General features: G+C 45.5%; 41 protein-coding genes (2 of these 41 running past the window's edge). 23 read left to right on the top strand and 18 right to left on the bottom strand.

All coding sequences use genetic code 11. The annotated features are described in order from the left end of the window. Nucleotides 1–498, bottom strand: the 5' end (the start) of a protein-coding gene (ftsH, locus tag OO778_RS03270; RefSeq protein WP_074191758.1) for an ATP-dependent zinc metalloprotease FtsH. It extends 1,476 nt beyond the left edge of the window; only the first 498 of its 1,974 coding nucleotides appear in the window; the start codon lies at nucleotides 496–498; its stop codon lies beyond the left edge, outside the window. Nucleotides 499–606: 108 nt separating this feature from the next. After that, nucleotides 607–1,236: a 23S rRNA (uridine(2552)-2'-O)-methyltransferase RlmE gene (rlmE, locus tag OO778_RS03265; RefSeq protein ID WP_005388985.1), complete on the bottom strand. Its 630-nt coding sequence runs from the start codon at nucleotides 1,234–1,236 to the stop codon at nucleotides 607–609. 138 nt (nucleotides 1,237–1,374) lie between these two features. On the opposite strand from rlmE, the gene yhbY reads away from it, so the two are divergent. Then, nucleotides 1,375–1,671, top strand: coding sequence for a ribosome assembly RNA-binding protein YhbY (yhbY, locus tag OO778_RS03260; protein ID WP_005380066.1), 297 nt, complete (start codon nucleotides 1,375–1,377; stop codon nucleotides 1,669–1,671). An 84-nt stretch (nucleotides 1,672–1,755) separates the two neighbouring features. Here the strand turns inward: yhbY and greA are convergent, their stop codons facing one another. Then, nucleotides 1,756–2,229: a transcription elongation factor GreA gene (greA, locus tag OO778_RS03255; protein ID WP_005380065.1), complete on the bottom strand. Its 474-nt coding sequence runs from the start codon at nucleotides 2,227–2,229 to the stop codon at nucleotides 1,756–1,758. A gap of 544 nt (nucleotides 2,230–2,773) precedes the next feature. On the opposite strand from greA, the gene OO778_RS03250 reads away from it, so the two are divergent. Both OO778_RS03250 and dacB read left to right on the top strand, forming a co-directional pair. Further along, nucleotides 2,774–3,793: a porin gene (locus OO778_RS03250; protein ID WP_264910675.1), complete on the top strand. Its 1,020-nt coding sequence runs from the start codon at nucleotides 2,774–2,776 to the stop codon at nucleotides 3,791–3,793. 186 nt (nucleotides 3,794–3,979) lie between these two features. Then, a complete protein-coding gene (gene dacB, locus OO778_RS03245) occupies nucleotides 3,980–5,401 on the top strand; it encodes a serine-type D-Ala-D-Ala carboxypeptidase (protein ID WP_104969760.1) in 1,422 nt (473 codons plus the stop codon). On the opposite strand, the gene OO778_RS03240 is transcribed toward dacB, so the two are convergent. Both OO778_RS03240 and tyrS read right to left on the bottom strand, forming a co-directional pair. Then, complete coding sequence (locus OO778_RS03240; RefSeq protein ID WP_192943656.1) at nucleotides 5,380–6,225, bottom strand: magnesium transporter; 846 nt, start codon at nucleotides 6,223–6,225, stop codon at nucleotides 5,380–5,382. The two genes, dacB and OO778_RS03240, sit on opposite strands and share 22 nt — an antisense overlap. 418 nt (nucleotides 6,226–6,643) lie before the next feature. Then, nucleotides 6,644–7,831, bottom strand: a complete 1,188-nt coding sequence (gene tyrS, locus OO778_RS03235) for a tyrosine--tRNA ligase (RefSeq protein ID WP_104969762.1) — start codon at nucleotides 7,829–7,831, stop codon at nucleotides 6,644–6,646. A gap of 130 nt (nucleotides 7,832–7,961) precedes the next feature. Between tyrS and OO778_RS03230 the strand changes: the two genes are divergently transcribed. Continuing rightward, nucleotides 7,962–9,254, top strand: coding sequence for a peptidoglycan DD-metalloendopeptidase family protein (locus OO778_RS03230; protein WP_046875053.1), 1,293 nt, complete (start codon nucleotides 7,962–7,964; stop codon nucleotides 9,252–9,254). A 65-nt stretch (nucleotides 9,255–9,319) separates the two neighbouring features. Here OO778_RS03230 and vmeK read toward each other — a convergent pair whose 3' ends face one another. From vmeK to erpA, 3 genes are all read right to left on the bottom strand, one after another. Beyond that, nucleotides 9,320–12,424 (bottom strand): multidrug efflux RND transporter permease subunit VmeK, encoded by a 3,105-nt coding sequence (vmeK, locus tag OO778_RS03225; protein WP_074191760.1) that lies wholly within the window; start codon nucleotides 12,422–12,424, stop codon nucleotides 9,320–9,322. Between the two features lie 9 nt (nucleotides 12,425–12,433). Beyond that, on the bottom strand, nucleotides 12,434–13,552 hold the full coding sequence (locus OO778_RS03220) for an efflux RND transporter periplasmic adaptor subunit (protein WP_046875055.1): 1,119 nt from the start codon (nucleotides 13,550–13,552) through the stop codon (nucleotides 12,434–12,436). 105 nt (nucleotides 13,553–13,657) lie between these two features. Further along, the gene (gene erpA, locus OO778_RS03215) at nucleotides 13,658–13,999 is read right to left on the bottom strand and encodes an iron-sulfur cluster insertion protein ErpA (RefSeq protein ID WP_005380031.1); all 342 of its coding nucleotides are present in this window, start codon (nucleotides 13,997–13,999) and stop codon (nucleotides 13,658–13,660) included. Between the two features lie 246 nt (nucleotides 14,000–14,245). Here erpA and hemL point away from each other — a divergent pair, with 246 nt between their 5' ends. From hemL to OO778_RS03145, 14 genes are all read left to right on the top strand, one after another. After that, nucleotides 14,246–15,541, top strand: a complete 1,296-nt coding sequence (gene hemL, locus OO778_RS03210; protein ID WP_012841437.1) for a glutamate-1-semialdehyde 2,1-aminomutase — start codon at nucleotides 14,246–14,248, stop codon at nucleotides 15,539–15,541. 346 nt (nucleotides 15,542–15,887) lie between these two features. Then, nucleotides 15,888–16,973 carry an AI-2E family transporter gene (locus OO778_RS03205; RefSeq protein ID WP_006743285.1) on the top strand — a complete coding sequence of 362 codons (1,086 nt, stop codon included), beginning with the start codon at nucleotides 15,888–15,890 and terminating at the stop codon, nucleotides 16,971–16,973. 75 nt (nucleotides 16,974–17,048) lie between these two features. Then, nucleotides 17,049–18,074: a 16S rRNA (guanine(1207)-N(2))-methyltransferase RsmC gene (gene rsmC / locus OO778_RS03200; protein WP_085342663.1), complete on the top strand. Its 1,026-nt coding sequence runs from the start codon at nucleotides 17,049–17,051 to the stop codon at nucleotides 18,072–18,074. A 226-nt stretch (nucleotides 18,075–18,300) separates the two neighbouring features. After that, nucleotides 18,301–21,687, top strand: coding sequence for a response regulator (locus tag OO778_RS03195; protein WP_264910674.1), 3,387 nt, complete (start codon nucleotides 18,301–18,303; stop codon nucleotides 21,685–21,687). A gap of 777 nt (nucleotides 21,688–22,464) precedes the next feature. After that, nucleotides 22,465–24,147 (top strand): ABC transporter substrate-binding protein, encoded by a 1,683-nt coding sequence (locus tag OO778_RS03190; protein ID WP_005394703.1) that lies wholly within the window; start codon nucleotides 22,465–22,467, stop codon nucleotides 24,145–24,147. A 170-nt stretch (nucleotides 24,148–24,317) separates the two neighbouring features. Next, on the top strand, nucleotides 24,318–25,304 hold the full coding sequence (locus tag OO778_RS03185; RefSeq protein ID WP_005394705.1) for an ABC transporter permease: 987 nt from the start codon (nucleotides 24,318–24,320) through the stop codon (nucleotides 25,302–25,304). Nucleotides 25,305–25,306: 2 nt separating this feature from the next. Next, the gene (locus tag OO778_RS03180) at nucleotides 25,307–26,332 is read left to right on the top strand and encodes an ABC transporter permease (RefSeq protein ID WP_005394707.1); all 1,026 of its coding nucleotides are present in this window, start codon (nucleotides 25,307–25,309) and stop codon (nucleotides 26,330–26,332) included. 2 nt (nucleotides 26,333–26,334) lie between these two features. Next, nucleotides 26,335–27,318, top strand: a complete 984-nt coding sequence (locus OO778_RS03175) for an ABC transporter ATP-binding protein (RefSeq protein ID WP_005394709.1) — start codon at nucleotides 26,335–26,337, stop codon at nucleotides 27,316–27,318. A gap of 48 nt (nucleotides 27,319–27,366) precedes the next feature. Then, entirely contained in the window at nucleotides 27,367–28,362 is a 996-nt protein-coding gene (locus OO778_RS03170; protein ID WP_005394711.1) for an ABC transporter ATP-binding protein, read from the top strand. A gap of 62 nt (nucleotides 28,363–28,424) precedes the next feature. Beyond that, nucleotides 28,425–30,164: a glycoside hydrolase family 9 protein gene (locus OO778_RS03165; protein WP_074191763.1), complete on the top strand. Its 1,740-nt coding sequence runs from the start codon at nucleotides 28,425–28,427 to the stop codon at nucleotides 30,162–30,164. Between the two features lie 2 nt (nucleotides 30,165–30,166). Further along, nucleotides 30,167–31,057 carry an N-acetylglucosamine kinase gene (locus OO778_RS03160; protein WP_074191764.1) on the top strand — a complete coding sequence of 297 codons (891 nt, stop codon included), beginning with the start codon at nucleotides 30,167–30,169 and terminating at the stop codon, nucleotides 31,055–31,057. Between the two features lie 8 nt (nucleotides 31,058–31,065). Continuing rightward, on the top strand, nucleotides 31,066–32,985 hold the full coding sequence (locus tag OO778_RS03155) for a family 20 glycosylhydrolase (RefSeq protein ID WP_264910673.1): 1,920 nt from the start codon (nucleotides 31,066–31,068) through the stop codon (nucleotides 32,983–32,985). Nucleotides 32,986–33,069: 84 nt separating this feature from the next. Next, nucleotides 33,070–35,478, top strand: a complete 2,409-nt coding sequence (locus tag OO778_RS03150; RefSeq protein WP_074191766.1) for a N,N'-diacetylchitobiose phosphorylase — start codon at nucleotides 33,070–33,072, stop codon at nucleotides 35,476–35,478. 124 nt (nucleotides 35,479–35,602) lie between these two features. After that, nucleotides 35,603–37,015 (top strand): phosphoglucomutase/phosphomannomutase family protein, encoded by a 1,413-nt coding sequence (locus OO778_RS03145; protein ID WP_005396733.1) that lies wholly within the window; start codon nucleotides 35,603–35,605, stop codon nucleotides 37,013–37,015. A 150-nt stretch (nucleotides 37,016–37,165) separates the two neighbouring features. On the opposite strand, the gene OO778_RS03140 is transcribed toward OO778_RS03145, so the two are convergent. The 10 genes from OO778_RS03140 to hrpB form a co-directional block, all read right to left on the bottom strand. After that, nucleotides 37,166–38,197, bottom strand: a complete 1,032-nt coding sequence (locus OO778_RS03140; RefSeq protein ID WP_005396732.1) for an ABC transporter ATP-binding protein — start codon at nucleotides 38,195–38,197, stop codon at nucleotides 37,166–37,168. Then, nucleotides 38,197–39,822, bottom strand: a complete 1,626-nt coding sequence (locus OO778_RS03135; protein ID WP_074191767.1) for an iron ABC transporter permease — start codon at nucleotides 39,820–39,822, stop codon at nucleotides 38,197–38,199. The genes OO778_RS03140 and OO778_RS03135 overlap by 1 nt, the downstream gene beginning before the upstream one ends. Nucleotides 39,823–39,921: 99 nt before the next feature. Continuing rightward, nucleotides 39,922–40,935 (bottom strand): Fe(3+) ABC transporter substrate-binding protein, encoded by a 1,014-nt coding sequence (locus tag OO778_RS03130; RefSeq protein WP_005386566.1) that lies wholly within the window; start codon nucleotides 40,933–40,935, stop codon nucleotides 39,922–39,924. Between the two features lie 152 nt (nucleotides 40,936–41,087). Beyond that, a complete protein-coding gene (locus OO778_RS03125; protein WP_046875065.1) occupies nucleotides 41,088–42,317 on the bottom strand; it encodes an ammonium transporter in 1,230 nt (409 codons plus the stop codon). 27 nt (nucleotides 42,318–42,344) lie between these two features. After that, a complete protein-coding gene (locus tag OO778_RS03120; RefSeq protein ID WP_005396729.1) occupies nucleotides 42,345–42,683 on the bottom strand; it encodes a P-II family nitrogen regulator in 339 nt (112 codons plus the stop codon). A 188-nt stretch (nucleotides 42,684–42,871) separates the two neighbouring features. Further along, nucleotides 42,872–43,240: a YacL family protein gene (locus tag OO778_RS03115; RefSeq protein WP_012841428.1), complete on the bottom strand. Its 369-nt coding sequence runs from the start codon at nucleotides 43,238–43,240 to the stop codon at nucleotides 42,872–42,874. Between the two features lie 99 nt (nucleotides 43,241–43,339). Beyond that, nucleotides 43,340–45,937, bottom strand: a complete 2,598-nt coding sequence (gene acnB / locus OO778_RS03110; RefSeq protein WP_264910672.1) for a bifunctional aconitate hydratase 2/2-methylisocitrate dehydratase — start codon at nucleotides 45,935–45,937, stop codon at nucleotides 43,340–43,342. Between the two features lie 268 nt (nucleotides 45,938–46,205). Next, nucleotides 46,206–48,536 carry a patatin-like phospholipase family protein gene (locus OO778_RS03105; protein ID WP_170890980.1) on the bottom strand — a complete coding sequence of 777 codons (2,331 nt, stop codon included), beginning with the start codon at nucleotides 48,534–48,536 and terminating at the stop codon, nucleotides 46,206–46,208. Nucleotides 48,537–48,658: 122 nt separating this feature from the next. Continuing rightward, nucleotides 48,659–51,031: a penicillin-binding protein 1B gene (gene mrcB / locus OO778_RS03100; RefSeq protein WP_046875069.1), complete on the bottom strand. Its 2,373-nt coding sequence runs from the start codon at nucleotides 51,029–51,031 to the stop codon at nucleotides 48,659–48,661. Then, nucleotides 51,024–53,492, bottom strand: a complete 2,469-nt coding sequence (gene hrpB, locus OO778_RS03095) for an ATP-dependent helicase HrpB (RefSeq protein ID WP_264910671.1) — start codon at nucleotides 53,490–53,492, stop codon at nucleotides 51,024–51,026. The genes mrcB and hrpB overlap by 8 nt, the downstream gene beginning before the upstream one ends. A gap of 66 nt (nucleotides 53,493–53,558) precedes the next feature. On the opposite strand from hrpB, the gene sfsA reads away from it, so the two are divergent. The 5 genes from sfsA to folK form a co-directional block, all read left to right on the top strand. Further along, on the top strand, nucleotides 53,559–54,275 hold the full coding sequence (sfsA, locus tag OO778_RS03090) for a DNA/RNA nuclease SfsA (protein ID WP_005396723.1): 717 nt from the start codon (nucleotides 53,559–53,561) through the stop codon (nucleotides 54,273–54,275). Between the two features lie 136 nt (nucleotides 54,276–54,411). After that, nucleotides 54,412–54,858, top strand: a complete 447-nt coding sequence (gene dksA, locus OO778_RS03085; protein WP_005386584.1) for an RNA polymerase-binding protein DksA — start codon at nucleotides 54,412–54,414, stop codon at nucleotides 54,856–54,858. Between the two features lie 96 nt (nucleotides 54,859–54,954). After that, the gene (gluQRS, locus tag OO778_RS03080; RefSeq protein WP_170890974.1) at nucleotides 54,955–55,818 is read left to right on the top strand and encodes a tRNA glutamyl-Q(34) synthetase GluQRS; all 864 of its coding nucleotides are present in this window, start codon (nucleotides 54,955–54,957) and stop codon (nucleotides 55,816–55,818) included. A gap of 101 nt (nucleotides 55,819–55,919) precedes the next feature. Then, nucleotides 55,920–57,287: a polynucleotide adenylyltransferase PcnB gene (pcnB, locus tag OO778_RS03075; RefSeq protein ID WP_046875073.1), complete on the top strand. Its 1,368-nt coding sequence runs from the start codon at nucleotides 55,920–55,922 to the stop codon at nucleotides 57,285–57,287. Continuing rightward, nucleotides 57,284–57,671 carry the 5' portion of a 2-amino-4-hydroxy-6-hydroxymethyldihydropteridine diphosphokinase gene (gene folK, locus OO778_RS03070; RefSeq protein WP_048625962.1) on the top strand. Its footprint extends 98 nt past the window's final position, so 388 of the gene's 486 nt are visible here — the first part of the coding sequence; the start codon lies at nucleotides 57,284–57,286; the stop codon falls past the right edge of the window. The genes pcnB and folK overlap by 4 nt, the downstream gene beginning before the upstream one ends.

Raw genomic sequence — 57,671 nt, 5'->3', positions numbered from 1 at the left:
TTTCACGTCTTCTTTTGCTTCGTCACAACCTGCAACGTCAGCAAAGGTGGTCTTGATTTGCTCTTCGCTCATCATTCGAGCTTTACTCTTACCAAAAGACATGGCGCCTTTACCGCCGCCGCCCTGCATTTGACGCATGAAGAAAATCCATACACCAATCAGTAAGATCATTGGGAACCAAGAAATGAAAATAGTACCAAGCAAGCTCTGCTCTTCTGGAGGCGTGCCCCGTACTTTCACGTTTTGGTTAATTAGGTCATCTAGAAGCTTTTGGTCATACACTGGCATGTAAGTGACCATTTTGGCACCGCCGCCACGACGAACAAAGCTAATTTCACCGTCTTTAAAAGTTGCTTCTTGAATCTGGCCTTGGCCAACTTCCTGTACAAACGTGGTGTAATCCACGGTTCTGCCATTGCTTTCTCCAGGGCCAAAGCTCTGGAATACCGACATCAATACGACGGCGATAACAAGCCACAGAATTAAATTTTTTGCCATGTCACTCAAGGTGTAAGCCTCTCGATAACTAATTGTAATTAAAGGTAGGGTACTACAGTTCATTCACTGTAGCTATAGTGTTAACACGCTCTCAAGAGAGCAAAATGGTTAACCTTTGTAACCAGTGGCTACAACAAAGACTTCTCGAGAGCGAGCTCGCGATGAGTCTGGTTTTCTAATTTTTACGGCTTTAAACATGTCTCGGACTTCTTTCACATACTGATCGAAGCCTTCCCCCTGGAAAACCTTTACGACAAAGCTACCATTAGGCGCTAGAACTTGTCGACACATATCTAAAGCCAATTCAACTAAATACATAGCACGAGGTTGGTCAACAGAGTTATTTCCCGCAATATTAGGTGCCATGTCAGACATTACTACGTCTACCATTGAAGGTTGGATTCTTTCTAGCAAAGCTTCCAATACAGCATCATCGCGAAAGTCGCCTTGTAAAAAGCTGACACCCGCAATCGGGTCCATAGGAAGCAAATCACACGCAATGATCTGACCACTGTCTCCTACTATCTTAGCAGCATATTGAGACCACCCGCCCGGTGCCGCACCCAAATCGACGACTGTCATCCCAGGCTTTAACAATTTATCTTTCGTTTGAATCTCATCGATCTTGAAATAAGCACGTGAGCGATAGCCTTTTTTACGAGCCTCATTCGCGTATTTATCATCAAAGTGTTCTTTCAACCAACGACCAGAACTAGCCGAATGTTTTTGTTTACTCATTTTAATCCCAACAAGGCGCAAATTGGAGCTATTGTTTTAATAGGCGCTACCTATTACTCAATAAATTATAGTCTTCAGCAATAGATGGCGTTAAAATAGCTTTTTTCAACCCTTATTTTAAAGAAAATTGGCCGCGTAATGAACCTAAGCACCAAACAAAAGCAGCACCTTAAAGGCCTAGCTCACAGTTTAAAACCTGTCGTGCTAATGGGCGCAAATGGACTTACAGAAGCCGTGCTAGCAGAAATTGAAATCGCTCTTAACCATCACGAACTGATCAAAGTAAAAGTTGCTTCAGAAGATCGTGAAACAAAACAGCTAATCATCGACGCTATCGTACGTGAGACGGGCGCAGAAAAAGTTCAGACTATTGGTAAAGTGCTTGTGCTGTACCGCCAGTCTGAAGAGCGTAAAATCGAAATCCCTCGTAAGTAATTCTACTTACGTTGCTGAAGAAAAAAGGTCGCCATTGGCGACCTTTTTGCGTTTTATTGGAGTAACAAAATTACTCTCAACGACTTAGATGTATTCTACTCGATCGATTTCGAAGTCTTTCGCGCCACCCGGAGTTTGAATAGCAACCTCATCGCCTTCCATCTTACCGATCAAGCCACGAGCAATTGGTGAGCTTACTGAAATACGGCCAGCTTTAATGTCTGCTTCGTCATCACCAACAATTTGGTATGTTTTTTCTTCTTCGGTGTCGATGTCAATCAAGGTTACGGTTGAACCAAAAATAACTTTACCCGTGTTCTCCATCTTCGTTACATCAATTACTTGAGCAACTGACAGTTTGTATTCAATGTCACGGATTTGTGCTTCACAGATACCCTGCTCTTCTCGAGCGGCGTGATATTCTGCGTTCTCTTTTAAATCACCTAACTCACGAGCTTCAGCGATTGCCTCTGAGATTTGAGGACGTAGTTTAAGTAGACGATCGAGTTCTGCACGTAGCTTTTGCTCGCCACGTAGTGTCATTGGAACTTTTTCCATTTTATAACCTCAAGCCCAAATGGGTCTTTGGACAAAAAAAGCCCACCCTGCCATAGGGCTGGGTAGTGCGCTTAAAGATGTATTTCATTTAGTGTAAACAAACTCCCGGACGAAATCATCTTAATTCGAAAGGCTGTAAGACTATGCATTTTCGGCATAATGATATAAGTCACTTTTAGAACGATTCTAGAATGCATCACTGTCGCAATTTGTTGAAAAACAACACTGTTCATTACACCAAAAACATCAAAAAAGATAAAAACTAATCAATGTCAGACGAATGTTATAGCCATAAAATATCATTTAAAACAAGAAGTTAAATCAAAAACCAGAACAATCGAACAGTGTTCATCGATACGATTTATATCATTTTACTAACTCATACGGAAACTTTAGCAGTAAAACATGTCCAGCGAGTTGTTAGATCAAAGGCTTACAAGGGCGAATTATACCGCTCATTGGCCGATTATAGACCAACAACTTGTGAGAGATTACCTCTCCCCCATACAACAATGATTATGGACAGCTAACTAGGACAAATAAGATGAAAAAGACTCTAATTGCTCTTTCTGTATCTGCAGCAGCTATGGCAACTGGCGTAAACGCAGCTGAACTTTACAACCAAGACGGCACTTCTCTAGAAATGGGCGGCCGTGCTGAAGCACGTCTATCTATGAAAGATGGCGACGCTCAAGACGAATCTCGCATCCGTCTAAACTTCCTTGGTAAACAAGAAATCAATGACAACCTATACGGTGTTGGTTTCTGGGAAGGTGAGTTCACTACCAACGAACAAGGTGGTGTTGATGGTGACGTTAATAAAGACAGCAGCAACCTAGACACTCGTCACGCGTACGCTGGTCTTGGCGGTGCATGGGGTGAGTTCACTTACGGTAAAAACGAAGGTGCACTAGGCGTTATCACTGACTTCACAGATATCATGGCTTACCACGGTAACTCAGCAGCTGACAAACTAGCAGTAGCTGACCGTTCAGACAACATGATGGCTTACAAAGGTCAATTCGAAAACCTAAGTGTTAAAGCAAGCTACCGCTTCGCTGACCGTGTAGAACAAAACGGTGAATACTCTGATAACAAACAAGACGGCTACTCTCTATCAGCTATCTACGCTGTAGCAGACACTGGTCTTGAGCTTGGTGCTGGTTACGCAGACCAATACGATGCAAACGAGTACATGCTAGCTGCATCTTACACAATGTCTGATCTTTACTTCGCTGGTATCTTCACAGATGGCGAAAAAATGACTGACACATTCAACAACACTGTTGATTACACTGGTTACGAACTAGCGGGTGCTTACACGCTAGGTCAAACAGTATTCACAACAACGTACAACAATGCAGAAACTGACAACGAAACTTCTGCAAACAACTTCGCTGTTGATGCTTCTTACTACTTCAAACCTAACTTCCGCGGTTACGTTTCTTACAACTTCAACCTAATTGACGCTGGCGATAAGTTCGGCTCAACTAGCGGTAAGACAGTTGCGAACAAGATCGATGCTGAAGACGAGCTAGCTCTAGGTCTACGTTACGACTTCTAATTCCGGTCTTTGACTAGAATATCGAATGCCCGCTTCAAGCGGGCATTTTTTATACTCCATTTTAAGCCGCGCGCCTTTCTCTCATGTCTCATTCCTGATGACATATAAAGCATTTCTTTAGTTACCTAGCATATTGAAAGGACTTGCGTATACTCAATCACATAACTCACCTTAGAAAGTATCATTATGCGTTTACGTTGGCCCTTGCTCATATTCTCTTCATTACTTTCTGCTTTTTCACAAGCGTACCCTCATCAAGAAGTGTTGCCGGAAGGCTCTCGCATCAGTTTAGTCGCGGAAAAACTCAGTGAGAATGCTGAACTTGACGGTGTTCATCCTACCGAACAACTGTTCCCACCAGCCAGTACATTAAAAATCGTCACAGCATTAGCGGCAAAGTTAGAGCTGGGTGATAACTTCCGCTTTCGAACCAAGCTAGAAGCGTCAAGCTCAGACGCAGTGATTTACTTTGTCGGCGATCCAACGCTCCAAACCAACGATTTAAAATCACTTCTTACCCTAGCCAAGAAAAATGGCTTAAAACGTATTGACGGTGACTTATGGCTCGATAACAGCGCATTCACTGGTTACAACCGTGCAGTGGGCTGGCCGTGGGATATCTTGGGAGTTTGCTACAGCGCTCCGGCATCGACCATCACACTCAATAACAACTGTGTGCAGGCTTCTATCTATACGCAAAAAGACGGTGGGACTCGAGTCTACGTACCTGAGCATCAACCTATTCGTGTAACAAGTACTGTCGAGACCGTTTCTAAAACGATTAAGAAAAGTCGTCATTGCGATTTAGGCTTAGTCGCAAACCCTGATAACAACTACAAGCTAACTGGATGCTTAGTTGAGAGGGAGAAACCATTGCCACTTAAATTTGCCATTCAAGATCCTGAACTTTATACCAGCCATAGATTGGCAGCTTTGCTTAAGCAGCTCAATATTGAGTTATCAGGAAAGATTAGGATCGGTTCGGCTCCGGAAAAACAGCGCAAGCTAATCGCCATGCATCAATCAGAGGCATTACCAGACATTCTGGAAGAGATGCTTAAAAACTCTGATAACTTGATTGCAGATACATTAACCAAAACACTTGGCGCTAAGTTTTTTGTTCAGTCAGGTAGCTTTGCCAACGGTACAGAGGCGATCAAGCAGATCATTTTCGCCAACACTGGTATTGATATTCGTAATGCGCGCCTGGAAGACGGCTCAGGACTTTCGCGAAACAACCGTATTTCCGCCACCAAAATGGCGGAAATTCTTCGTTATATTTGGAAGCACGAAGACGAGCTTAAACTGATCGCCATCATGCCGAAGTCAGGTGAGTCAGGCACACTAAAGTACCGACAAAGTATGCGAAAGTTGCCAATTAAAGGACAATTGATCGCCAAAAGCGGCTCCCTCTACGGAACTTACAACATGGCCGGATATGGCTTGGATAAAAATGGTCAACCTAATACCGTTTTTGTTCAGTTTGTTTCAGACTACTTCCCAGAAAAAAGGGACGATAACAAACCTGTCATCGCCCCTATTACACATTTTGAGCAGCTTTTTTACAATGATATTGTGAACTTTAGTCAGGCAATACCTAAGAAATAGTTCACCACGTTAAAGTAAATCCACATTCCTGAAATATCGACGATAGACGCAAGAACTGGACTCACCAATACGGCTGGGTCCAACTTGCAAGCTCGTGCAATAATTGGCAACAGCCCGCCCAATGTTGTAGAAATGGTGACTTGAATGAACAGCGCAACTGCTATTGCCAGTGCGATATCGGTAAGTTCAAAGCCCCCTGTTGATTGACCGGCACTAAATAACATAATGCGTCCAATCATCACGATAGCGATAGCTAACGCAATAAATAGAGCAACGCGGCTCTCTTTCCACAAAACTTCTAACCATTGGCGTTTTTTTAGCTCTCCAGTTGCAAGAGCACGAATCACCAAAGTTGCAGCTTGTGTTCCTGTATTACCACCAGCCGCAGCGATCACAGGCATGTACACCGCAAGCAAAACGAGCTGGCTAAGGGTGTCCTCATACTGAGCAATGATCAAACCCGACACAATCCCTAAAAGGGCCAGTGCAATGATCCACCCTATACGCTGCTTCACGTGCCCCAAAACACTAGTCGATAAATAACCATCAGGTGTATCAACTTCAGACATATGCAAACCCAATTGGTGAGCATAATGACGTGCGCGTTTGTCATGGCCTGCTTGCTCAAGTTGAGCAATAAGACTATTCACATAACCGACAGAGCAATGCTGTAAAATACCTACCGCCTCATCAATCGGCATGATCGTAAGCAAATGGACTTGTTGCTCTTGCTCATACTGCAAAAATGCATTGCGAGCTGCACCAATTTCTACTTCAGAAAAGTTTGGTGTTGTTTCAATAAAAGTGTTGTTCATTACCGTCATGGCGAATCTCCCGATTGGCATTGGTAACGACCATCGACAAGGCACGCAAAGTCAATCTTGCATACTTAAAGTCATACAACAATTAAGATGCACAGAGAAGACCAATGCGGATGCACTGTCTATTCAGAATGTATGAAGGAAATAACGAGAAGAAAATTAGAAAAGATGCCTCACCACTTAGGTAAGGCGGAGATCGCCAATACCGAAGCGGGTTATTTCGCTCCCTTGCTCTTACTCACCCAACGACTGGGAGGATGGTCGGTATTGTTCATGTAAATCTCCGATAACGCTGCCATTATTGGCAGCGTGAGTATAGTAGCAAAGTTCAACATGTTTGGAAGTTTTACTTTGTCTTTTTCGCTAAATTTTTATACAAAAAAAGCGCCCATCAGGCGCTTTCATTTGCAGCGATTATTGATTACTGAATAGTAATACGTGCAAATTTACGTTTGCCTACTTGGAACACGTAAGTACCCGCTTCTGGAGCAAATTTGCTGTCCGCAATTTTTTCACCATCCATCTTCACAGCGCCCTGCTTAACCATACGCATCGCATCTGACGATGATGAGCATAAGCCAGCTTCTTTCAACAGATTGCTCACTGGGCGACCTGCATCAAAATCAAATTCTGGCATTTCATCTGGAATTTGGTTCTTCGCAAAACGGTTTACGAATTCTTGCTCTGCCGCATCTGCATCAGCTTCACTGTGGAAACGAGCAATAATTTCTCTTGCTAGCAATACTTTGATGTCACGAGGGTTTTTGCCCGCTTCTACATCAGCTTTGAATTGAGCAATCTCTTCCAGAGGACGGAAAGATAGCAGCTCGTAGTAGCTCCACATTAGGTCATCCGAAATAGACATGATTTTACCAAACATTTCGCTTGGCGCTTCGCTGATACCGATGTAGTTGTTTGCTGACTTAGACATCTTCTTCTCGCCATCAAGGCCCACTAGAAGAGGCATCATCAGTACAACCTGTGGTTTTTGACCGTGAGACTTTTGCAGTTCACGACCCATTAGCAGGTTGAACTTCTGGTCAGTACCACCAAGCTCAACGTCAGTTTCCATTGCTACTGAGTCCCAACCTTGTAGAAGTGGGTACATGAACTCATGAATAGCAATTGGCTGACCACCCGCGTAACGCTTTTTAAAGTCATCACGCTCTAGCATACGAGCAACGGTTTGGTTTGCAGCAAGACGAATCATACCTTCTGCACCAAGCTCAGATAACCACTCAGAGTTGAACTGAATCTTAGTTTTTGCAGGGTCTAGAATTTTGAATACCTGCTCTTTGTAAGTTTCTGCATTACGCAATACATCTTCGCGGCTTAGCGGTGGACGTGTTGTGTTTTTACCTGTTGGGTCACCAACCATTGCAGTGAAGTCACCAATTAGGAACGTCACCTCATGACCTAGCTCTTGGAACAAGCGAAGCTTATTGAAAATAACCGTATGACCTAGGTGAATATCTGGAGCCGTAGGATCCGCACCCAATTTAATACGTAGAGGACGGTCTTCTTTTAGTTTTGCGATAAGCTCTTCTTCTGGAATCAGCTCTTCAACACCGCGCTTAATCTCGGCTAGTGCAGCTTCAATGCTCGCCATTCTTGTTCACTCCCACAGATTTGGCAAAAATATAATAGCTGAACATATTACTTGAATAGCGATGCATTTTGAAACACGTTAGACTAGGTAGTTGTGAATTTTTCCGTTTAATTTAGCAATCAAGTACCTCATGCATTCGATTTTTGTCCGACTTCCACTCTTGCACAAAGTATTGATCGGTTTTTTTAGTGCGCTGATTATCTTCGCGCTCTTCTTTTTACCTGATCCGCAAGACCTAGACCCACAACAGAGCCGATTAAAAGTTGGTCAACATTATCCTGTGCCAGTTTCCCTAGAACTCAGTGCACTAAACAGTTCGTCTCCAGCGTCCCCCGCTGTACTGCGTTGGGAAACGTACAAAGTGAAAAATGGTGAGAGTGCCGCCATCTTGTTTAGTCGCGTGGGGCTTTCTGCCCGTCTATTGCATGAGCTTGTCTCATCAGACAAAGAAGTGGAAAAGCAATTAACCCGACTTCGACCTGGCGATCGATTGCAATTCGGTTTTGATGAAAACAACGACTTAGTACAGTTAAGAAGAACATTAAGCGCATTCGAAACTTTTCGTATCACGTTAAAAGACGGCAAATACGTCTCAGAAGTCGATAAAAAAGAAGTCGACTTCCAGTACAACTACGCTGAAGCCACCATCAAATCAAACTTTTGGAATGCGGGAATCTCTTCAGGATTAAATGGCAACCAAATCATGGAACTGGCCGGCATATTTGGCTGGGATATCGACTTTGCTTTAGATATTCGTAAAAACGACAGCTTCCGAGTGCTTTACCAAGAGGAAGTGGTAGAAGGTGAAGTAATCGGCCGCGGAAAAATCATTGCTGCGATATTTAAAAACCAAGGCGATACCTTCACCGCAATACTGGATCAGAAAAGTGGCAAGTATTACGACGAAAATGGACGAGCAATGAAAAAAGCGTTCTTGCGCGCGCCGTTGGATTTCCGTCGAGTTTCGTCTAACTTCAACCCACGCCGCTTACACCCTGTAACGGGACGCGTTCGTCCTCATAGAGGCACGGACTATGCGGCACCAGTGGGCACCCCGATTTGGGCGGCTGGCGATGGTGTCGTTCAAAAATCGTCTTACAACAAATTTAATGGTAACTACGTTTTCATTAAACATAGCAATACTTACATTACCAAGTACCTGCACTTAACTAAACGTACAGTACGAGCTGGTCAACGCGTTAAGCAAGGTCAAACCATTGGTACGCTTGGCGGAACAGGTCGTGTAACAGGCCCTCACTTGCACTATGAGTTCCTTGTGAATGGTGTCCACAAAAACCCGCGTACGGTGAATTTGCCACAATCTAAATCCCTAACAGGCAAAGCAAGACAAACTTTCATGGCAAACGCAAAAATTAGCATGGACAAACTTGAGCGCTACAGCAAACTGTTAGCAATGAAGTAAATTGATGTATTGAAAAGGGCAGCTCAGCTGCCCTTTTTGTTTCTTTAATATCATTACGATGAAGCTTACTTTTCGGAGTGATGCTCTCTCCCGAGCATGAGCAAGCATGGTGTCAGAACCAGTGTTAGCAAAGTCGCAAACGCCAATCCACCCGCGACAGCCGTCGCAAGTTGAGACCACCATTGAGTGCTTGGCGCGCCAAATTCCACTTTTTGGTTAACTAAGTCGATGTTCATTTCTAGCACCATTGGCAATAAGCCTAGTATGGTGGTCACCGTCGTGAGTAAAACGGGTCTTAAACGCTGCACACCTGTGCGCAAAATAGCCTCAGATTTTTCTAAACCACGTTTACGCATCTGATTATAAGTATCGATTAAAACAATATTGTTGTTTACCACGATACCAGCCAACGCAATCACTCCAATTCCCGACATAATGATACCAAATGGCTTTTGGAAAATAAGCAACCCAGCGAAGACACCAACGGTAGAAAACAGCACTGCACTAAGGATTAAGAAAGCTTGATAAAAGCTATTAAACTGCGTAATTAAAATCAAAGCCATCACACCAAGCGCGACAATAAAAGCATTTTGCAAGAATGCTGATGAGTTTTCTTGCTCTTCATTTTGACCCCGAATCTTATATTCAATGCCTTCCGGTAAGTCGAGCTGTTCCATTCCAGCGGCAATCTTAGGTAACTCAAGCGCCAAATTGTAACCTTCCACCATATCCGCTTTAATATTGATAACTCGATGACCGTCGACCCGACGAATAGTGTCTTGCTTATGATCTGGTTTGATTTGAGCAAAATTCGTAATCGGTACCAGACCAGCTGCCGTTTTCACTCTCAGTTGATCAAATCGACCTATGTCGCGCTTATCTTGTGGATAGCGCACCAAAATATCGACTTCTTCATCCGCATCATCGGGCAAATAATCGCCTATTTTCAAACCGTTTGTAACAAACTGAACAGTATTCCCGACTAAGGTCGCATCCGCTGCAAAGCGAGAGGCGTCATCTCGCTGGATATCAATTTGCCAATCAATCCCTTCCTTATTAGTGGTATCACTCAAATTGGTCAGTGCAGGATTACCATCAGCCCAGTGTCGGACTTTTTTGGCCGCTTCATCTAACGCACTAACACTCAAGTTTCGTGATGACACTTCAATCACGAGATCATGCTCGACAGGCGGTCCTGCGTCCGGGAATTTATACTCAAGTTCAACACCATAAAAGCGATCTGTGGTCTCTTTTAGCTCTTCAATAATGGTTTTCACTTTGCGTCGATACTGCCAATCCACAGGCGTTATCTGAATCTGGCCGATTTCATCCCCATTATCACTTGAGCCTGTACGCGTGTAGACACTTTCAAACTCGTCATGACCGAGCATCACCTTCTCGATTTCGCGCATAACAACATCTTTTTCGTGAATAGACAGGTCACCATAAGAACGAACTTTAACGGTAAAAAAGGCAGGGTCCACTTCAGGGAAAAACTCTGCACCCAAGCCAGCTTTGTTGTAAGTGAAGCCGACACCTGCCGCTAGCAGTATCGCGCTGAGTAAGACTTTCCATGGATGACGAATCGCTACCGACAGAGTCTGGTAATAAAGCTTGGTAATGCCTGTCGCTTTTTCAAAGTTGCCGTTATGCAGCTCAACCATTTCTCGCTGAGCTTTCTGATTGACTACTTGAGGCTTGCCAATGATCCCACCGATGACAGGAACGAACAGCAAAGCCATCATCAGCGAAGCGGCCAAGGTAGCAATTAAAGTAAGTGGTAAGTACTTCATGAACTCACCGGTGATGTCTGGCCAGAAAAGTAACGGAGCAAACGCAGCCAATGTGGTTGCAGTGGATGCGGTAATTGGCCATGCCATCCGCTTTGCTGCATCTCGATAGGCTTCTTTACGTGGCGTACCTTCTTGCATGCGCCTGTCAGCAAACTCTGTCACCACAATGGCACCATCCACCAACATGCCTACCGCCATAATTAAAGCAAACAGAACGACGATATTGACCGTCAGCCCAAATACCGATAACACCAACAACCCAGTCAAGAACGATCCTGGAATAGAAATCCCCACGAGAAGCGCGGTCCTAACCCCCAATATGGCGATAATGACGATCACAACGAGGATAATTGCGGATAAGATATTGTTTTGTAGATCACTGAGCATCAATTTGACATCGTCGGATTGATCCCAAGTGTATTTAACTTGCAAATTACTTGGCCACTCCGCTCGCAGTTGTCCTTGAGCAATCACCTCTTTGACTAACGCTACGGTTTCAATAATGTTCTCGCCCGCACGCTTTTTCACGTCAAGCACAATGGCAGGCTCACCATCTAAACGAGCAAAACTTTCAGGGTCGCGAAATGCACGTCGTACTGTCGCCACATCGCCAAAAGTGATCACCTCTTTGCCATTCACCTTGATCGGTAGTTCAAGCACATCTTTCAGTGAATCAAAAACCGATGGGACTTTTACCGAAAAGCGTCCATACCCAGTATCGACAAACCCCGCTGCCACAACCCGGTTATTCAAGGCGATTAAATTATAGATATCCGCTTGATCGAGACCGTAGCTTTCCATTAATAGTGGATCGACAACTATCTCCACGATGTCTTCGCGATCTCCTGCGATTTCAACCTCAAGAATCTGACGGAAACTTTCCAAGCGATCACGTAACATTCTAGCAATCTGAACAATGGTTCGCTCTGGTACGGTGCCATAGAGCACAACGGTCAAAACAGGCTCTTCAGATGCAAACGTGACTTCGTTTACCGTTGGCTCATCACTGTCCTCTGGTAATTTTGGCTTCGCAAGGTCAACGGCGTCTCGGACATCTGCCATCGCTTTATCAAGATCCACTCCAACACTAAATTCCAGCGTCACCGAAGCATGACCTTCTGATGCTACAGAGGTCATCTCTTTTACGCCTTCAATAGAGCGCAACTCTTGCTCTATTGGGCGAACTAATAAACGCTCGGCATCGACGGGAGAAATGCCTTGATGTCCAACGGAAACGTAGATAATAGGAATGGTAATATCAGGGCTCGATTCCTTGGGGATCGTGACGTACGTAATGACACCGGCAATTAAAATCATCACTAATAATGTCAGCATGGTGCGAGCGCGGGATAACGCAGCATCAATCAGAGTGTACATAAGTGCTCCTTACTGCTCACTAGCCGCTTCAACAACTACGTCATCAACTTTGTTGGCCAGTACCTGATCGCCATCGCGTACAAAACCTTGCCCCAGCACGATAATATCGGCTCGCTCTCCTAACCCAGAGAGCCAAACACCATCATCCTCGGCCTTAACGAGCTGAATCGGAACAAATTCCACATGCTCATTACGCAGTGTTTTAACACCTAAATTACCTTCTTCATCGAGTGCTAGCATTGCAGCCGTAATCTTTACCGCTAACACTTCACTCAACGGCAACTGTACTTCAGCACTCATACCGGCCGGAATTCTTGCGTCTTGGTTATCAATTTCGATTTCAATTGGAAAGGTGTTAGTAGAAGCAGAAGAAACACGCCCAATGTAGCGTACCCGACCTTGATAATGCTGTTGGTTAATGGTTCTTACATCGGCTTGTAGGCCTTCCTTAAGGTATTGTATATGCCGCTCACTGACATCGGCTTCAATCACCAAAGTGTCCAAATCAATGACCGTCGCAATAGGATCGCCAATCCCTACAAAGTCGCCTAACTCAACAAAGTGGTGATCAACAATGCCATCGAATGGTGCTTTCACCTCGGTATTTCTTAATGCCGTTTGCACGTTGCTCAAATTCGCTCGAGCATCCACCAATGCCGCTTGTGCTGTCGCAAACGCAACTTCGCCCTGTAGTCCGCGACTTTTTAGCGATTTAGCTGCATTAAACTCTTTCTCTTTAACCAACAGCATCGCCTGAGCCCGCTTGAGCTGAATACCAAGATCGCGCTTGTCGATGCTTGCGATCACTTGCCCCTGCTTGACTGTTTGACCTTTTTCTATATTGAGGCTGACTATTTTACCGGCGACTTCAGCGCCAAGGCGCGCTTGACGATTGGGTGCAGTCCGCCCATACAGTTCGATGGTTTTACTTGTGGGTTCAGCAATAAAGGTGTCGAACATCACCTTTGCAAGTGGCGTGGTGTTCGTTGAAGAGGATGAAGAATTGAGATTATCATCTTGTGCTTTCAGTTGACCGATTGCCAACCATGCAACAAGAAGCAATATGAGGATAAGAGATACTAGCCACGGGCGCTCGACAATGCGACGTCCGAAAGACGATCCAGACATATAAAGTCCTTTTTATTATTTCTCTGCATATTCTGCGAGAGCGACTTTACGTGACATCCTTCTACGTAAAGTTCAGGCAGCCACTGGCTGCCTGATTGGTGTTAATTACACACTGAACGATGCACCACAACCACATGTTGTCGTTGCATTTGGGTTGTTTACAAAGAAGCGCGCTCCTTCTAACCCTTCTGTGTAGTCAACAATGCCGCCAACGAGATATTGCAGACTCATAGGGTCTACAACCAGTGTTACACCACTGTTTACGATTGTCGTATCGCCTTCGTTTACATTTTCATCAAAAGTAAAGCCGTATTGGAAGCCGCTACAGCCGCCACCAGTAATGTATACGCGCAGTTTCAATGCTGGGTTTTCTTCTTCAGCAATCAATGCTTTAACGCGAGATGCTGCTGCGTCAGAAAAAGATAATGGTACGTTTACTTCGCTCACGAAGACCTCTCTCACTCGTGTAATGCGTCAAGCCTGAAGCAAGACGTCAAATTTGTGCTAATTGAGACGATTATCCAATACCTGACAAACTCGTTCAAGTATTCACCGCCGATTCTTTATAACAGATGCGGATATATAAGATTACACTGCGAAACAACACATAAATTAAGCAAAACGTTTCTAACTTGATTATAGCTAGGTACAATGCGCTCCACTTGGTCCGAGCAATCAAAAGAGGATAACCCCATGACCAAATCATCAGAGCTGTATCAAAAAGCTCAGCAAACCATCCCTGGCGGTGTCAATTCACCAGTTCGTGCATTCAACGGCGTTGGCGGCTCTCCGCTATTTATCGAACGAGCAGACGGTCCACTGATTTTTGATGCCGATGGTAAAGCGTACATTGATTACGTTGGCTCTTGGGGTCCAATGATTCTTGGCCACAACCACGCGGTTATCCGCGAAGCCGTCATTGACGCAGCGCAACGTGGCCTCAGCTTCGGTGCGCCAACAGAACTTGAAATCGCGATGGCAGAGTTAGTTTCTGAACTTGTTCCATCAATGGAGCAAATCCGCATGGTAAGTTCTGGTACCGAAGCGACTATGAGCGCGATTCGCCTTGCACGTGGCTTCACTGGTCGCGACAAGATCATGAAGTTTGAAGGTTGTTACCACGGCCACGCTGACAGCTTGCTAGTCAAAGCGGGCTCTGGCGCATTGACCCTTGGTCAACCAAGCTCTCCTGGCGTTCCTGCAGATTTTGCTAAGCACACACTAACAGCAACATTCAACGACCTAGATTCTGTACGCGAGCTATTCGCTGCTAACAAAGGCGAAATCGCTTGTATCATCGTTGAGCCAGTTGCAGGCAACATGAACTGTATTCCACCAGTGGAAGGCTTCCACGAAGGTCTACGTGAAATCTGTGATCAAGAAGGCGCGCTACTAATTTTTGATGAAGTTATGACAGGCTTCCGTGTGGCACTTGGTGGCGCACAAGCGCACTACAACATCAAGCCAGACCTAACGACACTGGGTAAAGTGATCGGTGGTGGTATGCCAGTGGGTGCTTTCGGTGGTCGTAAAGAAGTAATGCAATACGTTGCGCCAACGGGTCCGGTTTACCAAGCGGGTACGCTTTCTGGCAACCCTGTCGCAATGGCTGCAGGCTATGCATGTTTGAACCTTCTAAAAGAAGAAGGCAACGAAAAGCGCCTAGCTTCAAAAACCAAACAACTAGCAGATGGCTTTAAGTCTCTAGCAGAGAAACACGGTATTCCTCTGGTTGTGAACCAAGTGGGCGGCATGTTCGGCTTCTTCTTCACTGACCAAGAAAAAGTGACTTGCTACGAAGACGTAACGAAGTGCGATGTGGAACGCTTCAAGCGCTTCTTCCACTTAATGCTCAAACACGGTGTCTACCTAGCGCCTTCAGCGTTCGAAGCGAGCTTTACTTCCCTTGCTCACGGTTCTAAAGAAATCGATGCCACGCTAGAAGCGGCTGACCGCTGTTTTGCAACTCTTGCAGAAGAAGCAAAATAATCGCTTAAAAGCTGCGATAACTAATTTAAAAAAGGACCATCACGGTCCTTTTTTATTGCCAATTCAATATAACCAATACTGCTAAAACACCAATAACAATGCCAAACCACGGTATTCGTTTGGCTTTTTTCTCGGTTTGACACTTTTTATCACCGTTGCAACAACCCATAGTTCATCTCTTGATTGATAACCGACTGATTTGTGGTCATTATAACAAGGTATATTGCTCTGCTCTAATTCGGCATTGTCATAAGCTTGAAAGAGTTAAGAGTGCAAAGTAATAAAGGTTCAACGCCACCTTTGAAGGCGCAAACCGTAAACGTCACCTGTAAGTTGGACTAATCTCATGCCAAATAATGTAAAAATAACGTCGAGTCACCGAGTGCTAATGGTCGCTTTGCTCGCCGCTGCTTTTGCTTGCTACTTATTGGTTGAGCCATACATCAATTCCATTGTGATGGCTTTTATCATTTCTTTGCTCATGTTTCCGGTACACGAATGGTTTGAGCGAAAAATTCCCAAGCACCCCAATATGGCCGCACTGCTGTCATGTGTCGTCTTGACGTTTATTATCGTTATCCCACTGCTATTTGTGTTTGCAGCCATTGTTCAACAAGGCTCTGTTTTTTCACAAAATACGTACAACTGGGTCACTAATGGCGGCATCCAAGATATATTTCAACACCCTTTTGTTATCAAAGGTTTAGCTATAGTTAATGAGTACTTACCTTTCGATAAAATCGAGCCCAAAGCCATTGCTGAGAAAATTGGTCAATTTGCTACATCGTTTGGCTCTAACTTAGTTGCTATCAGCGCAAAGATTTTAGGAGACGCCACCAACTTCCTAATGAACTTCTTCCTCATGCTGTTTGTGCTGTTTTTTCTACTTCGTGATCACGACAAAATTATCTCTGCGATTCGTCATATTCTGCCACTCTCACGTAGCCAGGAAGACCGTATATTGACAGAGATAGAGCAGGTTTCTAAATCAGCCGTGATGGGCTCATTCCTAACGGCTATTGCTCAGGGTCTGGCTGGCGGTATCGGTATGTGGCTCGCTGGCTTCCCTGGGTTATTTTGGGGAACGATGATGGGCTTTGCATCATTCATTCCAGTGGTCGGAACCGCACTAATCTGGATTCCTGCAGCGGCCTACTTGTTCTTAACAGGCGATATGACTTGGGCTATCTTCTTGACGGTGTGGAGTGTGGTCGTCGTTGGTTCTATTGATAACCTGTTGCGTCCGCTGCTAATGCAAGGCAGCGCAGGCATGAACACCTTAATGATTTTCTTCTCGTTACTGGGTGGTCTGCATTTATTTGGATTGATCGGCCTGATTTACGGTCCACTGATTTTTGCCGTGACAATGGTACTGTTTAATATCTACGAAGAAGAATTCAAAGACTTCCTCAACCAGCAAGACAACAGCTAGTCACAGCTTAATCACTTCAAGCTTGGGGCAGATTGTGCGAAAATCTGCCCCAATTATTTCTGATGAACCCAATTTATGTCTGCTTATATCGCTCCTAGCCAAATCGCTCAGCGTCAGCTCGAGTACTTCAACGGAAAACATGTTTTAGTTGCAGGTGAAGTCGAAGATCTCTTTCCACTTGAACTGACCAAACACTGTGAATCTGTGGAAGTCTTCACTTCAAACTACAGCTTCTACCGTCAAATTCGCACTCATCACAAGGTTAAAAGCCATTTTGGTTCTGAGTTTAATACTGAGACACAAGCAGACATGGTGCTTTTGTACTGGCCTAAAGCCAAAGCCGAAGCCGAATACCTTCTGGCGATGTTGATGGCGAAACTAGGCGTGAACACTGAAATTGTAGTGGTTGGCGAAAACCGCTCAGGTGTTAAAAGCATCGAGAAGATGTTCAAAGAGTATGGCCCGGTCAATAAATACGATTCCGCTCGTCGCTGTTCATTTTACTGGGGCACTTGCCTCAATGAACCAAAGCCGTTCAATCAAGCAGACTGGTTTAAAACCTATACGGTCACACTTGGTGAGCAATCACTGACTGTTAAGAGCTTGCCTGGAGTATTCAGTCATGGCGAATTCGATTTAGGTAGCCGCCTATTACTCGAAACCTTACCTACTCTATCAGGTAAAGTCCTCGACTTTGGGTGTGGTGCTGGGGTGTTAGGTGCTTTCATGGCAAAAGCCAATCCAGAAATTGCGATTGAGATGTGTGACATTAACGCGTATGCCATCACATCGAGTCAAGCCACACTAAAAGCCAATGGATTAACCGGCCATGTATTCGCCTCTGATATTTACTCAGACACTGCCGACGATTATCGTTTTATCATCAGTAACCCACCTTTCCACAGTGGTTTAGATACGAACTACAACGCAGCAGAAACACTATTGGGTCAGGCTCCAAAGTATCTCGATAACCATGGTGAAATGATCATTGTCGCGAATAGCTTCTTAAAATATCCACCAATTATTGAGCGAGCGTTTAATAATTGCGAGACGCTAAATAAGACCAATAAGTTTTCTATCTACTACGCGAAAAAGTCATAATCTTCCCTCGCGCAGGTACAAACCTGCGCGATTTTTTCTCAAAAACTCAACACTCATAAGAAAAACTGCGTCACCCTGCACGCTTTACAACTAACTTTCTTGTCAAAGAAAAAAAACTCGTTAATTTTGTTAATTCTATCTAGTTGAACTTCTTATCCGTTTTTAACGAGAACCTCGGCAGCGAAGTACATTTTAGAACTGCCCTTTATGAGTTGTAATCTTATCCATGTTTAAATTCTACAAAAAACAGAAATTTAAGCGCCTTCAGAGTACACTGATGACCGCATTTCTGGTGCTCAGTATCACACCTCTTACTATTACTGCGATCTTTTTCCTACAGTCCCACAGTAAAGATCTGCAAGAACAAAGCACCTCACACTTGTTGTCTGTTCGAGATACAAAACAACAGCAAATTATCGACTACTTTGAGGCGCGGGAAACCGAAGTCATGGGCTTTGTGCGCTCTGAACTGGCTTACGCCAGTGGTGGTCGATTCTACGGTCTCGTCAATGCTTTTAGTCGTTTAGGCAATGACATTGAAGAATCTCGTAAAAATGCCCAACAACGCTACATTGAAGGCAGCGGAGATCAAATCAAAACGTCAACGTTACCCGAGTCTTCCAACTATGTCGGAAGTGAACGTTACCGACTCTTACATAAACGTTACCACTGGGCCTACTTGGAGCTCCTCAAGCGCTCTGATTTTAATGATATTTTGCTGGTCGATATCAACGGTAATGTCACCTACTCGATCAACAAAGACGATAACTACGGAACAAACTTATTATCAGGCCCCTACAAAGACTCAGCACTTGGCAAAACCTTCAAGCGTCTAGCTGATGACGTCACTGAACGCCGTAAGGTGAATGAAGACTACACCCCTGTGATTGTGTCTGATTTCGAACTGGAAGGTGGTAAACAAGTCGCTTGGTTAGGTGCTCCAATTGTTCAGCAAGGCTACCTACACAGCTATGCTATGTTCCGCTTACCAAATAATGGCATCACGAAGTTAGCCGCAGACGCCAACAGAGGGTCATCCATTAACACCTTACTGGTTGGAAATGATCACCAACCTCGCACAATTAACACCAAACAAGATGACATCAAGAACAGCTTAGAAGTGATCGATAAAGCACTCTCTGGTGCATTTGGCGTCGGCACTTACACGAACGGTTTAGGTGAAGAGATCATCGCTGCTTATGCACCGATTGAAACACGTGGTGTTATTTGGGCACTCGTCGTGCAATTACCAGAAAACGAAGCTTTCGCTCGTATTCATCAACTAGAAAAACTGTTTGTTATCGCCATGCTGATCGCCATCATTCTAGTGGTAATCGCTTCCCATTATTTATCAAACTTTATAACTTCTCCGTTGCTGAAGTTAACTTGGGCTGCCGAAAAAGTGTCTGCCGGAGATCTTGATGACACCACCTTTAATACGGTTCGCAAAGATGAAATTGGCCGTCTTGCGCTGAGTTTTGAACGAATGCAACGCTCTATTCGAGAGAAAATTCAAACCATTAAGAAGCAAAATGAAGAGCTCGAGAGCAACATCCAGATCATTCAAAAACAAAATGATGAACTGCAATTGGCCGACAAACTTAAAGATGAGTTCTTAGCCACCACTTCTCATGAACTCCGCACACCATTGCACGGCATGGTCGGAATCGCTGAGACTTTAGCGTCCGGCGCTAACGGTGCTATCCCTGCTAGCCAAAAATATCAGCTTGATATCATCATTAAAAGTGGGCAACGTCTCGCAAACCTTGTTGATGACTTATTGGATTATCATAAAATGCGTTACGGAAGCATGGATATCCAGAAGTCAGCGGTGAGTTTAGCCAGTGCAACGCGACTGGTACTAGAGCTGTCCAGTCATTTACTCGGAAATAAAACCATCCGTATCATCAACCAAGTACCAGCGGATTTGAAAGCGGTGTCTGCCGATCCTCAACGCCTTGAACAAGTGTTATATAACCTGATCGGTAATGCGATTAAGTACACCTCTGAAGGTAAAATCGTTATCTCCGCCAATGTGGTTGATGATCATGTTCGTGTGCAAGTTGTGGATACTGGGCAAGGTATTCCCGCAGAACATCTTGAACATATTTTCGAACCACTTATCCAAGCAGGACAAGACGCAAGTCGCTATCGTCAAGGTGCGGGGCTCGGGCTTTCGATTAGCCGTCAATTGATTGAGTTGATGGGTGGCTCGTTATACGTCAGCAGCCAGCCTATGGTCGGCACCACCTTCAGTTTCACGTTACCACTTGCCAGTGAAGAAGAGATCCAAAAAACTCAAACCCTTGCTGCGCACGGACACTTCCAGATTCCTGAAATCGATGTAGAGAACAATGAAGACTTATCACTGCCAGAGAATCCAGACGGCCCGTTACTGTATGTCGCTGACGATGAGCCAGTAAACCTGCGTGTGCTTGAGAGCTTCTTACGTTTAGAGGGCTATCGCGTACGTACCGTCTCTGATGGACCAGAAACATTAGCACTCGTTGAGCAGGAAAAACCGGAACTCCTATTATTGGATATCATGATGCCAGGCATGAGCGGCTATCAAGTCTGCAGTGAATTACGTGAAACTTATGACCATGCCGAGCTACCTATCATTATGCTCACCGCGCTTAGTCAAACAGAAGATCGTGTAAGAGGCTTTGAAGCAGGAGCCAACGACTATTTATCTAAGCCATTCAATAAACAAGAGCTAGCTGCGCGCATCCAAGCGCACTTAACGGCAAGCCAAGCTGAAATGCGCCACATGGAGAATAAGATACTTGAATCTGAACTTCGCCAACGAGCGGCTGTAGAGGCAAGCTTATTAGAAACTCAAGGGCGATTGTTGGAACAACTGGAATCGGCTCCTGAAGCGATTATCTGTTTGCGTGAAGATAAACGTATCCGGTTTGCTAATGAAGCTGCTTGCAAGCTATTCAAGCGTAACTTAGAACAATTAAAACGTTCATCTGCCGATGAGTTGATTGCACCTAAGTATCTGACCGTCAAACAACCTCATTACTGTGGCAAGATTGATATCTATATTGAAGATATTCGTCAAAACATCGAAGCAGACATTCTTAAACTACCTGAAGGCTCAGGCTTAGATGTCATGTATATCTTTAATGTTGGCGGAGGAGCCAATGCCGCTCGCATACACAACCTAGAAACCGCAGTAGAGGTGCTTTCAAGTTATGCTTTTGATGGCGATAAAGACCAGCTGCAGAAGCTGAAAGAACTCGGTGGAGAGTTTACACGCCTTGCAGACAAAGCGCTTGGTAACAAAAAAGACAAACAAGAGCTAATGCGAGAAATTCTGGTCGACGCAATGACACATGCCTTAGAGTATTGGGAGTCAGTCACTGGTGAAAGTAAATTCGCATTTGCCGAACAAAGTGGCTTATGGCGCGTTTATCTTGACCGTAGCACTCTGCAAACACGCACTTTGGATAAATACATGCGTATAGAAACGCTGCCAAAAACGCCACGTTGGAGAACGGTATTGAGCTCGATAGAATTCATCCTTGAACACTGTAAAGAACAGAGTCCTGAGCGTGCGTACATCGAAGCTCAACGAGATAAACTACAGCGACTGTTGACCAGCTAATACCTATCAAAAAACTAGCCCAGCGCATACGCTGGGCTTTTTATTATCCAAGCCTTCTCTTTCTCTAAAGACGAACAATACAGCGACTCTCTACCGTTACCACATTAAAATGCCGAATAAGCCTCTGAACAAAGTTGTCCATGGTAGGCATTCCAAACATACGCTTCTATCGCTCTAACCTGCCCAAATTAGGTTGACTCGAGCGAACAAAACACTTCATTTTCACAATAAAAAAAGGGCAATAAACGAAAGAAAACTGTCGATAAAAGAGGCTATTTTTCAGATAACAAACGGTTTTTAACCAACAATTGACAGAGATTGCGAACTCAATCACAACAGAACGGCAGATTAATTTTTAGCTAATTAATTAACACATTTTCTGCATGTGAGCGAGATCTCCGAACCTGAAATAGAATCAGAAGGCTTTTATTTTAAATAGATTATGGGTTAGCAATTACTAACACTTATTATTAACAAGGATATAAACTTCGACGCATATCAACGTTTATTTTTTGGTCTATCTCTAGTCAAAATTAGCCAAAATAACGTTTATAACGGAGAGTGACGATATTTTAACGTTTTTAACGAGAATCGAGTTTGATTATTTTATGGATAAGGTGTTTTCTTACTCCTGCCTAAGGCCTACAGGCCACTCTTGGCGAAACTCAATGTTGTAATGAGTAATGCATAAACAAGAGGTAGGTCTTGGAGAGTGTTTATCAATTGATGACATTCAATTCCATTTAGTGAAATGAAAGCAAATAGTAAGGAACAGCTATGCTTGCCAATATTAAAAAAACAGCACTAGCAACAGCAATTATTGCAACGGCTACTACAGGTTTTGCATCGGTAGCTACTGCGGCTGAACGCAGTGAACTGACTATCCACCCTAAAGAGTTTACAACTTTCGTTCGTAACTTTAACCCTTTCTTGGGTGCAACTAACCTGCACACAACAACCGACTTTATTTACGAGCCGCTCGTTGTTTTTAACGAAATGCACGGTAACACGCCAGTATTTCGTCTAGCAGAAAACTTTACCATGGCTGATGACCTAATGAGCGTGACCTTCGATATTCGTAAGGGCGTAAAATGGTCTGACGGCAAAGCGTTTACCGCTGATGACGTAGTTTATTCTTTCAACCTAGTTAAAGAGAAACCAGAGCTAGACCAATCTGGTATCAACTCTTGGGTTACTGGCGTAGAGAAAGTTAACGACTACAAAGTTAAATTCCGTCTAAGCGAAGCAAACTCAAACGTTCCTTACGAAATTGCGAAAGTACCAGTTGTACCTAAGCACGTATGGAGCAAAGTGAAAGATCCAGCAACATTCACAAACGAAAATCCTGTAGGTAGTGGTCCATTTACCGAAATCGACACTTTTACACCGCAACTATACATTCAGTGTGAGAACCCGAATTACTGGGATGCTGATAACCTAGATGTAGACTGTCTACGAGTGCCACAAATCGCTAACAACGACCAATTCTTGGGCAAAATCGTTAACGGCGAAATGGACTGGACGTCTTCATTCGTACCAGACATCGACCGCACTTACGCTGCAGCAAGTCCGAATCACCACTACTGGTACCCACCAGCGGGTACTCAAGCGTTTGTAGTGAACTTCAAAAACCCAGACGCGGCGAAAAACGAAGCACTTACTAACGTTGACTTCCGTCGTGCGTTCTCTATGGCGCTAGACCGTCAAACGATTATCGACATTGCATTCTACGGTGGCGGTACAGTAAATGACTTCGCTTCAGGTCTAGGCTACGCATTCGAAGCTTGGTCTGACGAAGAGACGCACAACAAGTACAAAGGTTACAACACATACAACGCCGAAGGTGCGAAAAAGCTTCTTGCTAAAGCAGGCTTCAAAGATGTAAACAAAGATGGCTTTGTTGATACACCATCAGGCAAGTCTTTCGAGCTTCTCATTCAATCGCCAAACGGTTGGACTGACTTTAACAACACTGTACAACTAGCTGTTGAGCAACTAGCAGAAGTAGGCATTAAAGCACGTGCTCGTACTCCAGATTTCTCGGTATACAACCAGGCAATGCTAGAAGGTACATACGACGTTGCTTACACCAACTACTTCCACGGTGCGGATCCACACTTGTACTGGGACAGCGGCTACAACTCGAAGCTACAGTCTGGTGACGGTATGCCTCGCTTTGCAATGCACTTCTACAAGAACGATAAGTTAGACGGTCTTCTTAACAGCTTCTACAAAACCGCTGATAAGCAAGAGCAGCTAGAAATCGCTCATGGTATCCAGAAGATCATTGCTCAGGACCAAGTAACCATTCCTGTGCTATCTGGCGCGTACATGTATCAATACAACACAACTCGCTTCACTGGTTGGTGGAACGAAGAAAATCCTAAGGGCCGTCCAAACATTTGGGCTGGTATCCCAGAGCGTCTACTTCACGTACTGGACCTAAAACCAGTTAAATAAGTAGAAGTTCATTTCAAGCGGCATACATCCCGTGTGCCGCCTATAAAAATCCCTTGTTAACGAAACCAATATGTGGCGCTCGTCGTCAGGGGATTTTTCGCTCTAAATTTCGCTAGGAGCGACCTGAAACCAGAAACAGGGAAAAAATCTGGGTGAGTAAGGTGTGAGTTATGGGTTATTTTTTAAGACGTTTGTCGTTCTATCTTGTCGCGCTCTTAGTTGCAGCGACGTTAAACTTTATTATTCCGCGAGCAATGCCTGGTGACCCAGTTACCATGATGTTTGCTAACGCTTCTGTACAGGTGACGCCAGAACGAATCGCAGCAATGAAAGAACTGCTCGGTTTCGTTGATGGGCCGATTTACATTCAGTACTTTTCGTACATTAAAAACATTCTAAGTTGGGAGCTAGGGACATCAATCCAGTTCTACCCTCTTTCAGTTAACTCTTTACTAGGTAGTGCATTTGGCTGGTCTCTCTTCCTAGCTGGTACTGCGGTTGTACTTTCTTTCTCAATCGCTTCTGTACTCGGTATTTTTGCCGCTTGGAAGCGTGGTAGTAAGTACGATGCATTCGTAACGCCTGGTACATTGATCATTCAAGCTATCCCACAGATGGTTATCGCAATGTTAGCGCTGTTTACCTTTGCGATTGGCCTAAAATGGTTCCCATCTGGCTATGCTTACACGCCAGGTACTATCCCTGATTGGTCAAGCTGGGAGTTCATCAAAAACGTGGGTTACCACGCAGTACTCCCTCTATTCTGTGCAACCATCGTTCAGATCGGCGGCTTCCTCGTCAATATGCGTAACAACATGATCAACCTTCTCGCCGAAGACTACATCACGATGGCGAAAGGCAAAGGGCTGAGCGAGAACCGTGTCGTCTTCAATTACGCCGCACGTAACGCGCTACTTCCAAGTGTAACCGCGCTATCTATGTCTTTGGGTATGGCCATTGGTGGTCAATTGATCATCGAGATGATTTTCAACTACCCAGGTTTAGGCACCGTGCTACTTAACGCAATTCACGCTCGTGACTACCAAGTACTTCAAGGTCAGTTAATTATCATGACGATGTTCATGCTGTGCTTCAACTTAATGGCTGACATGCTGTACATGATTCTAGACCCTCGCCTACGTACGGGAGGCAAATAATCATGAAAGAACTATTCAAACTTATTTTAGGTAACTCATTCGCTCGAATCGGTCTTGGTATTGTTACCGTATTCGTATTCGTTGCGATCGCCGCTCCTTTACTTACGAAACATGCGCCAGACAAGCGAACCGGTAATCCACACGAATACCCTAGCTTTGTCGTAAAACAAGCGCAAAATAATCCTGATGGCTGGGTAGCTAAAAATCTAGCAGATGATCGTCGTACGCTGATTATGTCGAAAAAGGCTGATCACGTTCTGGGAACTTCACGTATGGGTCGTGATATTTGGTCACAAGTGGCTTACGGTGCTCGCGTATCGCTAGGTGTCGGCTTTGGTGCTGGCATCATCGTATGTTTCCTAGCAACGGTCATTGGTATCTCGGCAGGTTACTTCGGCGGCAAAGTGGATGACATATTGAGTGCAGCGATGAACATCATGCTGGTAATCCCTCAATACCCATTGCTCTTTGTACTGGCAGCCTTTATTGGCGAAGCAGGTCCACTCACCATTGCCTTGATTATCGCTGGTACCTCTTGGGCGTGGGGCGCACGTGTTGTCCGTTCTCAAACCATGGCTCTGCGCGAGAAAGAGTTTGTGAAAGCCGCTGAAGTATTGGGCGAGTCTTCATTCCGCATCATCTTCGTTGAAATTTTACCAAACCTAATCCCGATTGTCGGTGCAAGCTTCATCGGCTCAGTAATGCTCGCTATCAATACTGAGGCTGTAATCTCGTTCTTGGGCCTAGGCGATGCCAACACCATCAGTTGGGGCATCATGCTTTACAACGTGCAAACCTCATCAGCAATGTTGATTGGCGCATGGTGGGAAGTATTAGCACCTTGTATCGCCTTAACTCTTTTGGTGACTGGTCTTGCTCTACTTAACTTTGCCGTTGATGAAATTGCTAACCCACAGCTTCGTTCTCACAAAGGCATGAAACGCTGGAAGAAACTGGCAGAGAAAGACAAGAAAGAGCGCGCGCCTGAAATGGCACCACAAAATGCACTATGGAGCGGAGATAAATAATCATGACTGCACCACTAATTTCTATCCGTAACCTATGCGTAGATTACATCACAGATGCGGGCGATGTCCGCGCCTGTAACAACGTTAGCTTTGACATTGCGCCAGGTGAAGTCTTTGGCCTGGCAGGTGAATCTGGCTGTGGTAAATCCACAGTTGCTTTCTCGCTCATGCGTCTTCATAAGCCGCCAGCATTCATCACTGGTGGTGAGGTCATCTTCAACGGTGAAGACATCATTAAGTACAGCGATGAACGTATGCAATCATTCCGCTGGAGCGAGATGTCGATGGTGTTCCAAAGTGCAATGAACGCATTAAATCCGGTGCTTACGATGGAAGAGCAGTTTTGCGATGTCATCATGCGCCACACCAACATGACACGTGAACAAGCGAAAAAGCGCGCCGAAGGATTGTTGGAAATCGTTGATATTCATCCAAGCCGCTTGAATGACTACCCACACCAATTTTCTGGTGGTATGCGCCAGCGCTTAGTCATTGCGATTGCTCTGGCTCTCAATCCAAAAATGATCATCATGGATGAGCCAACGACGGCACTCGATGTTGTGGTTCAGCGTGAAATCCTACAAAAGATCTATGCACTAAAAGAAGAGTTCGGCTTCTCGATCCTTTTCATTACCCACGACTTGTCACTCATGGTCGAGTTCTCGGATCGAATCGGCATTATGTACTCCGGTGAGTTAATTGAAGTCGCCCCTTCTAAGCAAATTCTGGAAAGTCCTTACCACCCTTACACTAAAGGTTTGGGTAGCTCTTTCCCTCCACTAACTGGTCCTAAAACCAAATTAACTGGTATTCCAGGCAACCCTTTGAACCTATTAGAGATTCCTCAAGGCTGCCGCTTCCAAGCCCGCTGCGACCGCGTCCACGAAGCTTGTACACGAGTACCAACTCAGCTGCGTCAAATTGAACCTGGTCGTTTTTCAAATTGCCACTTATACGGCGACACGATTGCTCAAGCTAAGGTTTAACAACAAAAAATAACGCTAGCTAAGAACAAAATTACACTGGAGAGAATTATGAGCAAACAACTCGGCGAACTGCTGATTGAGGGTAAACATGTCGTTAAGGACTTCCCTTTAAATAGTAACTCAATCAAGCAGTCAAAAATGCGCGCGATCAACGACGTGTCATTCAAGATGTACAAGAGCCGCGGTTTGTCAGTAGTAGGTGAATCAGGCTCTGGTAAATCTACTACCGCTAAAATGATAGCTAAAATGTACGCCCCTACAGAGGGGGTGATCGAATACAGAGGTCGTGATATCCAAGATATTACCTCTCGGCATGACTTGATGACATACCGTGAAGGCGTACAAATGGTATGGCAGGACCCATTTGGCTCACTAAACCCTACACACAATATCTTTCATCACATTGCTCGCCCGTTGCTGATCCATAAAAAGATTGCACCAGGCAACAAAAAGGAACTGGAAGAACGTGTGTACGACCTACTTGAACAAGTTGGTCTTATTCCACCAAAAGAAACGGCGCAAAAGTTCCCGCACCAGCTATCTGGCGGTCAGCGTCAACGTGTAAACCTAGCTCGTAACATCGCTGTAGGTGCAGAAGTGGTATTGGCAGATGAGCCAACATCAATGCTGGACGTGTCAATTCGTGCTGGTGTTCTTAACTTGATGGAAGAGATGAAGTTCGAGAAACAAATGTCTCTGCTTTACATCACTCACGACATCGCAACGGCGCGTTACATTGCTGAAGATCTCGCGGTTATGTACGTAGGTCACATGGTTGAATGGGGCGATACTGAAGAAATCATTCACGATCCTCAACATCCATATACGCAACTGTTGGTATCTGCTGTGCCTGATCCATCGAAGTCTATCCACGAGAAGCTGAAAGGCAACAAAGGGGAAATCCCACTTTGGACACCGGATTCAGTCGGCTGCCCATTTGCAGGACGCTGCGTACACGCAACCGATAAATGTCGCGAAAGACTACCGGGCGTCACTCAGCTTTCTGAGAACCACTTTGTTCGCTGTTACTTATTTGAAGATTAATTATAACGAGGGTCAGGTTCAGCCTGACCCATTCCTGTTTTATCGTTTCCCGGAGACATTGAATGCTGCTACTGACTAACCACATTGGTTATGAACATCTGGGCCCAAAGAAAGCCATTGTCCAGACCGAACAACCACACTTGTCTTCTTACACTGCCCAATTGATTTGTGCCACTACCGAGCAAACCGTGGCAACTTTTGCGGTTGAAGAACAGGGTAAAGTGGCGAACTGGCATCAGGGCTATTTCTACCTCATCGACTTTTCACCTTTCACAGATTCAGGCGACTATTTCCTGCAAGTGGAAGATACGCGCTCTTCCTCTTTCACCATTGGCGAACATATTCTGTTGGATCGAACTTTGTCGGATGTGATCCACTACTTCAAATCACAACGTTGTGGTGGAATTTTCGATCAACAAGATCGACAAGTTCCAGTGCTCAACGCCAACCAAACGGTTGATGTACACGGAGGCTGGTACGACGCATCTGGCGACGTTAGCAAATATTTAAGTCATCTTTCATACGCTAATTATTTGAACCCTCAACAAACCCCAATGGTGGTTTGGAACATCCTAAAAGGGCTTTCATTGCTTGAAGGAAGCGAAGACATTGCAGCCTTCACACGTACACGTCTTATTGAAGAAGTCCTGTTCGGTGCAGACTTCCTTGTTCGTATGCAAAACGAAAAAGGCTTCTTCTACATGACGGTCTTTGATAAGTGGAGCAAAGATACCGCGCAACGAGAAATTTGTGCCTACGAAACGCAACTTGGTCACAAATTTGACGACTACCAAGCAGGCTTTCGACAAGGTGGCGGTGTCGCCATCGCAGCGCTGGCCGCGGCGTCGCGTTTAGGAGTTCACGGCGAATACGATCAACAGAAATACCGCAACGCTGCTGAAAATGGTTACTGGCACTTAAAAGAGCACAATACGCAGTACCTCAATGATGGTGAAGAAAACATTATCGACGAATACTGTGCGCTACTAGCTAGTGTAGAACTGTTTAAAGCCACCAAAGAAACTCGCTACTTGGAAGAGAGCCGTTTGTGGGCACAACGCTTAGTTGCCCGCCAAATGAGCGACGAACAGATTCAACACTTTTGGTCAGCAAACCAAGACGGCAGTCGTCCATACTTTCACGCTGCCGAAGCAGGTCTACCCGTTATTGCCCTGTGCGAATACCTAGCAATTGAAGACGACTCCGTACAGATAGAATCGGTAAAACGCATTGTTAACCGAGCGTGCGAGTTTGAGATCAATATATCGAATAAAGTGACCAACCCATTCGGTTACCCTCGCCAGTATGTTAAAGGCGTAAATGAGTCAAAACGCGATGCATTTTTTGTCGCACACAACAATGAATCCGGCTATTGGTGGCAAGGCGAGAATGCTCGATTGGGCTCACTCGCGACCATGGCGTATCTTGCTCAACCGCATATAGCATCGCAAGAAATACAGCAACAACTTTCCGTGTTTGCTCAAGATGCATTGAACTGGATTGTAGGCTTAAATCCATACGACATGTGCATGCTTGACGGCCACGGTCGTAACAACCCTGATTACCTTCCTCAATATGGTTTCTTCAATGCTAAAGGCGGTGTGTGTAACGGAATCACTGGCGGGTTTGAAGACGAGGAAGACATCGCATTTAACCCACCAGCACAAAAAGACGACATGTTACAAAACTGGCGCTGGGGTGAACAATGGATCCCGCATGGCGCTTGGTACTTACTCGCGATAATGAGTCAAGCTCAGCATATTTCTCAGTTGGCAACCTCTAAAAATATTAAGGAACAATAATCATGGGGATGTATTTTGTCGGTATCGATGGTGGCGGCACGTCATGTCGAGCCAGGATTAAAGATTCACAAGGTAATTTTCTTGGCGAGGCCAAAAGCGGCAGCGCCAACATCATGCTAGGTGCTGAAGTTGCAATGGCTTCGATTCTTGAATCCATCACTTCGGCTGCCGAGCAAGGTGGCCTGACACAACAAGATTTTACATCGATGCATGTCGGCTTAGCCCTTGCAGGTGCTGAGCACAAAGCATCTTGGCAAGCCTTTATGTCTCTTCCTCATCCGTTTGCCAGTATGACTCTTAATACTGATGCTTACGGCGCGTGCGTTGGTGCACACAATGGCGAAGATGGCGCAATCATGATCGCAGGAACGGGCTCTTGTGGCATCTACCTTAAAGGATTGGAGCAGCACGTTGTCGGTGGTCGTGAATTCCCGATTTCGGATCAAGGTGGCGGCGCAGTGATGGGGCTTCGCCTAGTTCAACAAGTGTTGTTAGCAGAAGATGGTATCAGAGAGAAAACGCCTCTAGCACAACACGTCATGGCACATTTCGAAAATGACGTTGATAACGTGGTGGCTTGGTCTAAACAAGCGCTTCCTCGTGATTATGGGCAGTTTTCTCCTGCAATTTTCCAACATGCAGAACAAGGTGATGCACTGGCAATTGAGATGCTGAAGCAAACTGCAGCTGATATAGAAATGTTTCTCGTGGCATTAAACAAGCGCGGCGCAACGCGTATTTGTTTAATGGGCAGCATTGCTGAACGTATTTTACGTTGGCTTTCGCCACCCGTTCAGCAATGGGTTGTTGAACCACAGTTTGACGCGATTGAAGGCGCAATTATGTTTGCAGGTAAACCTGAACATAACCTTTACTCGCTCAATGCGGCGTAGGAGTAAGTATGGAATATCGTGTTGATCTCGTCGTCCTATCAGAACAAAAGCAAAACTGCCGTTTCGGACTGACTTTCCATAACTTGAGCGATCAAGATCTCCATAATTGGAGCCTGATTTTTGCTTTTGATCGCTACATTCTGCCGGATAGTATTTCGAATGGTCAACTCAAGCAAATTGGCAGCTACTGCACCCTCAAACCAGAAGGGTTGGTGCTGGCAGCTAACCATCATTTTTACTGCGAGTTCAGTATTGGTTCGAACCCATTCCGTTACTATTCTGATGGATTCAATGAAGCCTTGGTCAACTTTGAAGTCAACGGCAACCTTCAGCGAGCTCAAGTCGATGTCACGCCGATCGTATTGGCTTCACCGTACCGTGAACGTAGTGAGATCCCTTCCAGCTTGACGCATGCGCAGCCTTTATTGCCAAAACCAAACCATATAGAAGTCAGCGATCACTGCTTTAGCTTTAATCATCAAGCTGGCGTTGCGGTTTATTCAAACCTAGCCAATTCAGCTAAAGAGTGGTTACTTGAAGAGCTTAAGCGCATTCATCAATTTGAGTTCGCATCAGACAATGGCAGTCAGATCATCTTCAAAGGCAACCCAACCTTGGATGAAGGCGCTTACAAGCTGAAGGTAGCAGAAGAGTCGATCAAAATTGAAGCAGGCTCTTCGTCTGGTTTTACCCATGCTTGTGCAACGTTATTGCAACTGATCAAAGTTGGCGATCAACCGAATTCCATGGAAGTGGTTTGCTGTTCAATCAAAGACCGACCACGTTTTCGTTACCGCGGTATGATGCTAGATTGTGCACGCCATTTTCACTCCGTTGAGCAAGTCAAACGTTTGATCAACCAGTTGGCTCACTACAAGTTCAATACGTTCCATTGGCACCTTACCGATGATGAAGGTTGGCGAATTGAGATCAAATCATTGCCTCAGCTAACCGATATTGGCGCATGGCGTGGGTTGGATGAAACCAATGAGCCACAGTACACGCACCTTGCTGAGCGTTACGGCGGTTTTTACACTCACGAAGACATCAAAGACGTGATTGCCTTTGCTTCGAAACGAGGCATCACGGTTATTCCAGAAATCGATGTACCAGGCCACTGCCGAGCTGCCATCAAGTCGTTACCACACCTATTGGTAGAAGCAGAAGATACCACCGAATACCGCAGTATTCAGCATTACAACGACAACGTCATTAACCCTGCTCTTCCGGGAAGTTATGAGTTTATCGACAAAGTGTTGGAAGAAGTCTCCGCGCTGTTCCCTGCGCCTTATGTTCATATCGGTGCAGATGAAGTACCTAACGGCGTATGGTCAAAAAGCCCAGCATGCCAAGCACTAATGGAACAACTGGGTTACAGCGACTACAAAGATTTGCAAGGACACTTCTTGCGTTATGCCGAAGACAAACTTCGTAAATTGGGCAAACGCATGCTGGGCTGGGAAGAAGCTCAACACGGCGACAAAGTCAGTAAAGATACAGTGATCTATTCGTGGTTAAGCGAAGAGGCGGCGTTGAACTGCGCACGCCAAGGTTTCGATGTGGTGCTACAACCAGCACAAACCACCTACCTAGATATGACCCAAGACTACGCACCAGAAGAACCGGGCGTGGATTGGGCTAACCCGTTGCCGCTAGAAAAAGCTTACAACTATGAACCACTCGCTGAAGTGCCAGCCGACGATCCAATACGTAAACGCATTTGGGGCATTCAAACAGCATTGTGGTGCGAAATCATTAACAACCAGTCTCGTATGGACTACATGGTCTTCCCGCGCTCAACCGCAATGGCAGAAGCATGCTGGACAGACAAACAACACCGAGATTGGACCGACTATTTATCACGTTTGAAAGGCCATCTACCTCTGCTTGATTTGCAGGGAGTGAATTACCGTAAACCGTGGAAGTAATACAAAACTGATGTCGAAACATCACGCTTGAAGAGTTTTTAAATTTTGGCTGCAGATGCAGCTTAGTAAAAAGGAAAGACACAAATGAAATACGGCTATTTCGATAACGAGAATCGCGAATACGTCATTACTCGCCCTGATGTACCTGCTCCTTGGACCAACTACCTAGGTACAGAAAAATTCTGTACCGTTATCTCGCACAACGCGGGTGGCTACTCGTTCTACAACTCTCCAGAATACAACCGTGTTACTAAATTCCGTCCAAACGCGACATTCGATCGCCCAGGACACTACGTTTACCTACGTGATGATGAGACGGGTGATTACTGGTCAATCTCTTGGCAACCAGTCGCCAAAAGCCTAGACGAAGCGAACTACGAAGTTCGTCATGGTTTGTCGTACTCTAAGTTCAAATGTGAATACAGCGGCATTAGCGCAACCAAAACGCTCTTTGTACCAAAAGGCGAAGACGCGGAAATTTGGGATGTGGTCATCAAGAACACCTCTGACAAACCACGTACGATCAGCGCATTCTCATTTGTTGAGTTCTCATTCAGCCACATTCAATCTGATAACCAGAACCATCAGATGTCTCTGTACTCTGCTGGTACGTCATACAACGAAGGCGTGATTGAGTACGACCTGTACTACAACACGAACGATTTCGAAGGTTTCTACTACCTAGCTTCAACGTTTGACCCAGATTCGTACGACGGTCAACGTGACAGCTTCCTTGGCCTATACCGTGACGAAGCAAACCCGCTAGCGGTAGAACAAGGTAAGTGTTTCAACACAGCGCAAACGTGTTACAACCACTGTGGCTCTCTGCACAAGCAATTCACTATCCAACCGGGTGAAGAAGTTCGTTTTGCTTACATTCTAGGTATAGGTAAAGGCAACGGTGAGCGTCTACGTGCTAAGTACCAAGACCTTGCAGAAGTCGACAATGCATTTGCTGGCATCAAAGCACACTGGGATGAGCGTTGTGGCAAGTTCCAAGTGAAATCGCCAAACGAAGGCCTAGACACCATGATCAATGCTTGGACGCTATACCAAGCAGAAACATGTGTGGTTTGGTCTCGCTTTGCTTCGTTCATCGAAGTGGGTGGTCGTACTGGTCTTGGTTACCGCGATACGGCGCAAGACGCAATTTCCGTTCCTCACGCGAACCCGAAAATGACTCGTAAACGCATCGTTGATCTACTGCGTGGTCAAGTAAAAGCGGGGTACGGCCTACACCTATTCGATCCTGATTGGTTCGATCCTGAAAAAGCAGATGTTAAACCATCTAAGTCTCCAACGGTTGTTCCTACTCCGTCCGATGAAGATAAGATCCACGGTATTGAAGACACTTGCTCTGATGATCACCTATGGCTAGTACCAACCATCTGTAAATACGTGATGGAAACCGGTGAGCACAGCTTCTTCGACGAAGTGATTCCTTACGCGGATGGCGGTGATGCAACCGTGTATGACCACATGAAAGCTGCGCTAGACTTCTCAGCTGAATACGTGGGTCAAACGGGCATCTGTAAAGGTCTACGTGCCGACTGGAACGACTGTCTAAACCTAGGTGGCGGCGAGTCTTCAATGGTGTCTTTCCTACACTTCTGGGCGCTACAAGAGTTCATCGACCTTGCAAAATACCTAGGCAAAGAAGCTGACGTTGAGAAATACACCGAGATGGCAGCAAACGTGCGTGAAGCGTGTGAAACACACCTTTGGGACGAAGAAGGCGGCTGGTATATCCGTGGTCTAACGAAAAACGGCGACAAGATTGGCACAGCGCAACAAAAAGAAGGCCGTGTACACCTTGAGTCAAACACTCTTGCGGTGCTGTCTGGTGCGGTATCTCAAGAGCGCGGTGAAAAGGCAATGGACGCAGTCGACGAGAATCTATTCTCTGAATACGGCCTACATCTGAACTCACCATCATTCGCAACACCAAATGATGATATCGGCTTTGTAACGCGCGTTTACCAAGGCGTAAAAGAAAACGGTGCGATCTTCTCACATCCAAACCCATGGGCTTGGGTTGCTGAAGCAAAATTGGGGCGCGGTGACCGTGCGATGAAGTTCTACGATGCACTCAACCCATACAACCAAAACGACATCATCGAAAAACGTATCGCAGAACCGTACTCCTACGTGCAGTTCATTATGGGTCGTGACCACCAAGACCACGGTCGTGCAAACCACCCATGGTTAACAGGTACATCTGGCTGGGCTTACTTCGCTGTTACCAACTTTATCCTTGGTGTACGTACAGGCTTCGATGGTCTAACTATCGACCCATGTATCCCAACTAACTGGCCTGGTTTCGAAGTGACTCGTCAATGGCTAGGTGCAACGTACAACATCAAAGTGGTTAACCCTGATTCAGTGAGCAAAGGCGTTAAGTCGATTACCGTAAACGGTGAAGCTGTAAGTGGTGCATCTGTACCAGTTCAAGCGGAAGGTTCAGTAAACGAAGTTATCGTTACTCTAGGTTAATCATCTTTTAGGGGAGTTCTTCTCCCCTTTTGATTTATCCGATGCACTGAGTTTGATGAGTGCATCGGTTCGCTAGCAAAGATTTAAGAGGCGGTGGGATGCCGCTCTTATCGAGGATCGAATCATGATCAAATTTGGTACAGGCGGTTGGCGTGCATTTATCGGTGAGGAGTTCACTAAAGATAATGTACGTTTGGTCGCTCAAGCAGTTGCAAACATCACGAATAACGAATCGGTTGCTGATCGCGGCTTTGTGATTGGCTATGACCGTCGCTTTCTGTCTGACAAAGCTGGCCGTTGGTTTGCCGAAGTTTTAGCAGCAAACGGCATCGTCGTTAGCTTTATCGATAAGTTTGTTCCAACGCCTATCGTAATGTTTAAAGCGAAGGAAATGGGCTGCGCTTACTCGGCATGTATTACGGCATCGCACAACCCGGCCGATTACAACGGTATTAAAGTCTTCATTGAAGGCGGTCGTGATGCAGATGAAATCATCACCCAGAAAATCGAATCACAAATCAATACGCTCACTGCACAAGATGTAAAAAGTGTCGATTTTGAACAAGCGGTTGAAGATAAGCTGATTCAAATTATCAACCCGATGAACGAATTCGTAGATTCGATAATTAACTTTATTGATATCGAGTCGATCAAAAAAGCCAACCTACGCGTTTTGATTGACCCGATGTTCGGTGTCGCAAAAAATGCACTGCAAACCGTATTAATCAACGGCCGCTGTGACGTTGATGTGATTAACGATGGAAAAAACCCAGACTTCGGTGGGTTAATGCCTTCGCCAAGTGCTGCAACACTCTACCGTTTGATGCACCTAGTAAAAGAGCAAGGTTACGATATTGGCATCGGTACCGATGGCGATGCGGACCGTCTTGGTATTATTGACGAAAAAGGTAACTTCATTCATCCGAATGAAGTCCTGATTCTACTTTATTATTACTTATTGGAGTACAAAGGTTGGACAGGTTCCGTGGTACGTAACATCGCGACGACTCATCTTCTCGATAAAATTGCTGAAGACCACGGTGAAAAATGCTTTGAGGTACCAGTAGGCTTTAAGCACATCAGTTCTCAAATGGAAGCGGATGACTCACTGATTGGTGGGGAAAGCTCTGGCGGCCTAACCATTCGTGGCCACATCAAAGGTAAAGATGGCGTCTTCGCGTCTAGCTTGTTAGTTGAAATGATTTCAGTAACAGGCAAGAAATTGTCTGAGTTGCTAGATGAAATCTACGGTAAGTACGGCTACGCGTACATGGCAGAAGGTGATTGCAAATTCAAACCAGCGCAAAAAGAAGTCCTGTTCAACAAGATATATGTTGAAAAACAACTGCCTGAGTTTGAGTTTGAGATCGAAAAAGTCAGCTACGAAGATGGTGCGAAAGTCTACTTCAAGAATGGCGGTTGGATCATCGCCCGCTTCTCTGGTACTGAGCCACTACTGCGTATTTTTGCAGAAATGCAAGATAAGGACACTGCGGAACGTGTTCTTCAACAGTTTAAAGACTTCTTATCTTTATAACTGACCTTGTGCCCGCTTCGAGCACTTCGGCTACGCTTGTCATGTAATTCAAGCTGTCGCTAAGGGGAAGAATACTTGCCCGGCATCACTGCCGGGCTTTTTTATTGTGTGTAGGCAGGCATAAGAGAATAGTAAAGGTACCCAGTAACGTTATGCGAATGCCAGCACGCCCTGCGTTTCAATTTTCACAGCAACAGACTCACCAATATTTAATGCCTGCGATGCTGTAGCCAACAAACGGTCGCCATTCGCATCAATCACGTAGCGGCAATGGTCGCCCATAAAGTGCTGCTCCAGCACCGTTACTGAGCTCTCTTCATCGGATTGAATTTGCACATGTTGCGGCCTTAGCAACAAAGAGCATTCAGACTGCACTGGGATCTCTTGTTGGGCTGTGGCTTCAACCACACCCAAGTGGGTTTCATATTCTGAATCCGAAACTCGTTTAGCGGCCAGATAGCTACCACCACCTAAGAAATCCGCAACAAACTTACTTGAAGGCTGGTAGTAAAGCTCAGATGCCGTACCATACTGCTCGATAACACCATTGTTCATCACTGCCATTTTATCCGCGAAGGCAAAAGCCTCTTCACGGCTATGCGTAACAAAAATGGCAGTCACGCCTTGCGCCTTAAAAATCTTACGGATCTCACTTATCAGCTCATGGCGAACTTGCGTATCAATATTAGAGAACGGCTCATCTAGCAACAATAAGTCTGGGCTGTAAGCTAATGAGCGAGCAATCGCAACACGCTGCTGCTGTCCACCAGACAACTGATGTGGATAACGATCGCCATAGCCTTGCAAATGCACGAGCTCGAGCATCTCTTGAACTTTGCCATTTTTCTCTTTTGTCGAGTAATGCTTTAAGCCAAAGGCAATATTTTGCTCCACCGTCAGGTGAGGAAAAAGCGCATAATCTTGGAAAATCATCCCGATATTACGCTGTTCTGGTGGCAACCAGTTCTCCCCATCATCAATCGTGACGCAATTTAAGCTCATTTCGCCTGACGTTAATGGCAATAGCCCTGCAACGGCTTTTAATAGTGTTGTTTTTCCGCAACCACTTGCACCTAGTAAACAGACAATTTGCCCTTGTTCCACCTCAAGAGACAATGACTCCAGTACGGTTTGATCATCATATTGGCAAGTTAGGTTTTTAATTGATAATGCGCAGCTCATCAGTGATTTTGCTCCAGTGAACGGTTAACAACAACAAGCGGGATCAACCCAACAAGAACCAACAGAACCGCAGGCAAAGCGGCCAATTCTAAATGCTCATCCGAGGCGAAGTTATAAACGTATGTGGCTAGTGTTTCAAAGTTAAATGGACGAAGTAATAGAGCCGCATTGAGCTCTTTCATCGACTCGATAAACACTAACAGAGCCGCAATCAGTGCACCACGTTTAACCAGCGGAAAGTGCACACGCCACAGCATGGCATTAGGCTTACAACCCATGGTGCGAGACGCCATATCTAACGAAGGCGAAATTTTATTTAAATTACTTTCGATACTACCAATCGCCACCGCTGAAAAGCGCACAACCATGGCAAAAACCAGGGCGAACATGGAGCCAGAAAAAATAAGTCCCGGTCTTCCCCATTCCATGGCTTTAGCAAAGTCGTTGACGCGGTGATCCATAAACAGTACTGCGACCATCACACCAATCGCTAATACGGTTCCTGGCACTGCATACCCCATCGAAGAAAGACGCATAAATGCCAAGCTTTCGCGCTTGCCATTGACGCGATGGGTAAAGTTAACGATCAGTGCGACAGCAACACCAATAATGGCGGCAATAACCGACACGACCAAACTATTCCATGCGTATTCACGAAACTCGGGGGTCCAACTCTGCGCAAAGTAAGTTATCGCATAATCAATCAGCTGTAGTAATGGCAAAATAAACGCGACCGAAACCAAGCCCCAACACCAAACCAGCGCGGTCCACTTTTTCCAGCCCGTCAACTCATAACGAAAATCTTCGTGACTGTTAAATTGGCTTTGAAAAAGCTTTTGTTTACGACGACTGTAGCGTTCTGCACTGAGAAGCAGTACTACAATGACGAGCATCATGGCAGAAATCTTGGCTGCAGCATTAAGATTAGAGTATCCCAACCAAGTATCGTAGACCGCTGTGGTTAACGTATTCACAGCGAAGTAACTTACAGTACCAAAGTCACCGATAGTCTCCATTGCGACCAGCGACAAACCCACAGCGATAGAAGGTCGCACTAATGGCATCGAGATGCGCCAAAAGCTTTCCCATGGAGAGCATTTGAGCAAACGCGCGCTTTGCAACAAAGAGACATTTTGCTCCATAAATGCAGCTCGACACAGCAAATACACATAAGGGTACAGCACTAAAGCCAACACAAAGGTCGCGCCAGGCAAGGTGCGAATATCAGGGAACCAATACTCGCCAGGTCCCCATCCGGTTACATCACGCAAAAAGATCTGAATCGGTCCTGCAAAATCAAACCAATCAGTAAAAATATAACCAATGATATAACCTGGCATCGCAAGAGGTAGCACCAATGCCCACTGCAACCATTTTTCGGTCGGCAGTTTACACATGGCCATTATCCAAGCGCTTGGTATACCAAGAATTAAGGACAACACCATTACGCCAATAGTGAGCGCAACCGTGTTAAAAATATAAGTCGGCATGACTGTCGCCATTAAATGGGCAAACAAATCATCCGTTTCACCAATTGCGGTGTAGAAGATCGCTAAGATCGGCAAAACCAGTAACAGAGTTATTACCCCACTACTGGTTTTCCATAAAGAGTGTTTATCTTTCATCGCCTAATTACTGCAAGGCTGTATGAAATACAAATGCTGTTGCAAATACATCTCATATCCTTTAATCAAATGGGGGTACTGTTATACCCCCACAAGGAATTAAAGGTCAAATTTCACTTCGTCTAATAGCTTAATTGCCGCTTCGTGGTTGGCTGCAATATCGTCTAGAGAAAGCTTGTCTGCTTTAAAGTCACCCCAAGATTCCACAAGTTCAGAACGCTTCACGCCTTCTTTAACAGGGTACTCGTAGTTAACTTCTGCGTACATCTGCTGCGCTTTGTCACCCGTTAGGAATTCCATTAGCTTCACAGCATTGTCTTTGTTTGGAGAGTACTTCGCCATCGCCATACCAGAGATGTTTACGTGAGTACCTGTAGTCTCTTGGTTAGGGAAGTTGATGTAAACTGCATCTGCCCAAGCTTTTTGCTCTTTGTCATTAACCATTTTACCTAGGTAGTAGCTGTTACCTAGAGAAACATCACATAGACCTTCTTTGATCGCTTTAACTTGTGCACGATCGTTGCCTTGTGGTTTGCGAGCAAGGTTTGCTTTCACGCCTTCCAACCACTCTTTGGTTTCTGCTTCGCCATTGTGAGCAATCATTGCTGAAACTAGAGAAACGTTGTACGGGTGCTTACCGCTACGAGTACAAATTTTACCTTTGAACTCTGGCTTAGCTAGATCTGCATAGTTGAAATCTGCGCCTAGTTTACCTACGCGATCACGTGAAGAGTAAACACTACGAGAGCGTAGAGTTAGGGCAAACCACTCATTCTCTTTATCTTGGTATTGAGCTGGTACGTTTTCTTCAATGATTTTGCTATCTACTTTCTGAACTAAACCTTTGTTTGTCAGTTCAGCTAGACGACTGATGTCTGTCGTAAGGATAACGTCAGCTGGGCTGTACTCGCCTTCTTGAGCTAGCTTTTCTGCTAAGCCTTTTTTAGCAAATTTTACGTTTACTTTGATGCCAGTTTCTTTAGTGAACTCGTTGAACATAGGTTCAACTAGGAAAGGTTGACGGTAAGAGTAGACGTTCACTTCTTCAGCAGCCATTGCTGTTGGAGCTAAGGTTGCGCAAGTTAATGCTGAAAGAGTTAGCAGTTTTTTCATTGTTTAATCCTTTACCATGCTAATGATAACGTTTATCAGTTGCGTTATTATATGTATGTTCAATAAGAAGACAATGACAAATATTAAAAAACCTGCTCATCGGAGCAGGTTTTTTAATGTTGAGAGTGTAACTATTTATTACAGGCTATTGATTACTTCACAGTGACAAATTCTGGGTACGCACCGACGCCACAATCATGCATGTCCATACCTTCCATTTCTTCATCTTCCGTGACGCGAATTCCAACGGTTGCTTTCAAGATAGCCCACACCACTAGGCTAGCACCAAATACCCAAGCAAAGATAACGACAGCACCTAAAAGCTGTGCACCGAATGTAGCATCGCCGTTACTTAGTGGTACGACCATCAAACCAAAGAAGCCACAAACACCGTGCACTGAAATCGCACCGACTGGGTCATCAATTTTCAGTTTATCTAGGCCAATGATGCTGAATACGACTAGCGCGCCAGATACTGCACCGATAGCAACCGCATATAATGGCGATGGTGATAGAGGATCTGCAGTGATGGCAACCAAGCCAGCTAGCGCACCATTGAGAATCATCGTTAAGTCCGCTTTGCCCCAAGTTGTTTTACATACAAATAGCGCCGCAATAGCACCTGCAGCAGCTGCTGCGTTGGTGTTTAGGAAGATCTGACCTACCGCTGTTGCGTTCTCAAAGTCTGAAACCATCAACTGAGAACCACCGTTAAACCCAAACCAACCAAACCAAAGGATGAAAGTACCTAGTGTTGCCAAAGGCATGTTTGAACCTGGAATCGGGTAGATTTCACCGTTTTTGCCATATTTACCTTTGCGAGCACCAAGAAGCAATACACCAGCAAGAGCTGCAGAAGCACCAGCCATATGTACGATACCTGAACCTGCAAAGTCGCTAAATCCAGCTTCTGCTAGGAAGCCACCGCCCCATGTCCAATAACCTTCCATTGGGTAGATAAATGCGGTCAAAATTGCAGAGAAAACCAAGAAAGACCAAAGCTTCATACGTTCAGCCACCGCACCAGAAACGACGGACATTGCCGTTGCAACGAAGACGACTTGGAAGAAGAAGTCAGATTCTAGAGAGTGATCAGCCCCTTCTCCTTGGGTACCAATCAACGCACCAAATGAAGGTAACCAGCCTCCTTCTCCGTTGTCGACATACATGATGTTGTAACCAACGATCAGAAACATCGTACATGCAATTGCGTACAAACAGATGTTCTTCGTAAGAATTTCTGTTGTGTTCTTAGAGCGCACAAGACCAGCCTCTAGCATCGCAAAACCAGCTGCCATCCACATTACCAACGCACCGGAAATGAGGAAGAAAAAGGTGTCAAGTGCGTAACGTAACTCGGTTACTGTTGTTGTTAATTCCATAATAAGTTTCTCCAATCCCTTGAATTCTTAAAGTGCTTCTGCGTCCATTTCGCCCGTTCGGATACGCACCGCTTGGTTCAGGTCGTAGACAAAAATTTTACCGTCACCAATCTTTCCTGTTTGCGCAGCTTTTGTAATCGCTTCAACCACTCGCTCAACATTATCCGCGTGAGTAGCGATTTCAATTTTCACTTTTGGTAGGAAATCGACCTGATACTCAGCGCCGCGATACAGTTCCGTGTGGCCTTTTTGACGACCAAACCCTTTAACTTCTGATACCGTCATCCCTTCGATACCGACGTTAGCCAATGCTTCTCGCACATCGTCTAATTTAAACGGCTTAATAATGGCATTGATTATTTTCATTCAATTCTCTCCGAAGCTTTCATCCTGAAACACTTCTAATAATCCAATCTACGTGCCAAGTTTTTAAGTCATTGAATAATAAAAACTAACGTCAATTTACATATCTATAAACAAAAAGGGCGCACCATATCGGTGCACCCTTTTCACAAATTTAAAGCAACAGAAGGAAAGTTACCCAAAACTGTGCACTAAATGTTCAAAAAGTCTTTCCATCGCTCGATAAGAATCATGAAGTCCTCTATTCCACAGCTTGCTGTACTTTCTGCATTGTAGAAATCGAATTCACTTTCCATCTCAACATCATGGTCATGGGCCAATGCGTTTTCTTGCACTAGGACTTCATCGCCCTGAATCATCAAGCTAATTTCTGTACCTGTTAGGTTATGCTCTTGAGAAGGCGCTGAAAATGACTGCTCAATTAGCTTTTCAACCTGAGCTATCTTCATAGGATCTTTGCCAATTTCTTCTTGTAGCCAGCGCCCAACAATCTCATGCCCCATGCTGCATTTTACGTAGTACTCGCCCATCAACGTGTTACGGATGAATTCAAATTCCATCGAGATTGCCTTTTCGTATCAATTTGGTGCGGAGTATAGCGAATTGCGCCCATAAAAAAAGCACCTCGTTTGAGGTGCTTTTTAATTGTGCAGTTAAACTTATGCAGGCTCTTGGAATATCACTTCATCCGCTTTCTTGGTGTACTGATCCATTTTATGGAAGTTCAAGTAGCGGTAAGTATCTGTAGCGGTTGCATCAATTTGCTTCGCATACTCCAAGTACTCTTCTTTAGTTGGAATCTTACCAAGGATTGCACCTACGGCAGCTAGTTCCGCAGACGACAGGTAAACATTCGCACCAGTACCTAGACGGTTCGGGAAGTTACGCGTTGAGGTAGACATCACTGTTGATTTGTCTGCAACACGCGCTTGGTTACCCATACACAGTGAACATCCTGGTGTTTCGATTCGAACCCCAGCACGGCCAAAGATACCGTAATAACCCTCTTCCGTTAGCTGATCCTTGTCCATCTTCGTTGGCGGAGCGATCCATAGACGAGTTGCAAGCTGTCCGTTGAACTTATCTAGCAGCTTACCAGCAGCGCGGAAGTGACCGATATTCGTCATACAAGAACCGATGAACACTTCATCAATCGCTGTGCCTTGTACTTCAGACAACAAGCGAGCGTCATCCGGATCATTCGGTGCACATAGTACTGGCTCATTGATTTCAGCCATATCGATTTCAATAATATGTGCGTATTCAGCGTCTTTATCCGCTTGCATCAGCTCAGGATTTGCTAGCCACTCTTCCATCGCTGTAATACGACGTTCAATAGTACGGCGGTCACCGTAACCTTCAGAGATCATCCACTTCAGCATCACGATGTTAGAGTTTAGGTACTCTTCGATCGACTCTTGCGACAGTTTCACAGTACAACCTGCCGCCGAACGCTCAGCAGAAGCATCAGACAGCTCAAATGCTTGCTCAACAGTTAGCGTTTCTAGGCCTTCAATCTCAAGGATACGACCAGAGAATTCGTTGATCTTGCCCGCTTTCTCTACTGTTAGTAGACCTTGCTGAATCGCGTAGTAAGGGATGGCATGAACAAGGTCACGTAGTGTGATACCCGGTTGCATTTCACCTTTAAAGCGAACCAAGATTGACTCAGGCATATCTAGTGGCATAACGCCTGTCGCAGCAGCAAAGGCAACCAACCCCGAACCTGCTGGGAATGAAATACCTAGCGGGAAACGAGTATGTGAGTCACCACCCGTACCGACTGTATCCGGCAGTAGCATACGGTTTAGCCATGAGTGGATAATACCGTCACCCGGGCGAAGAGATACACCACCGCGGTTCATAATAAAGTCCGGAAGTGTGTGGTGCGTGTTTACGTCTACTGGTTTTGGGTACGCAGAGGTGTGACAGAAAGACTGCATGACAAGGTCAGCAGAGAAGCCCAAACACGCCAAGTCTTTAAGTTCATCACGAGTCATAGGGCCGGTAGTATCTTGCGAGCCTACTGTCGTCATCTTCGGCTCACAGTAGGTACCAGGGCGAATGCCTTCTACGCCACACGCTTTACCAACCATTTTCTGTGCAAGCGTGTAACCCTTGCCAGAATCTGCAATTTCACCAGGTTTACGGAATACATCCGAAGGCTCAAGACCTAGCGATTGACGCGCTTTGTCTGTCAAACCACGACCGATGATCAATGGGATACGACCGCCAGCACGAACTTCATCAATCAGTACTTCCGTTTTCAGCGAGAACTCAGCTAAAACTTCACCTGTTTCGTGATTACAAACTTTACCTTCATATGGGTAAACATCGATAACATCGCCCATGTTGAGCTTAGTCACGTCGACTTCGATTGGTAGTGCGCCCGCATCTTCCATTGTGTTGAAGAAGATAGGTGCAATTTTACCACCAAGCACATAACCACCAGCACGTTTGTTTGGAACGTAAGGGATATCATCTCCCATGAACCAAAGTACTGAGTTGGTTGCAGATTTACGTGAAGAACCAGTACCAACAACATCACCAACGTAAACCAATTGGTGACCTTTTTCTTTCAATTCTTCAATTTGCTTGATCGGACCAATATTGCCCGGTTGATCAGGATTGATGCCTTCACGCTCGTTCTTCAGCATCGCAAGTGCGTGCACTGGGATATCAGGACGAGACCAAGCATCAGGTGCAGGTGAAAGGTCATCCGTGTTCGTTTCACCTGTTACTTTAAATACAGTTAGAGTGACTTTTTCTTCAAGCTTAGGCTTAGAAAGGAACCACTCAGCATCAGCCCATGACTGAAGTACTTTCTGTGCATGCGCATTGCCTGCTTTTGCTTTCTCTTCTACATCATAGAAAGCATCAAACATCAGAAGTGTATGAGACAGCGCTTCTACAGCAATCTCTGCCAGTGCTTCGTCATCCAATAGCTCAACTAGCGGTGCGATGTTGTAACCACCTTGCATAGTGCCTAGCAGTTCAGCCGCTTTTTCACGGCTCACAAGTGGTGATTTAACTTCACCTTTTGCTACTGCTGTTAGGAAACCCGCTTTTACATAAGCAGCTTCATCAACACCTGGAGGGATACGGTTTTCAAGTAGGTCAAGAATGAACTCTTCTTCACCTTGCGGGGGATTTTTCAGAAGTTCTACAAGTCCAGCAACTTGTTCTGCGTCTAGCGGTTTAGGAACAACTCCTTCAGCAGCACGCTCTTCGACGTGTTTACGGTAGGCTTCAAGCACGACTTTTTCCTCTCATTGCGGTTCCTCCTCTATTATTACTATTGTTAAAGTAAAGGAGTGAACATCCTTGGAAACTTGGCTCTCCATTGCCCTTGTTTTCATTCAATTATGATTGAGAAACAGCGCCGTAGAGGCCAAACTGTGGGCAAAATAATAGCAAATTTAACCTTAAATTAAAATCTTATCATTTTGACCAACATAGCAACTTACGACTAAAGTTCTGCTAATTTTGACCAAATATGCCAAGTTTTTGCTTTCTTATACCCGGTTAATTAAACGACGTTCCTACGATCAAATACACAGCATCCATATCCTGCTCAGTACGACCATAAGCCAACATAATTGGCCCGATTGGTGAGTCAACACCAAAGAAAATAGAGCCAGCATTGTAAAGTGGCGCTTCATTCAGCTTCAGATCATTATCTGACCACACTCCACCGTATTCCACTGATGCACCTAGGTAGACTGGCGCTTCAAATAGTCCAAAGTCGTTGTCGAACCATTTGTATCGGTACACCAAGCTACTAAAAAACAGGTTCTGTCCAATCAAGCTATTTCTTGGGATGCCAGATAGGTTTAAAAAGCCGCCTAACTCTCTCGGATCAAGTGGAACCGATGAATTTTTACTTTCTACAAAACTATATTCTGCATGTCCGACTAAAGTATGACGCTGATGACTGACCGCACCTTTGAATCGCGCGGAGATTTCATACACGGTATCTTCAATCATCTTTTCCGTGTCGAGCAGAGTGATGCCTTCCGGACTCTTGTCATGGGATACGAAATATTCAAGATCGACCAGCAGTCCGCGAGTAGGAAATGCAAAATCATCAAGCGTATCGAGTCGATAGCTCGCAAATATACCTTTGCGCTCGAAGTCTAGCTGCCCTGCCGAGGCCAAGGTAGACAGCTCAATATCTCCTGTAGAGTAACGAGCACCAAGGCGCAACTCTTGCCATAACGTAGGTTGAATGCCAATCGCCAGTTCAGAAGCAAAGTCATTATAGGAAACGGGTAAGAAGTCGTTAACTGAGCTGAGGTCCGGATTTTCAAATTCGCTAAAAGGTAAGTTTCTATCTTCACTGCTGTATCCAACACGGCCAGCAACAAAAAGCGTTTGACTAGATAAAACAGGCGAATACAACTCAGCTTCTATCAGCTTATCCGTGCCCATTTCTACGTTGAACGCCAACTCTGCACCATGCGAGTTTAAATTAGTAAAATTGGTCGACATACCGATGCCGTATTGGCTATCCGTATCGAAGTCATCTTCAAGGAAAAATCGAAAGTTAACGTAATTCGGCCCCCACGACTTTTCGTTAACATCAAAAACCAACAATGTCTTACCATCAACATCTTCAAAGTGGTAAGTGATTAACTCAAAACGATCCAACGCATAGAGATTTTCAACGGCTTTTTCTATTTCAGCCGTTGGAATACGACGACCTGTTTTCAATTGAATACGGTTAGTAAGTAATACATCACTGTAGTGGGTGTTATTCACTATCACAATGTCATCAACAATGCGTTTATCACCGTAAACCAGCGTCTTACGTACCTCTTGCTTGTGATCGATGTACTTTTGGTATTCTGCGTTCGATAAACTTAGACCAAGCAGCTTATCTTCAAGCTGCTTGGTAATATCGTAACCCGCTTGAAAAGCCCAAGGCATTTTGTCGAACTCGACCGTTTCCATGGTGCCCACATTGGGACGAATATAAATATCTTGAGGTTCAAGCTCGTCCACTTGCTGTTGCGTACTGCGACGGACTAGGTAATTAGAAAGTTGATCCGCTACAGTAAACAGCCCGGTAAACTCATCTTCGGTTTTGTAGTCGGTGCTAATATCGACAGCAATAACAACACCTGCCCCCATGGCGCGAGCCACATCGACAGGCATATTATTAACGACGCCACCATCGACAAGCATATGGCCATTGAGCTTATAGGGAGGGAGCGCTCCTGGTACAGACATACTGGCCATCATGGCGTCCACGAGGTAGCCATTGCCAAGAACCACTTCCTCTAGCGCAAGAATATCTGTCGCCACAGAGCGGTAAGGAATGGCAAGATCATCAAAAGAATCGAATCGTCCCAAATTCCCAGTAGTCTCGCGCAATACGCGCAACATGTTCTGGCCTTGCACGACCCCCGTTGGGGCACGAACCTCACCAAATCTTAAGCCGAGGTCAGTGTTAATTTGATAGCGGTCTTCATACTCTTTATCACGAACTCGGCGTTGACTACGGTCGACACGATCTCGATAGCCACTGCTCCAATCTACGGTGTAGATAAAGCTTTCAATTTCATCAGCGCTCATCCCCGTGGCATAGAGACCACCAACATAAGCGCCCATACTAGTGCCCGTTACGATATCGACCGGGATCTGCATCTCTTCTAACGCTTTAAGGACGCCGATATGCGCAGCGCCTTTTGCTCCGCCACCGGCGAGCACAACCGCCACCTTTGGGCGAGGCTCCACATCATCCGTTTTTGCTAGAGAGTTTGCGAGGGAAACAGAAGGAGTGGTGATCAAAAAGGCACTAACCCAAAGCGCGAAATGGCGAGTCGGCGGGCTTGATAACAGCTTTTTGAACATTCACTTCTTCCTTTTTTGAATTTCTTATCAAGTAGGGCGTGCTAGCAGCACCGCACTAACACGCCCTAATATGTACTAAGAATTGACCAGAGAGACAAGCTAATGTTGTTGATTTGGCGATGCTACCAATCAAATAAGCTGTTAAGCCAGTTTGATTTCTTCTCACACTGCTGCTTTATTTGACCCGTTTTATCCCAAACTGGCAGTTTATAATCACTACGACAGTTCATTTCTAAACCACCATCTGATGTCGGCTTAAACCCTAACGTGGTGATCTCTCTTGGCCACGGAAGCTCTAAACGCTCAGGAATGCGTTGCTTCAAATACTCTGCGTACACTCGTAATGCACCGCTCGACCCCGTTAGATGAACCGGTTTGTTATCGTCGCGGCCTAGCCAAATTGTCGTCACTTCACGGCCATCAACACCGACAAACCAGCTATCGCGGTTATCGTTACTGGTACCCGTTTTTCCTGCCAGTGCAGCCCAACCAAACTGGCTTTGTAAGAAGCGGCCTGTACCTTGAGCAACCCCCTGTTTCATCGCGTAGGTCGTTAGCCATGCTGCTTGCTCATCCACGGCTCTTGATGAACGAGGCAAGGATTGATACAGCACATTACCTTCCATATCCATCACTGAACGCAGAGCGGTCAGTTTCGCACGTTTGCCTGAGTTCGTAAGTGTCTGATACATCTGCGCGACTTCAAACGGCGTCAAAGAAAACGAGCCCAAAAACATCGAAGGCACTGGGCGGATTTCGTCTTTGTTGACGCCCAAACGTTCTAAAGTATTGGATACTTCTGGGATACCAAGCGCCATGCCTAAGCGCACAGTTGGCACGTTGAGTGACTTCGCTAAAGCAATGTAGAGTGGCACATCACCACGGTATTTTCGGTCGTAGTTACGCGGTGTCCATACATTACCTTTACTGCTTTTCAGGCTTAGCGGCGTGTCGTGTAGCGTCGTGCCTAGGTTATATTTTTCCGGTTGTTCTAGAGCCGTCAAGTAAATCGCTGGTTTAACTAAAGAACCAATTGGACGACTGGCATTGAGCGCGCGGTTAAAACCTTCATAACCAACACGTTTACCGCCAACCATGGCACGGATTTCACCACTATGACGATCAACCGCGACTGCAGCGGCTTCTAATTCTTTACCGCCTCGTTTAGCTAGCTCCGGGATCTTTTTCGCGATGGCTTGCTCCATTTTGCTTTGCGATACCGGATCCAGAGACGTAAACACGCGTAGTCCGGTTTCCGCTTTAAATCGCTCCCCCACTTTTTCTTTCAATTCAATGCTCAATTGTTGGAAATAAGCGGGCTGACGGCTCGCAATACGTGGTTTACTCTGCGTATCAAGCGAACGACTGACGGCTTGCTCATACTGCTCAGATGTCAGCATGTTTTGCTGCATCAACAAACGTAATACAAGATCGCGGCGCTCTTTCGTGCGCTCAGGGTAACGAATTGGATTGTAGTAAGATGGTCCTTTTACCATCCCAACTAACATCGCCAGCTGATCGATTCGCAGCTCTTGGATCGGTTGTCCAAAGTAATAACGCGATGCCAAGCCAAACCCGTGGATCGCTTCACCACCGCTTTGCCCTAGATACACTTCGTTAAGGTAGGCTTCCAAAATACGATCTTTGCTGTAACGGTAATCCAAAATTAACGCAATATACGCTTCTCTAACTTTGCGCCACAGCGTCTTATCACGGGTCAAAAACAGGTTTTTCGCCAACTGCTGAGTTAGCGTACTACCACCTTGAACAGTACGACCCGCTTTAATGTTTGCAACCATTGCTCGTGCAATCGCGAGTGGAGACACCCCATCGTGTTGATAAAAATCCCGGTCTTCGGTCGCAAGCAGTGCATCAACTAAAATTTCCGGGAACTGATCACGACGCAAGAACAGACGCTGCTCATCTTGATCTTTCTCCAGCATCCCCAACATCTTAGGCTCTAAGCGTAAGTAACCAAGATCACCTCGGGACTCTAAAGACTGAATACGCTGTAAGCCAGAATCTGAAAAATGGAGCATCACGTGACGATCCGGTTCAGGACCATCGGCAAATTCAAATGGACGACGGATCAGCTCAATACGAGTGGAAGAAGAAGAGTACTCACCAGGATAGCGAGGCTGACTTACCTTACGGTAATTCAGTACATCCAGCTCGTTGCGCAGTTCTTGAATGGTGATATTTTCACCAGGATTTAAGTTCAAGATGCGAGCATAAACCACCGTTGGCAGTTCAAACAGCTGGCCTTCAAAGCGCTCTTTCACGACACTATCTAAATAAATACCCACAAACAGCAAAACAGCGGCAAGCGCAACACCGGCTTTCCAGCTAAATGACCACAAAACTTTCAGCCACGAACGTTTCTCGTTAGCCGGCTTTTTACTCGGTGTGCGTCGAGTCGGTTTTGTCGTTCCTTTATTGGTTGTACTTTTCTTCGCTGGCGCTTTTTTCGCGCTAGGCTTCTTGCTGTTAGTCATTATTCAATTGTCTTTTTGTTTTCGTAGTTGCTACATGATTGGCAGGATCATCTGGCCAAACGTGTTTTGGGTAGCGCCCTTTCATCTCTTTTTGGACGTCTTTATAGCTTCCATTCCAGAAAGCCGCCAAGTCAGACGTCACTTGCAATGGACGTTGTGCCGGTGAAAGCAGTTCAAGCACCAAACGCTTGCGACCAAGTGCTACCGTAGGAGAGCCACTCTCACCAAATACCTCTTGCATACGCACCGATAATTTCGGCTCATGGCCATACTGGTAACGGATACGCTTCTTTGAACCTGTCGGCAGTTGGTAATGCTCTGGTAACCATTCATCCAGTTGTTGATTGAGTGGCCATCCTAATCGAGCGTTCAGCGCTTCGACCAAGTTTATCTTGCTCAAATCGTTAACCGAACTGACGGACGTCATGTACGGCTCTAACCACTCTTCTAATGAATCCAACAAACTGGCTTCATCAAACATTGGCCATGATTGCTCGGGTAACCATTCCACCGCACAACGAACCCGAGCTAACAAGCTCTCCGCTGCCGGTGTCCAGTTTAGACTCTGTAAGCCCTGGCGGCGGACATACGTGAGTAAAGCTTGTGTCATTTTTTCTTTGCCAGGGCTTGGCAAAGGCTCGCGTTCAACCACCAGCTGACCGAGTTTTGTTTGTCGCTCAGCCATTAGACGCCCTCTTTTTTCATCCCAGTCTACAACTTCTTCAGACGAAAATAGCGCTTCAAAGGTCTCTCGCAATATATTGACATCCAATTCACATGCCGAATGAATTTGACTGGAGTTAGAATGAGAACGCATTAAGTCAACGGCAACCAAATACTCACAGCCACCTAGCATGTCTTCCTGACGACATTCTGCACCATGACCATTAGCCAAAGTAAATCGCCCAAATTGATTTGTGCGCTGCTGCGCAATGCGATCTGGAAATGCCAAACTTAACACCAGCGGTAATGCATCTTCATCCACGCCTTTCAGGTCAAATACCGTATCCAATTTGTACGCTAGAGATTGAGCACGCTTGAACAACAGCGACTTTTTTGGATGAGTACCAACAAGCCAACGATGCAAGCTATGAGCGATATTGGTAACGTTTCTCTCTGGCTCTTCAATCAGTGCGACCGCCGCCAAAGCAGCATTTAACATCTTATCACTGTAAGATTGCGCTTTAATTAGCATCGCAGCTGCACGAGGCTCGACGCCTAGTTCATGCGCCTGTTTTCCTTCGGACGTTAATTGCCCTTTTTCCGTCAGTAGTCCCAATGACACCAATAGCTGCTTCGCTTGTTCCAATGACGCATTAGCGGGAACATCAAGCCACTTTAGATCGTGGATATCACTCGCTCCCCAAAATGCGATCTCCATAACTAAACTCGCCAAATCGGAATGCAAAATTTCGGGTTGAGAAACCTGCGGCTGTTGCTTGAACTGGCTTTCAGAATAGAGGCGAACGCAAATGCCCTCTTCTATTCGTCCCGCTCGTCCTGCACGCTGAATCGCTGAAGACTGTGCAATGCGTGTTTGCTCTAAGCGTGTTAAACCGTTTTTCAAATCAAACCGGGCAATACGCTCTAACCCAGAATCAACCACAAGGCGAATGCCTTCAATCGTCAGTGAAGTTTCTGCGATGTTGGTCGCGAGTACGACTTTACGCTTGCCGTGTTCTGCCGGCGTGATGGCTTTTTGTTGCTCAGTAAAGCTCAGTTGCCCATAAAGCGGACACACTTCAATATCATCCGCCAAATGAGATAAACGTTCTTCGACTTGTTTAATTGCCCCAACGCCCGGTAGGAAAGCCAACAAAGAGCCGGACTCTTTGTTCATAAGACTTTCTATTGTTTTTGCCATACTCGTAGGTAAATGATCATTCACACCTAACGGTTGGTAACGCATTTCTACGTCGAAACTGCGTCCTTCTGATTCAATGTAACAGGCTTCCGGCAACAACGACTGTAAGTCTTGTTGATCAAGCGTTGCCGACATTACCACCAGCTTGAGATCGTCTCGCAATGCCTCTTGAACTTCTAAACTGAATGCCAAAGCGGTATCGGCATGAATGCTGCGTTCATGAAACTCATCAAAGATCAGCAGTTCAACACCATCCAGTTCAGGGTCAGTTTGGATCATCCGAGTCATGATCCCTTCGGTTACGATCTCCAGCTGCGTTGCAGAACTTACCTTTGCCTCGCCACGAACTCGATAACCCACGCGTTGCCCTACTTGCTCTCCCAATTGCTCAGCAAGATAACGGGCAATGTTACGCGCCGCGAGTCGTCTTGGCTCAAGCATGATGATTTTTCCAGCAACCGAATGATTTAAGAGTAACTGCAAAGGGAAGTAAGTCGACTTACCGGCACCAGGCGCCGCTTTTAAGATCACTTGATGTTGATTTTTGACCGCCGTCAGCAACTCAGGCATCACGGCTTCAATCGGCAATTGTGACAAAGGAAATACCTTGTGGTGTAATGGTGGCAACATTGTACATAAAAAAATTTTTGTCTAAATAAGCAAATGCATTTCACACCCGCTTTAGAGTCCGCCACTCTACTCAAACGCTATAAACGCTTTCTTGCCGATATCGAACTCGATACCGGTGAAATTCGTACTATCCACTGCGCAAACACTGGCGCTATGACAGGTTGTGCGACCCCCGGAAACAAAGTTTGGTTTTCCACTTCCGACAACCCGAAACGAAAATATCCCAATAGTTGGGAGTTGAGTGAAACCGAACAAGGCCACCGCATTTGTATCAATACCGCGCGCGCCAACCAATTAGCCGTTGAGGCTATTGAAAATAATGTCATTTCAGAGCTTTGTGGTTATGACACACTTCAAACTGAGGTGAAATACGGTAATGAAAATAGCCGAATTGATATCTTGCTCAGCGCAGACAACAAGCCAAAGTGCTATATAGAAGTGAAAAGCGTCACTCTTCTTGATGAGACCGACTCTACTGGACAAGGATACTTCCCAGATGCGGTCACGACTCGGGGACAAAAGCACCTGAGAGAGCTCACAGAAATGGCACAAAATGGAAGTAGAGCCATACTTTTATTCACTGTTTTACATTCAGGTATTGAAAAAGTATCCGCGGCGCACCATATAGACGCGAAATATTCACTATTACTCAAACAAGCACAAGACGCTGGAGTGGAAGTTCTCTGCTACAAAGCTGAACTGAGCGATACTGGAATGAAGCTGATTTCCGCTATTGATTTTATCAATTAAGAGAAAAAATGATGTCGTCTTCACATTGACGATAACTTTGCGATTCAGTATTTGCTTGCACCGCCTCTTTTTGCTATAGATACCCGCCTTAAATTGACTGCGTAGCAGTTGACTAGGTGTAAGTAGGAGATGCTGTATGCCAGAATCAAAGAAGAAAACGATAGGCATCCTAGCCATTGCCGGCGTGGAGCCATATCAGGAAAAACCTGGTGAAGAGTACATGTCACCAGAGCAGGTTGAACACTTTACGAAAATCTTAACAGCTTGGCGCGACCAGCTGAGAGCTGAAGTGGATCGTACCGTTCACCACATGCAGGACGAAGCAGCAAACTTCCCAGATCCAGTTGACCGCGCCTCTCAAGAGGAAGAGTTCAGCCTAGAACTGCGTAACCGCGACCGCGAACGCCGTTTGATCAAGAAGATTGAAAAGACTTTGGATAAAATCAAAGAAGACGATTTTGGCTTCTGTGAGTCTTGTGGCGTAGAGATTGGCGTTCGCCGTCTTGAAGCACGTCCAACCGCTGACCTATGTATTGACTGTAAAACACTTGCAGAAATCAAAGAGAAGCAAATGCAAGGTTAATCAACCAAGCATTATGATTATTGAAGGGAGCTCAGGCTCCCTTTTTGTTTTGACTACCTTTGCATCCCATTTGTTTACTAAATTCGAGATACACGCATGACACGCTATGTAGGTCGATTCGCCCCATCTCCTTCTGGTCCTTTACATTTTGGTTCACTGATTGCCGCTCTTGGCAGCTATTTTCAAGCGAAAGCACACAACGGAACCTGGTTAGTACGTATTGAGGACTTGGACCCACCAAGAGAAATGCCAGGTGCGGCGCAACTTATCCTAGATGCGCTCAAAGCCTACCAGCTGCATTGGGATGGAGAGGTGGTATACCAGAGTGAACGTCATAACCTTTACCAAGCCCAAATAAACACATGGCTCGAAAATGGTGAGGCCTATTATTGCCAATGTACTCGAAAGCAAATTAAAGAGCATGGCGGGTTTTATCCTGGCACTTGCCGCGATAAAAACTTGAAAGACGGCGCGATTCGCCTAAAAATGACCAAGCCTGTCGCTCATTTCTTCGATCAGAAGCGTGGAACAATTAAGATTCCAGAGCAACTCGTTAATGAAGATTTCATTATTAAACGTCGAGATGGATTATTTGCTTATAATCTTGCGGTAGTATTGGACGACATCGACCAAGGCGTCACCGAAGTCGTGCGTGGTGCAGACTTAATCGAGCCAACAGGGCGTCAAATCAGTCTGTACCAGATACTTGGGCAGCCTGAAGTAAGCTACTTGCATTTACCATTGGCGATGGACAACAACGGCAATAAACTGTCGAAACAAAATCACGCGACGGCTATTGATATAGAGACACCAAAGCCTACTCTATTACGTGCCATGACATTTTTGGGCTTCGAGATACCGGAAGCCATAAAAGCGGCCAACATAGAAGAGATTCTTCGTTGGGGCTGCGAAAACTGGCGCTTGGAACAGCTTCCAACAGAGATCGAGATCACACCGTGATTCTCAAATGGCATTGTGTAGGCTATCATTAGCCGCAAATTAGGCCCTAGAGGCGCAAAAACTAACCAAAGCAAGATTGGACTAAACCCAGTTATTGCCAGATGCACATGAATACAAACGACTATACACCAAGCGAACCTGCCACTATTCCAGAGCTCGCTCTCAATGTAATAACTCGTGAAGAGCACAACATTTCGCGTAAGCAGATCAGTGATAATGCACTGAAGGTACTGTACCGCCTAAATGGTGCTGGTTTCGATGCTTTTCTTGTGGGTGGCGGGGTTCGAGACTTACTGCTTGGACAGAAACCAAAAGATTTTGACATTGCGACCAACGCAACGCCGGAACAGATCAAACAGCTATTTCGTAACTGCCGTTTGATTGGTCGCCGCTTCCGCTTGGCTCATATTATGTTTGGCCGAGATATCATTGAAGTAGCGACATTCCGCGGTCACCACCAAGAGCAAAAGAATAAGAGCATCTCTCAGCAATCGAAAGAAGGAATGCTGCTGCGTGACAATGTCTACGGCACCATCGATGAAGATGCTGAGCGCCGTGATTTCACGATTAACTCGATGTACTACAACATCGCAGACTACTCGATTCACGACTACGCACGTGGTATTGAAGATTTAGAAGATCGCCTAATTCGACTGATTGGCGATCCAGAAACACGCTACCGTGAAGATCCAGTACGTATGTTGCGTGCGGTTCGCTTCGCGGTAAAGCTGGACTTTGATATTGAAGAAGACACCGCGGCACCAATCGAACACATGGCACCGTTGCTCGGTGACATTCCGTCAGCGCGTCTTTTTGAAGAGTCACTCAAGTTATTGCAATCCGGTCATGGCTTAGAAACCTACCACCTACTGCGTGAGTACAACTTATTCCAACAGCTCTTCCCGACGATTGCAGCGCACTTTACAGAAGATTACTCCTCTCACACTGAGCAAATGTTGGATCTTGTCCTAGATTCTACCGACATGCGCATCGAAGATGGGAAACGCATCAATCCAGCATTTATGTTTGCTGCAATGCTGTGGTACCCACTGTGTGCGAAAGCCGATGAGCTGATGGAAGAGCGCAACCTAGGCCATTACGACGCTATTATGGAAGCGAGTAACATCATTCTTGATGAACAAGTTCGTACAATTGCCATTCCAAGACGCCACACCGCAACCATTCGCGAGATTTGGCAGTTACAGCTTCGTCTTCCACGACGCAACGGTAAACGTGCATTCCGCCTGATGGAGCTCAATAAATTTAGAGCTGGCTTTGATTTTCTTGAAATGCGCGGTGAAATTGAAGGTGGTGACACTCAGAAGCTTGCCAAGTGGTGGGAAACTTTTCAAAATGCAGGCCGAGAAATGCGTCAAGCAATGGCTGCCGACCTAGACGGTCAATCACCGAAGAGTGGTCAGCGCCGCCGTAAAACCTATCGCAAGAAAAAGAGTAAGCCTAAGTCATGATCACAGCGTACATTGCGGTAGGCAGTAACTTGGCTGATCCTGTCAGCCAAGCGAAGCAAGCGATTGAAGCGTTAAAAACGCTGCCTAAATCAGAGTTTGTTCAGGCTTCTTCGCTATACAGCAGCACGCCAATGGGACCACAAAACCAACCGGATTACATCAATGCGGTTGTGTCGATTAACACCAGTTTGACGCCTCTTGAGTTGCTCGATTGCACCCAAGCCATTGAGCAAGAACAAGGGCGTGTCCGTAAAGACGAACGTTGGGGACCAAGAACCTTGGACCTCGACATTGTGCTTTATGGCAATGAGGTGATTAATTCCGAGAGGCTGATCGTTCCTCATTATGGAATGAAAGAGCGTGAATTCGTACTCTACCCTCTTG

It is taken from the genome of Vibrio sp. STUT-A16, assembly GCF_026000495.1.
In the GTDB taxonomy this organism is placed as follows: Bacteria; Pseudomonadota; Gammaproteobacteria; order Enterobacterales; family Vibrionaceae; genus Vibrio; species Vibrio diabolicus.
This window is presented reverse-complemented; position numbering and strand designations above follow the sequence as displayed.

Bases quoted from the DNA above. Each gene is read 5' to 3' on its own strand.
- OO778_RS03205 (WP_006743285.1), top strand. From the start codon at position 15,888: ATGCCAAATAATGTAAAAATAACGTCGAGTCACCGAGTGCTAATGGTC.
- pcnB (WP_046875073.1), top strand. From the start codon at position 55,920: ATGCACATGAATACAAACGACTATACACCAAGCGAACCTGCCACTATT.
- OO778_RS03130 (WP_005386566.1), bottom strand. From the start codon at position 40,935: ATGAAAAAACTGCTAACTCTTTCAGCATTAACTTGCGCAACCTTAGCT.
- sfsA (WP_005396723.1), top strand. From the start codon at position 53,559: ATGCATTTCACACCCGCTTTAGAGTCCGCCACTCTACTCAAACGCTAT.
- gluQRS (WP_170890974.1), top strand. From the start codon at position 54,955: ATGACACGCTATGTAGGTCGATTCGCCCCATCTCCTTCTGGTCCTTTA.
- rlmE (WP_005388985.1), bottom strand. From the start codon at position 1,236: ATGAGTAAACAAAAACATTCGGCTAGTTCTGGTCGTTGGTTGAAAGAA.
- OO778_RS03160 (WP_074191764.1), top strand. From the start codon at position 30,167: ATGGGGATGTATTTTGTCGGTATCGATGGTGGCGGCACGTCATGTCGA.
- OO778_RS03155 (WP_264910673.1), top strand. From the start codon at position 31,066: ATGGAATATCGTGTTGATCTCGTCGTCCTATCAGAACAAAAGCAAAAC.
- OO778_RS03135 (WP_074191767.1), bottom strand. From the start codon at position 39,822: ATGAAAGATAAACACTCTTTATGGAAAACCAGTAGTGGGGTAATAACT.
- mrcB (WP_046875069.1), bottom strand. From the start codon at position 51,031: ATGACTAACAGCAAGAAGCCTAGCGCGAAAAAAGCGCCAGCGAAGAAA.
- OO778_RS03240 (WP_192943656.1), bottom strand. From the start codon at position 6,225: ATGACGGTAATGAACAACACTTTTATTGAAACAACACCAAACTTTTCT.
- OO778_RS03145 (WP_005396733.1), top strand. From the start codon at position 35,603: ATGATCAAATTTGGTACAGGCGGTTGGCGTGCATTTATCGGTGAGGAG.
- yhbY (WP_005380066.1), top strand. From the start codon at position 1,375: ATGAACCTAAGCACCAAACAAAAGCAGCACCTTAAAGGCCTAGCTCAC.
- OO778_RS03125 (WP_046875065.1), bottom strand. From the start codon at position 42,317: ATGGAATTAACAACAACAGTAACCGAGTTACGTTACGCACTTGACACC.
- vmeK (WP_074191760.1), bottom strand. From the start codon at position 12,424: ATGTACACTCTGATTGATGCTGCGTTATCCCGCGCTCGCACCATGCTG.
- OO778_RS03195 (WP_264910674.1), top strand. From the start codon at position 18,301: ATGTTTAAATTCTACAAAAAACAGAAATTTAAGCGCCTTCAGAGTACA.
- dacB (WP_104969760.1), top strand. From the start codon at position 3,980: ATGCGTTTACGTTGGCCCTTGCTCATATTCTCTTCATTACTTTCTGCT.
- greA (WP_005380065.1), bottom strand. From the start codon at position 2,229: ATGGAAAAAGTTCCAATGACACTACGTGGCGAGCAAAAGCTACGTGCA.
- OO778_RS03220 (WP_046875055.1), bottom strand. From the start codon at position 13,552: ATGTCTGGATCGTCTTTCGGACGTCGCATTGTCGAGCGCCCGTGGCTA.
- OO778_RS03115 (WP_012841428.1), bottom strand. From the start codon at position 43,240: ATGGAATTTGAATTCATCCGTAACACGTTGATGGGCGAGTACTACGTA.
- rsmC (WP_085342663.1), top strand. From the start codon at position 17,049: ATGTCTGCTTATATCGCTCCTAGCCAAATCGCTCAGCGTCAGCTCGAG.
- OO778_RS03165 (WP_074191763.1), top strand. From the start codon at position 28,425: ATGCTGCTACTGACTAACCACATTGGTTATGAACATCTGGGCCCAAAG.
- dksA (WP_005386584.1), top strand. From the start codon at position 54,412: ATGCCAGAATCAAAGAAGAAAACGATAGGCATCCTAGCCATTGCCGGC.
- OO778_RS03250 (WP_264910675.1), top strand. From the start codon at position 2,774: ATGAAAAAGACTCTAATTGCTCTTTCTGTATCTGCAGCAGCTATGGCA.
- hemL (WP_012841437.1), top strand. From the start codon at position 14,246: ATGACCAAATCATCAGAGCTGTATCAAAAAGCTCAGCAAACCATCCCT.
- OO778_RS03190 (WP_005394703.1), top strand. From the start codon at position 22,465: ATGCTTGCCAATATTAAAAAAACAGCACTAGCAACAGCAATTATTGCA.
- OO778_RS03150 (WP_074191766.1), top strand. From the start codon at position 33,070: ATGAAATACGGCTATTTCGATAACGAGAATCGCGAATACGTCATTACT.
- OO778_RS03170 (WP_005394711.1), top strand. From the start codon at position 27,367: ATGAGCAAACAACTCGGCGAACTGCTGATTGAGGGTAAACATGTCGTT.
- OO778_RS03180 (WP_005394707.1), top strand. From the start codon at position 25,307: ATGAAAGAACTATTCAAACTTATTTTAGGTAACTCATTCGCTCGAATC.
- OO778_RS03230 (WP_046875053.1), top strand. From the start codon at position 7,962: ATGCATTCGATTTTTGTCCGACTTCCACTCTTGCACAAAGTATTGATC.
- OO778_RS03185 (WP_005394705.1), top strand. From the start codon at position 24,318: ATGGGTTATTTTTTAAGACGTTTGTCGTTCTATCTTGTCGCGCTCTTA.
- OO778_RS03175 (WP_005394709.1), top strand. From the start codon at position 26,335: ATGACTGCACCACTAATTTCTATCCGTAACCTATGCGTAGATTACATC.
- OO778_RS03140 (WP_005396732.1), bottom strand. From the start codon at position 38,197: ATGAGCTGCGCATTATCAATTAAAAACCTAACTTGCCAATATGATGAT.
- OO778_RS03105 (WP_170890980.1), bottom strand. From the start codon at position 48,536: ATGTTCAAAAAGCTGTTATCAAGCCCGCCGACTCGCCATTTCGCGCTT.
- tyrS (WP_104969762.1), bottom strand. From the start codon at position 7,831: ATGGCGAGCATTGAAGCTGCACTAGCCGAGATTAAGCGCGGTGTTGAA.
- OO778_RS03120 (WP_005396729.1), bottom strand. From the start codon at position 42,683: ATGAAAATAATCAATGCCATTATTAAGCCGTTTAAATTAGACGATGTG.